This window comes from Sphingomonas sp. BK069, assembly GCF_014193405.1.
Lineage (GTDB): Bacteria > Pseudomonadota > Alphaproteobacteria > Sphingomonadales > Sphingomonadaceae > Sphingomonas.
In genome coordinates this window covers 1,743,327-1,792,381 of the sequence record NZ_JACHZH010000001.1, presented here as the reverse complement: position 1 = coordinate 1,792,381, position 49,055 = coordinate 1,743,327, and the positions used below count along the sequence as shown (strand labels likewise).

Annotated in this window: 43 protein-coding genes and 1 riboswitch (1 of these 44 only partly in view); of the genes, 22 read left to right on the top strand and 21 right to left on the bottom strand. The window is 66.5% G+C overall.

Going from position 1 to position 49,055, the window contains the following annotated elements; genetic code table 11:
- Positions 1–155: 155 nt before the first annotated feature.
- Positions 156–1,622, bottom strand: coding sequence for a carotenoid oxygenase family protein (locus FHY02_RS08535; protein WP_311731800.1), 1,467 nt, complete (start codon positions 1,620–1,622; stop codon positions 156–158).
- Positions 1,619–1,936, bottom strand: a complete 318-nt coding sequence (locus FHY02_RS08530) for an antibiotic biosynthesis monooxygenase (RefSeq protein ID WP_183921340.1) — start codon at positions 1,934–1,936, stop codon at positions 1,619–1,621. Before FHY02_RS08530 ends, FHY02_RS08535 begins: the two co-directional genes overlap by 4 nt.
- A gap of 325 nt (positions 1,937–2,261) precedes the next feature.
- Here FHY02_RS08530 and FHY02_RS08525 point away from each other — a divergent pair, with 325 nt between their 5' ends.
- The gene (locus tag FHY02_RS08525) at positions 2,262–2,798 is read left to right on the top strand and encodes a J domain-containing protein (RefSeq protein WP_183921339.1); all 537 of its coding nucleotides are present in this window, start codon (positions 2,262–2,264) and stop codon (positions 2,796–2,798) included.
- Positions 2,799–3,101: 303 nt separating this feature from the next.
- Here FHY02_RS08525 and FHY02_RS08520 read toward each other — a convergent pair whose 3' ends face one another.
- Positions 3,102–3,593, bottom strand: coding sequence for a PRC-barrel domain-containing protein (locus FHY02_RS08520; protein ID WP_260172700.1), 492 nt, complete (start codon positions 3,591–3,593; stop codon positions 3,102–3,104).
- A 589-nt stretch (positions 3,594–4,182) separates the two neighbouring features.
- Between FHY02_RS08520 and FHY02_RS08515 the strand changes: the two genes are divergently transcribed.
- Positions 4,183–5,529, top strand: coding sequence for a methyl-accepting chemotaxis protein (locus tag FHY02_RS08515; protein ID WP_260172699.1), 1,347 nt, complete (start codon positions 4,183–4,185; stop codon positions 5,527–5,529).
- A 506-nt stretch (positions 5,530–6,035) separates the two neighbouring features.
- Entirely contained in the window at positions 6,036–7,733 is a 1,698-nt protein-coding gene (locus tag FHY02_RS23305; protein WP_183921337.1) for a diguanylate cyclase, read from the top strand.
- 405 nt (positions 7,734–8,138) lie between these two features.
- On the opposite strand, the gene FHY02_RS08505 is transcribed toward FHY02_RS23305, so the two are convergent.
- Together FHY02_RS08505 and FHY02_RS08500 are read right to left on the bottom strand one after the other, a co-directional pair.
- Positions 8,139–8,927 (bottom strand): SDR family oxidoreductase, encoded by a 789-nt coding sequence (locus FHY02_RS08505; protein ID WP_183921336.1) that lies wholly within the window; start codon positions 8,925–8,927, stop codon positions 8,139–8,141.
- Positions 8,924–9,253 (bottom strand): nuclear transport factor 2 family protein, encoded by a 330-nt coding sequence (locus FHY02_RS08500; RefSeq protein ID WP_183921335.1) that lies wholly within the window; start codon positions 9,251–9,253, stop codon positions 8,924–8,926. Before FHY02_RS08500 ends, FHY02_RS08505 begins: the two co-directional genes overlap by 4 nt.
- A 96-nt stretch (positions 9,254–9,349) precedes the next feature.
- Between FHY02_RS08500 and FHY02_RS08495 the strand changes: the two genes are divergently transcribed.
- Positions 9,350–10,258 carry a LysR family transcriptional regulator gene (locus FHY02_RS08495; protein ID WP_183921334.1) on the top strand — a complete coding sequence of 303 codons (909 nt, stop codon included), beginning with the start codon at positions 9,350–9,352 and terminating at the stop codon, positions 10,256–10,258.
- A 249-nt stretch (positions 10,259–10,507) separates the two neighbouring features.
- Here the strand turns inward: FHY02_RS08495 and FHY02_RS08490 are convergent, their stop codons facing one another.
- The 6 genes from FHY02_RS08490 to FHY02_RS08465 are packed head-to-tail and all read right to left on the bottom strand — an operon-like array spanning position 10,508 to position 16,556.
- Positions 10,508–11,482, bottom strand: coding sequence for an FAD:protein FMN transferase (locus tag FHY02_RS08490; protein WP_260172698.1), 975 nt, complete (start codon positions 11,480–11,482; stop codon positions 10,508–10,510).
- On the bottom strand, positions 11,482–12,327 hold the full coding sequence (locus FHY02_RS08485; protein WP_183921333.1) for a DUF4198 domain-containing protein: 846 nt from the start codon (positions 12,325–12,327) through the stop codon (positions 11,482–11,484). Before FHY02_RS08485 ends, FHY02_RS08490 begins: the two co-directional genes overlap by 1 nt.
- A gap of 19 nt (positions 12,328–12,346) precedes the next feature.
- On the bottom strand, positions 12,347–12,823 hold the full coding sequence (locus tag FHY02_RS08480; protein ID WP_183921332.1) for a DUF2271 domain-containing protein: 477 nt from the start codon (positions 12,821–12,823) through the stop codon (positions 12,347–12,349).
- A 13-nt stretch (positions 12,824–12,836) separates the two neighbouring features.
- A complete protein-coding gene (locus FHY02_RS08475) occupies positions 12,837–13,472 on the bottom strand; it encodes a PepSY-associated TM helix domain-containing protein (RefSeq protein WP_183921331.1) in 636 nt (211 codons plus the stop codon).
- Positions 13,469–14,152 (bottom strand): Fe2+-dependent dioxygenase, encoded by a 684-nt coding sequence (locus tag FHY02_RS08470; protein WP_183921330.1) that lies wholly within the window; start codon positions 14,150–14,152, stop codon positions 13,469–13,471. Before FHY02_RS08470 ends, FHY02_RS08475 begins: the two co-directional genes overlap by 4 nt.
- Positions 14,153–14,186: 34 nt before the next feature.
- Complete coding sequence (locus FHY02_RS08465) at positions 14,187–16,556, bottom strand: TonB-dependent siderophore receptor (protein WP_183921329.1); 2,370 nt, start codon at positions 16,554–16,556, stop codon at positions 14,187–14,189.
- Between the two features lie 161 nt (positions 16,557–16,717).
- Positions 16,718–16,925, top strand: a riboswitch (cobalamin riboswitch).
- 100 nt (positions 16,926–17,025) lie between these two features.
- Between FHY02_RS08465 and FHY02_RS08460 the strand changes: the two genes are divergently transcribed.
- On the top strand, positions 17,026–19,200 hold the full coding sequence (locus FHY02_RS08460; RefSeq protein ID WP_183921328.1) for a TonB-dependent siderophore receptor: 2,175 nt from the start codon (positions 17,026–17,028) through the stop codon (positions 19,198–19,200).
- A gap of 332 nt (positions 19,201–19,532) precedes the next feature.
- On the opposite strand, the gene FHY02_RS08455 is transcribed toward FHY02_RS08460, so the two are convergent.
- Positions 19,533–20,348, bottom strand: a complete 816-nt coding sequence (locus tag FHY02_RS08455; protein WP_183921327.1) for a hypothetical protein — start codon at positions 20,346–20,348, stop codon at positions 19,533–19,535.
- 478 nt (positions 20,349–20,826) lie between these two features.
- On the opposite strand from FHY02_RS08455, the gene FHY02_RS08450 reads away from it, so the two are divergent.
- Positions 20,827–21,087, top strand: a complete 261-nt coding sequence (locus FHY02_RS08450; protein ID WP_183921326.1) for a hypothetical protein — start codon at positions 20,827–20,829, stop codon at positions 21,085–21,087.
- On the opposite strand, the gene FHY02_RS08445 is transcribed toward FHY02_RS08450, so the two are convergent.
- Positions 21,084–21,434, bottom strand: coding sequence for an EF-hand domain-containing protein (locus FHY02_RS08445; RefSeq protein ID WP_183921325.1), 351 nt, complete (start codon positions 21,432–21,434; stop codon positions 21,084–21,086). The two genes, FHY02_RS08450 and FHY02_RS08445, sit on opposite strands and share 4 nt — an antisense overlap.
- A gap of 146 nt (positions 21,435–21,580) precedes the next feature.
- On the opposite strand from FHY02_RS08445, the gene FHY02_RS08440 reads away from it, so the two are divergent.
- The 3 genes from FHY02_RS08440 to FHY02_RS08430 all read left to right on the top strand — a co-directional run bounded on the left by FHY02_RS08440 (position 21,581) and on the right by FHY02_RS08430 (position 24,845).
- Positions 21,581–22,786, top strand: coding sequence for an ABC transporter permease (locus tag FHY02_RS08440; protein WP_183921324.1), 1,206 nt, complete (start codon positions 21,581–21,583; stop codon positions 22,784–22,786).
- 173 nt (positions 22,787–22,959) lie between these two features.
- Positions 22,960–23,838 carry an alpha/beta hydrolase gene (locus FHY02_RS08435; RefSeq protein ID WP_311731799.1) on the top strand — a complete coding sequence of 293 codons (879 nt, stop codon included), beginning with the start codon at positions 22,960–22,962 and terminating at the stop codon, positions 23,836–23,838.
- Positions 23,839–24,350: 512 nt separating this feature from the next.
- A complete protein-coding gene (locus FHY02_RS08430) occupies positions 24,351–24,845 on the top strand; it encodes a DUF3857 domain-containing protein (protein WP_311731798.1) in 495 nt (164 codons plus the stop codon).
- Positions 24,846–25,740: 895 nt separating this feature from the next.
- Here the strand turns inward: FHY02_RS08430 and FHY02_RS08425 are convergent.
- Together FHY02_RS08425 and FHY02_RS08420 are read right to left on the bottom strand one after the other, a co-directional pair.
- Positions 25,741–26,475 (bottom strand): FadR/GntR family transcriptional regulator, encoded by a 735-nt coding sequence (locus FHY02_RS08425; RefSeq protein WP_183921323.1) that lies wholly within the window; start codon positions 26,473–26,475, stop codon positions 25,741–25,743.
- Positions 26,476–26,621: 146 nt separating this feature from the next.
- Positions 26,622–27,296, bottom strand: a complete 675-nt coding sequence (locus FHY02_RS08420; protein ID WP_183921322.1) for a hypothetical protein — start codon at positions 27,294–27,296, stop codon at positions 26,622–26,624.
- Between FHY02_RS08420 and FHY02_RS08415 the strand changes: the two genes are divergently transcribed.
- Positions 27,286–27,507, top strand: coding sequence for a hypothetical protein (locus FHY02_RS08415; RefSeq protein ID WP_183921321.1), 222 nt, complete (start codon positions 27,286–27,288; stop codon positions 27,505–27,507). The two genes, FHY02_RS08420 and FHY02_RS08415, sit on opposite strands and share 11 nt — an antisense overlap.
- A 231-nt stretch (positions 27,508–27,738) precedes the next feature.
- Here FHY02_RS08415 and FHY02_RS08410 read toward each other — a convergent pair whose 3' ends face one another.
- Both FHY02_RS08410 and FHY02_RS08405 read right to left on the bottom strand, forming a co-directional pair.
- Positions 27,739–29,250, bottom strand: coding sequence for an aminotransferase class V-fold PLP-dependent enzyme (locus FHY02_RS08410; protein ID WP_311731797.1), 1,512 nt, complete (start codon positions 29,248–29,250; stop codon positions 27,739–27,741).
- A 438-nt stretch (positions 29,251–29,688) separates the two neighbouring features.
- Entirely contained in the window at positions 29,689–29,883 is a 195-nt protein-coding gene (locus FHY02_RS08405; protein WP_183921320.1) for a hypothetical protein, read from the bottom strand.
- Between the two features lie 415 nt (positions 29,884–30,298).
- Here FHY02_RS08405 and FHY02_RS08400 point away from each other — a divergent pair, with 415 nt between their 5' ends.
- The 8 genes from FHY02_RS08400 (at position 30,299) to FHY02_RS08365 (ending at position 40,123) form a co-directional block, all read left to right on the top strand.
- Positions 30,299–31,306, top strand: a complete 1,008-nt coding sequence (locus tag FHY02_RS08400) for an SDR family oxidoreductase (RefSeq protein ID WP_183921319.1) — start codon at positions 30,299–30,301, stop codon at positions 31,304–31,306.
- Positions 31,303–33,129, top strand: a complete 1,827-nt coding sequence (locus FHY02_RS08395; protein WP_183921318.1) for a glycoside hydrolase family 15 protein — start codon at positions 31,303–31,305, stop codon at positions 33,127–33,129. Before FHY02_RS08400 ends, FHY02_RS08395 begins: the two co-directional genes overlap by 4 nt.
- A gap of 51 nt (positions 33,130–33,180) precedes the next feature.
- Complete coding sequence (locus tag FHY02_RS08390; protein ID WP_183921317.1) at positions 33,181–34,074, top strand: SDR family oxidoreductase; 894 nt, start codon at positions 33,181–33,183, stop codon at positions 34,072–34,074.
- A 184-nt stretch (positions 34,075–34,258) separates the two neighbouring features.
- Positions 34,259–35,596 (top strand): alpha/beta hydrolase, encoded by a 1,338-nt coding sequence (locus tag FHY02_RS23300; RefSeq protein WP_183921316.1) that lies wholly within the window; start codon positions 34,259–34,261, stop codon positions 35,594–35,596.
- Positions 35,593–37,119 carry a GMC family oxidoreductase gene (locus FHY02_RS08380; RefSeq protein ID WP_183921315.1) on the top strand — a complete coding sequence of 509 codons (1,527 nt, stop codon included), beginning with the start codon at positions 35,593–35,595 and terminating at the stop codon, positions 37,117–37,119. Before FHY02_RS23300 ends, FHY02_RS08380 begins: the two co-directional genes overlap by 4 nt.
- Before the next feature lie 11 nt (positions 37,120–37,130).
- Complete coding sequence (locus FHY02_RS08375) at positions 37,131–37,934, top strand: SDR family NAD(P)-dependent oxidoreductase (protein ID WP_183921314.1); 804 nt, start codon at positions 37,131–37,133, stop codon at positions 37,932–37,934.
- Between the two features lie 68 nt (positions 37,935–38,002).
- On the top strand, positions 38,003–38,572 hold the full coding sequence (locus tag FHY02_RS08370) for a Dps family protein (RefSeq protein WP_183921313.1): 570 nt from the start codon (positions 38,003–38,005) through the stop codon (positions 38,570–38,572).
- A 21-nt stretch (positions 38,573–38,593) separates the two neighbouring features.
- Positions 38,594–40,123: an FAD-dependent oxidoreductase gene (locus FHY02_RS08365; RefSeq protein ID WP_183921312.1), complete on the top strand. Its 1,530-nt coding sequence runs from the start codon at positions 38,594–38,596 to the stop codon at positions 40,121–40,123.
- Between the two features lie 182 nt (positions 40,124–40,305).
- On the opposite strand, the gene FHY02_RS23295 is transcribed toward FHY02_RS08365, so the two are convergent.
- The 4 genes from FHY02_RS23295 to FHY02_RS08345 all read right to left on the bottom strand — a co-directional run bounded on the left by FHY02_RS23295 (position 40,306) and on the right by FHY02_RS08345 (position 43,488).
- Complete coding sequence (locus FHY02_RS23295) at positions 40,306–40,983, bottom strand: TonB-dependent receptor domain-containing protein (protein WP_183921514.1); 678 nt, start codon at positions 40,981–40,983, stop codon at positions 40,306–40,308.
- Between the two features lie 346 nt (positions 40,984–41,329).
- On the bottom strand, positions 41,330–41,557 hold the full coding sequence (locus tag FHY02_RS08355; RefSeq protein WP_183921311.1) for a hypothetical protein: 228 nt from the start codon (positions 41,555–41,557) through the stop codon (positions 41,330–41,332).
- A gap of 22 nt (positions 41,558–41,579) precedes the next feature.
- Entirely contained in the window at positions 41,580–42,443 is an 864-nt protein-coding gene (locus FHY02_RS08350) for a hypothetical protein (protein ID WP_183921310.1), read from the bottom strand.
- Positions 42,444–42,489: 46 nt separating this feature from the next.
- Positions 42,490–43,488 carry a L,D-transpeptidase family protein gene (locus FHY02_RS08345; protein ID WP_260172696.1) on the bottom strand — a complete coding sequence of 333 codons (999 nt, stop codon included), beginning with the start codon at positions 43,486–43,488 and terminating at the stop codon, positions 42,490–42,492.
- A gap of 97 nt (positions 43,489–43,585) precedes the next feature.
- Here FHY02_RS08345 and FHY02_RS08340 point away from each other — a divergent pair, with 97 nt between their 5' ends.
- The 4 genes from FHY02_RS08340 to FHY02_RS08325 all read left to right on the top strand — a co-directional run.
- Positions 43,586–44,257: a hypothetical protein gene (locus tag FHY02_RS08340; protein WP_183921309.1), complete on the top strand. Its 672-nt coding sequence runs from the start codon at positions 43,586–43,588 to the stop codon at positions 44,255–44,257.
- Between the two features lie 253 nt (positions 44,258–44,510).
- The gene (locus FHY02_RS08335) at positions 44,511–45,323 is read left to right on the top strand and encodes a hypothetical protein (protein WP_183921308.1); all 813 of its coding nucleotides are present in this window, start codon (positions 44,511–44,513) and stop codon (positions 45,321–45,323) included.
- A 1,258-nt stretch (positions 45,324–46,581) separates the two neighbouring features.
- A complete protein-coding gene (locus FHY02_RS08330; RefSeq protein ID WP_183921307.1) occupies positions 46,582–47,712 on the top strand; it encodes a 2OG-Fe(II) oxygenase family protein in 1,131 nt (376 codons plus the stop codon).
- An 87-nt stretch (positions 47,713–47,799) separates the two neighbouring features.
- Positions 47,800–49,055, top strand: the beginning of a protein-coding gene (locus tag FHY02_RS08325) for a M14 metallopeptidase family protein (protein ID WP_183921306.1). 1,531 nt of this gene lie beyond the right edge of the window; 1,256 of the gene's 2,787 nt are visible here — the first part of the coding sequence; the start codon lies at positions 47,800–47,802; its stop codon lies beyond the right edge, outside the window.

The following is a 49,055-nucleotide window of genomic DNA, read 5'->3' as shown; positions in this document are numbered from 1 at the left end:
GACCCGCTACGACCGCTGCCCAACCGCATTCTTCTCCGCCATCGCGCTCGCTGCCACTGTCATCTTCTGGCTGTGATCAACGAGTCCTGACCCTAGACGTCCGCTGACGGTCAAGCGTCGGTCTGGCGGGCCAAGCGACTGCGACGTGGATCGAGTTACCTCAACCAGGCGCCATGGATGCCAGGCGGCACGCGATGCGGGATGCGAACGAGTCCTATGGGCGGCGCCTCGAAGTTTCGTGCGTCCAATATTTCCAGCGCGGTGGTGTGCCCGCCGGCGTCGATTACGAGCCCGATAAGCCAGCCGTCATCCTCGCCAGCTTCTGGCGAGCGCGGCACGAAGACGAATTCGCCCGCGATGCGTCCCGGCCCGAAATCGTGCAGCCAACGCTTGTTACCCTCCAAGTCGTGCTTGATCAGCGGTGCCTGACCGACAAGCGTCTCCGTCATCTGTTCGGGCAGGCCGAGCGCATAGACATAGCGGTAGGGGCGCCCGGTGCGACGCTCGTCTATCGTCGGCAATTCTTGCGCCGCGGGGTCGATCGCGCGCTGATCCACCGATCCGGTCGAAGGGTTTATCGTCCAGCGCTCAAGGCCGCGGGGCTGCTCGTCCGGCGCCAAGTTGTCGCCGGCGAACATGCGGTCGTACGCGATCACGTCGAGCGCCACGCTTCCGTCCGGTAGATCATACGCGTTGGCGGTATGGAACACGAAGCAGGGATCGAGCGGGAACCACCGGATGTCCTCCGCCTCGCCCTCACGTGGCAGCAGCCCGATCCGGGCCGGGTGCTTCTCGCTCCACCGATAGGGAAAGCCGTGCCCCGCCAGCACCGTGCGCATCGACAGGGTGAGCGGCAGGTCCATGACGACGACGTAGCGCTGCGTGATGGCGCAGTCGTGGATCAGCGGCCCGTGCGACACAGGGATCGTCACCGATCGTCGCACCCGGCCGGTGACATCTACGACGTTGTACCGAACGCGCTTCGGATCGGTCGCTTCGTAACAGAGCGCGTGCAATTCGCCCGTCGCTGGATCACGTCGCGGATGCGCGGTGAACGATCCGGGCAGCGTGCCGTCGAAGTCATCGTAGCGCTGCGTCTCCAGATGCTCGTCGAAGCGAACGGGCGTGCTGCCGGCCTCGACCAGCGCCCAGCCGCTGCCGGCATGATCCAGCACGCTCGTGTTGACGGTGTCGAAGATGTGCCGTGGCCCCGGCGCCGCCGGCACGTGCCTGGCCGCCGCGACGTCGGTCGAGCGGATCCAGCGATTGCGATACCACCGGGCTCGTCCGCCCTGGAGGCGGATGCCGTGCAGCATCCCGTCCCCGGTGAAGAAATGGTAGGAGCGCGGGTCGGCATTGGCCGGGTTTGGTCCAATGCGAACGTAGCGGCCGTCGAGCTCGGGTGGGATGATACCCTCGACGGCGAGGTCGGTGAGGGTCAGTTCCTCGGTCATTGGCTCGTGGATGCCGGTAAGCAGCGGATGTGGCGCATCGCGCGGCGGCAGGCGGCGCTTGTTGAACGCGGCGATGCGGGTGACGATCGGCGATGCGATGGCGCTAACGACGGTGTCGATCGCCTGCTCGATCCGGCCGGCGAACGTCGGGCGCCGAGTGACCGTCACGATGACGTGACCGTCTGGATGATGTCGAAGCCTTCGAAGCGGGGCGGCGCGAGATACAAAAGCTTGTGGTCACCCGCACCGCGATGCGCGGCACGGAACGCCTCGGACCGGGTCCAATTGTCGAAGTCACCGCGCGACTGCCACACGGTGTGTGACGAGTAGAGGACGTGATCGTCGGCCGCAGGACCGCGCAGCATGTGGAACTCGACGAAGCCGGGTACGTCGGCGAGGTGTGAGTCGCGGGACAACCAGACCTGCTCGAAGGCTTCCTCCTCACCAGGGATGACCTGAAATCGGTTCATGGCGATGAACATGGGGCAAGCTCCTGCGTCGACTGTGCAGGCCCAACGTGGGGTGGAGCGGGACGGGATACGAGGGCATGACCACCTGTAGAAGTTGAGAGCCGCACCTCAACGATTGACCAAAGGAGAAGGCGAGCGGGTGAGCTGAACGGCCCGGTGTCGGTCAGCGCCGGGAGGCAGCGTGGCGTCACCGAAAGCACGATGTTGCGGATACGAAGGGTAGCCACCTGGTTTTTGGCGCCTAAAGCCGCCCTTCGAGCCACCGAGGAAGGCCCGGTTAAGATCACGCGGTAGTCGGACTTTCCTTTCTCGCGTATTCGCCGTAGGTAACGGCTAGATGGCTCTCTCACCCGACTATTATTCGGTCCTAGGGGTTTCCTCGACGGCAAATCGCGACGCTATTCATGCTGCGTGGAAAGCGCTACTCCGTCAATATCACCCCGATGCCAATCACGGTGCGGATGTTTCTGCTCGTGCGAAAGAAATCAACGAGGCGTATGCCGTCTTGGGGAAAAGGGAAGCACGCGCCGCTTATGATCGTTCGCGCATCAGGCCGTCTGCCCACCAGTCGACCGCGCACCGCCCGTTTCACCACAGGAAAGCCGGCAGGCGCCCGATGCGACCTTACCCGTCGATGCAGCCCAATGGTAGCTTCTCGCATCCACTAGATACCAGCGAGTGGCTGATCGGCCTTTTCCTGCTGATCCTCACCGCCGCACCGATCGCTACAATCCTGGTTCTGTATAACGAGGAATCCGGAGTGGCACCTACGGTTCGACGTAACGCCGCCGCTCATCCCGTGCCTGAGCTTTCTCCAGAAGCCGTTCACAGCTCATCCGGCGCAAAACTCGTGCCTGGACAGCCCGCGTCATAAACTCTCGCCCATCGCGACATCTGAGTTAGCGGGTTCGGGCGCCAAACGCGGTCGTCACGAGGGAAGAACGAAAAGCTCAAGCTGAAAAGCTGGGAAAGGGCCGAGGACGTCTGCTTCTGGGACCTTATCCCGTGGATCGGTCACCCCCCCCCCGCCTCGCACCCTGAGGCCGGCATAGGTGGCGTCAGAACCGTGCCGCTACTCGGAACAAACCGAGCGCGCTCGTTGGTTCCCTTCACAGTCGCACGGTGAGGACGCATGCGCGGCAATCGCGATGCGTCCGCGGGAACCCAGCCGTCGCTACTAAACTACCACGGCGAGCTCCTGGAACTCCTTTGGCCGCCGCGCAGTGTGCACTTCGCCATCGCGGACCGAAACGTTGGACCATGGAAGACGGTGGAGGGTTTCCGCAATCCCGCCGAAGCCGCCGATGCGAACGACCAGATACTCGATTCCGCCCCCGCCGCAGCCGGCCAGGGCGTCGACCGCGTGGCCTGCCACCGAGCCGTCGGCCGCTCTAACAGGAAGACCGTCGAGCGACGCCACCGAGAACAGCGCTTCGCCGGACAGCTTGGTGCTCCGTCTCTCCTCCGCCCGCGTCGCATCGCTGATGCGCGCACGGCGGCCCAACCATCGCCAGATGCCGAACAGGTCGACGATGCCGAGGAACAGGTTCGAATAGAGGAGCTGCTGCTGGCCGGACGTTAGCCCGACGACGATCCAGCTGACCGCGCCGATCGTGAAAACGACGAAGCCCCAACCTGTGACGCGGGCGCCGAGGATGGCGGCGGTCATGAGCGCTGCCACGCAGGTCGCGACTAGCGCTACCCAACCAGCCGTATCCGCCATCCGCCTTCTCCCAACAGCTCCGCACAGGTGGAGCGACGTCGCATCGCCTTTCCTACCTAAGCTGTTGGAGAAGTCTCGGCAGGGATTGATGAAATTGACTGTGATCAAGCGCCCCTGGGTGGGCCCGTAAGAAGAAACAGCGGGTGACCAGCTGCTCCAGCCTCCCGGATGAACGAAGGCGCTCAAAGACGACCTGAGCGCTCGCATGCGGACAGCCGGCTATTCTGCCTAAAAGGCCGGACCGGCGCTCTGCGGAACGCTCAGAAGAACCGGGCACCAAGATGACGAATGGCCGGAGTTGGGAGGCGGGTGGGGCGCCGACACCGACCGCTTCTGGGCCGGGTCACGAGACAGGAGGGGAGCATCGCCCGCCCAAGCTTGCGACGCCAACTGGGTTCCTGACCCTGAGCCTCTCACCACCCAGCGGCCGGTGCATTGCCAAGCAGCGATTGACATTCGATTCGGGTCAGGAACGTTGTGCGGCGGCGGTGCTGATGCTAACGCCGCCTTAACCGTGGCGCTTTAGCAAGTCGCGATGGACAGCCTGCGCGACATCGGTGAGGTCGAACTTGGTGAGCTTCACCTCACCAAGAAGCTTCAGCTATTCGGCTTTTCCGAAGCAGACGATCTGCTTGGCCACCATATCTGGACCATTTTGCAGCCGCATGCGCACCGGGTCGCAGAAGCGGAGCTCGATGGATGGTACCGTCTGGTGCCGCAAGTTGCCTACATGGTGCGTGACCAGCACATTGCGTCATTTAACGAGATCGTCCGCGACATGCTCTGCGACCTCAAAGAGGGTTGCTGGTCTTCGTTAAGTGCGGAGTGGATGATCACCGCCTTCAATGCTGGGGTGCCCCTGACTGCCGTCCTGGCGCTCAGAAGCGGCACGATCGCCTTGTGCGTCGAGCTGATGACGGAGGAGTACAACTGCTCGAAAGAGGAGCGGACTGCTATCAACCGCCTCTTTCTTCGCCTGCAGGCTCTCCACTGCGACGTACTCGCGACGGTCCATGCCTCTCAAGTCGACGCCGCTGCGCAGCGGCAGCGCCACACGACGGCTGAGAGGTTCCGCGACGGCATCTCGTCGCTCGTCAGCGGCAGCGTCAGTGATGGCTCTGCTCTGCGCGAACAGACGACGGCGACCGCGAGCGCCACGCGAGGGATGCTGGTGCAGGCGAGCGAGGTCGCCGCAGCGGCCGAGCAGTCCGCGGTCGCGATGCGCGACGCTGCGCGCACTGCCGCCGGCCTCATACTGGCGATAAGGGAGGTACAGACCGAGGTGGACGGCGCGGCGGCAGTCGCCAGTCGGGCAAGCAGCCAAGCGACCAGCGCGGTGGAGACGTCCGAGGCGCTGAGTGGACACGCTAGGTCGATCGCATCGATCCTCGGCTTGATCCGGGACATCGCCGGCCAGACCAATCTGCTTGCCCTCAACGCGACCATCGAGGCCGCCCGCGCCGGAGATGCCGGGCGAGGCTTCGCCGTCGTCGCACAAGAGGTGAAGAGCCTTGCCGGCCAGACCGCGCGCGCTACCGACGAAATAACAGCTAAGATCGCCTCCATACAGTCGGCTACCGAGGCTACGGTGGATGTGAACGCCGGCATCAAAACGACGGTGGCCGAGGTACAGGAGGGCGCCGATCGCATCCGGCGCACGATGAATGCGCAGGCTCAGACCGTCACCGCAATCACCGCAGCGGTCGACGAGACCGCACTAGCAGCAGAGACGATGTCCATCACCATAGCCGCCATTCGGCAACAGACGGAGATTGTGGCGGCGGAGATAGACAACGTAGGTCTTGGGTTCGATCGGCTTGATGGTCGACTGACCATTCTCAGAGACAGTGCGGAGACGTACTCGCGCTCTGTGTCCGGCTAAACCAAGGTAGCACGAGGTCGTACGTGTGCTCAGCAATAGTTCGACCGATGAGCGCCCATTTTCTTGTCACATGCGGGGCAGGGCCGTCGCCTCGCTCTGGCCATCCCGCGATCGCGTTGGCTAGGGTGTTGGCCGGTTCACCAAACCTTAGTTCGCCCCGGCTAAAGCGGGCGGCTACGCTCGAGGATAGGCGAATGCGGGCGAGTCTTCGTCTTCTTGAGGATCACGGCCGGTTCTGGCGGAGGTCGGCGGTCGCCGCGCTTCTTCCCCTGACCTGCGTTCTTGGCCTGGGAGAGGCGCGGGCCGGATGCATGCGCGCGCCGACGCCTGGGCTGCAGACGCTGGCGGATGACGCGGGGCGCGACCCACCCGCGCTCCTTCTCTCCACCAGAGGCGATCCGCTGCGAACGGACGGCGATCTCGCTTGGGGCTGGCGCATGGCAGCGCGGGCGGAGGCGTACGACACCCTGTCCCAGCCTGCCAGGGCGAGGAGTACCGTCCGACAGGTGATCGACGGCGTATCGTCCGTCGACCTACAGCTTCGCGTCGAGCTGCTGACCCGCGCCGCGATGAACGGGTTGAAGATCGAGCAAGTCGATCGCGAGGCCTCTTCGCTTATATCCGCCCTTGATCGTAAGGCTCCCGACATCGTGTCGATCGCCTGTCTCCAGATCGCTCGCGGAGAGGCTCGGCGCCTATCGGGCGCCCCGGAGCGGGCAGTGTCTCTCCTCGCCTCGGCCTACCGGCTCACAAAGCGGCCGGGCCGCGAGCTGCCGCACCTGATAGCAACCGAGAAGTTGGCCAGGGTCTTGAACGCGGCGGGCGACCATCTTCAGGCGATCGCTCTCATCGAGGAGGTGATCGCCTGGGATAGGACGCATGACCGGAAGGTCGCGCTGGCCAACGATCTGTACTTCAGGGGCCTGTTCAATCTCACTCGGGGTGCGTACGCGACTGCGCTCGCCGACTTCGATCGATCAAGGGTGCGGTCCCCCCGGACGAGCGATCCGGTCGGCTCCGCCTACATCGATCTCCAGACCTGCGCCGCGTTGATCGAGCTCCGCCGTCTGCCGGCCGCGGAACCGCTCTGCCGTCAAGCCCAGGCCGTCTTTGACGCGTCGAATGAGCCGGCCAGCGCGCAGGCGCAGCTTCTCAGGGCCAAGATGGAGTGGATGTCGGGACGGTACGCCCGCGCGCTCGAACTGCTCGACCATCTGCTCGAGGACGCGGACCGGCTCTCCTCCTTCGCCTCGGCGCCGCAGGCCTATCGGCTTCGCGCGGACGTGAACCGAGCCATGGGCAGGACGGAAGGCGCCTATCGGGACCTGGAACGTTCCGTACGTCTGGACGAGCGAAGGTCCGCCTACGAGCGGTCGAGGCAGACCGCTGTGCTGCGCGCGAGCTTCGAGGCCGACAGGTCGGCAGCGCGCACGGAGGAACTGGCCCGTAGCCTCCGCTTCTCACGTGAACGCGAGAGCGAGCAGGCGCAGCGCTATCGGCAACTCGCCTGGTCGGCGGCAGCGGGCCTCGTCATGCTGGGAACGATGCTCGTCATGGGCGTCAGCCACAGGCGTAAGCTGTCGCGCGCCGCAGATACAGATCCGCTTACCGGCTTGCTGAACCGCCGATGCCTGACCGGTCGCGAGCGAGGCCTGCTGCATCGGGAGGGGTTCGGCGCCGCTTCCACCGTGGCTCTGCTCGATGTGGACCACTTCAAGGCCATAAACGACAGGTACGGGCACAATGTCGGCGACGAGGTGCTCAAGCACTTCGCCGCGCTGCTCGCCTCGAGCGCCGGCCAGGATGACGTTGTCGCACGGTGGGGAGGCGAGGAGTTCGTCATGGTTTTCCGGCACCGGTCTGCAGCCCACGCGCTGGAAGTTCTCGAGGGAATCCGCAGCAGGCTCCCTGAGCAGGTCGAGACCAAGGTGTCGGGGATGCAGGTGCGCTTCAGCGCCGGCCTCACGTCGTCGGCCGACGGAGAGCCGCTTCATACGGTCATCGCGAGGGCGGATCGGGCGCTGTACCGGGCCAAGGAGCTGGGACGAGACAGGTTCGAGATCGACGACGTGACCGCACCGACGCTGCCGGAGGCCCTGTCAGCGCAAGTCGGCCTCACTCTGGTTAGTCCGAGTGCCGAGGAGGCGAACGAGACGGACACGCGCGTGCGCAGATCCGCGTGGCCTGGCCGGCTCAACGGCTAAACGTTCCCAGCGTCTGCAATGCGCGGCTTCGAGCCGCGGGTCGGACTATGGGTCAGCGAGCACGAGAACAAGGGGAGCGGACGGCATGACGGCGGAACAGCTGGCGTTGATTGCCTCTGTCGTGAGTCGAGCGCCCGAGGGATGCGTCGGGATCTGTGTTCCACCAACCCTGCCTTGAGGCAGAGGGCTGAGGACGCGCTTGCCGCAACGGTCGCCGCCGCAACCCGAGTTGGTGATTGAGGGAGAGGGTACGGCTGCCCTGGGTGTCAGCTTAGGCGCCGCATCGACATGAACGAATGGCGAGAGTTGGGAAGCAATCAGAACCTTCGGAATGACCGTTGTTGGGTCAAGGCGGGGATAGCGTAGGCAGTCGCTCGCCCCACAGGGCGAGCAACAACCAGACGGTCAAACGGTTCGGACGGTACCGCCATCGATGACAAACTCTGCGCCGTGGATCGCGGCCGCGCGGTTGGCGGCAAGATAGGCGATCAGGTCCGCGACCTCCTCAGGCTCGGCTCCGCGTCCGATCGGAATACCGCCAAGGGCATCAAGAACAGACTGGCGGGCATCTTCGATCGTGCCGCCGTTGGCTGCCCGCAGCATGGCGAGGAAATCGCCGGTGGCGTCCGTCATAATCCAGCCAGGCGACACAGCGTTGACCCGCACACCCTTTGGCCCAACCTCCTTAGAGATCGACTTGCTGTATGTCCGAAGCGCCGCCTTCGCTGCAGCGTAACCGGTCGTGGACTCGGGCAGCGGAAGCACAGACTGGATCGAGGTGAGGTGCACCACAACGCCGTTGCCCCGTTCGAGCATCTGCGGGATCAGCAGGCGGTCGAGCCGGACGGTCGCCAATAGGTTCAAGTTCAGCTCGGCAAGCCAGTGTTCGTCGGTCAAAGCGGCAAAGCCACCCGCCGGCGAAGCCGAACCACCCACGACGTGAGCGAGGATGTCGATGCCGCCCAACCGCTCGAGCGCTCGCCTTGCAAGTGCCTCGCCGCCTTGAGGCGTGGTCAGGTCGGCCTGGACGTATTCGACGCCATCGATCGTGTCCTTGATTGCCCTCGCCGCCGTGATGACCCGTGCGCCGCCGGCTAGGAAGCGCTCGACGGTCGCGCGGCCGAGACCCTTGGTACCCCCGCTGACAAGTACGCGCTTGCCAGCGAATTCGCTGGGATCGATCGTGGTGCTCATACCGTGATCTCCAGCGTCTCGATGGCGCCGTTCGTCAGCTGGAAGCGGTAGGTGAAGCGGAGCGGGCTGCCCGGAAAGTCACCGTGAGCAGGACCTTCGACCACCACAGCCCCGCCTTCCTGTCGGACGCTATCCGGCACGAAGATCGCGTTTACCGAGACCACTTCGTCTTCAAAAAGCTGCCGAATGGCCGGCCGCCCTTTGAACCGCTTGCCGTTATCGATGACAACGGCGTCGGGCTGGAAGGGCTTCAACATGCCGTCGACATCGAGACGGGCGTTCGCCTCGACATAGTCGGCGATGGGGCTGGGTAGGTCCATGGACATGGTCATCTCCTCGCTGGTGATGACCTCGATCTAGCGATGGACACTCCGCTCGATAATCGCGACAAAGCGCCATAACGTGTCACGGAAAGCGGGATTATGGGTCGCCATTCGCTTACCGAACTGGAGGCGGTGCTCGCTATCGTCCGGTGTGGCTCGTTCCGCGCGGCAGCGCTGGACCTTGGCCTGTCGACGACCGCGATCAGCAACGCGGTGGGCAAGCTCGAAAGAGAGCTGGCGGTGCGGCTCTTCAATCGCACCACGCGCAGCGTCTCACTCACGCACGCCGGGCGGATCTTCGTTGCCCAGATCAAGCCAGCGCTCGAGGACATCCAAAAGGCGATGAACACTGCGCGCTCGCAGCAGGAGGTTCCATCGGGCACGCTACGTATCAATGCCTTCGCAACGGCAGCGCGCGAGATCATGGCACCCCTCGTCCTGGGCTACCTACGGCGCTATCCGCAGGTGCATGTCGACCTCGTCACCGAGGGGCGGCTGGTCGACGTCGTCGCAGCGGGCTTCGATCTAGGGGTGCGCAGCGCTGACTTCGTCCCGAGCGACGCGATCGCCATCCCGCTCGGTCAAGTTCGCCGAATGGCAGTCGCGGCGTCACCTGCCTTCTTCGAGGACCGGACGATACCCCAGGTGCCGCAGGAACTGCTGAGCTGCCCATGCCTTCGCATTCGGCTACCGAACGGCGCCCTGTTCCAGTGGCGTTTCGAGAAAGACGGGGAGCAGCTGCAGATCGACGTCGAGGGGCCGATGGCGCTCGACGAGGCGTCGCTATCGCGGATGGCAGCAACGAATGGCGTGGGGATCGGCTATTTCATGGAAGCGGACGTTCGCGACGACATCGCGGAAGGCCGGCTCGTGCGCATCCTCGAAGACTGGACGCCGCCGCTCGCTCCGCTGTGCCTCTATTACCCCAACCGGCGTAATCCCTCGGCGGCCTTTCAAGCCTTCATCGCACTTGCCCGCGACCTTGCCGCTGGACGCCTTCAATCCTAAGCGTGACTGCTGCGGGTGTTGCGATGATCTTCGTACGACCGCTGCTGACGCTCAAGATGCGCAACCAGCGGCCGCATCTCAGCAGCGATGATCAGGCGCGAAGAACAGGGCTCGTGGCGCCTGCCTGCCGTCGTCAGCTGACATGAACAAACGTCCGGTCTTGGTAAGGCCGGAGTCCAGCGCCTTGTCTGAAACTGGGTGTCGAGGGCCACCCAACGCTGATAACCCAGCCGCCCTTGAACGATGTCGTCAGCAATCCTCCGGCGTCAGCATGTCATTGAGTCGACGCGAGAGCAGCTCCTTATAGCCGTCTTTGGTCCTGACGATCAGGCGAATAGGATAGTCTAGCGCCATCACCTCTGCGGGCGCGGCGACGAGCGCGATCGTGGCGAGCGCGTCGGCCAGCGTTGCGGTAGGCGCGATCACGCTGGCTGAGACGGTGGCGTGCGCGGGCGGTAGCCCGGTGCGCGGGTCGATATTATGCGCGCCGCGGACGTAGGTTCCGGAGGTGGCCACCGCGAGCTGGTGCGCGGCCACCCGGATCGGCGGCACACACGCTACGGGTGACGCCTGGAGATCGACCCACCAGGGGTCGCCGTCAGGTCGCCAACCGCGACCGACGAGCTCGCCGCCAATCTCTACGAGACAGTGACGCAGGCCCAGCTCGCCCAGCAGATCGACCACGGCGTCGACCGCATATCCCTTGGCGATGCCCGACAGGTCGAGCCGCACGCCCCCGGGCTGCCGAAGCCGTCGCCGCGGCGCGTCCCACTCCAGCCGGCGCCACCCGCCGCGCGCTAGCGCGTCCGCGATCTCCCGCGGCCTAGGCGGGATGCGAGCGCCGGCCGGGCCGAAGCCCCAGACGTCGACCAGCGCGCCGATCGCTGGATCGAAGGCGCCACCGCTCCGCTCCGCGAGCGCGAGCGCGAGGTCGACGACGCGCGCGAGGTCCGCGGGCAGCTCATGCCAGCTGTCGGCAGGCGCGTCGTTGAAGCGCGACAGCGCGGAGCCGGGCTCCCAGTGGCTCATCTGGTCGACCAGCGCCGCGAGCCGAGCCGTGATCGCGGCCGCGGCGGCCCCCGGCGCGACCCGGCCGGCGTAGCGCACGCGCCACGTCGTTCCCATCGTCTCGCCCTCGATCAGTTCGATCCGCGCGGCGGGATCGTGCGACGCCAGCGCCGCCGGATCGATCGTCGGCGGCAGCGCGATCCGAGGCGGCGGCATCAGGGCGTCATCACCTCGAGCGTGGTGGTGTAGCTCATCCGCCGCTGCGTCGCGCGCGGCGCGGTCGCGCGCGCGTCGGTCAACGTCGCGTTGAGCCAGTACATGCCCGCGCCCGGCCAGTCGATCGCGAGCGTGCCGTCTGCCGCTGTGGTCAGCTCGCGCGCGCCCTCGGCGTCGCGGTAGCGCTTCCCGCCGGGCACCACGATCACCTTGAGCGCGGCGGCGGGTTGGCCGTCGACCAGGAAGCGGAAGCGCGCCGTCTCGCCCGCGACCAGTTCGTCGGGATGGGTGACATAGTCGATCTCGAGCCCCCTGCCGCTCGTCCGCAGCACGGCGCGGGTCGGCTCGCCGGCGGTGACGAAGATCTCGTTGCGCGCGGACACCTCGGTCAGGCGCACATCGGTCGCGTCGGCGGGAATGTCGGCGACCGTCAGCGGCGGCTGGCGCGGTCCTCCCGCGCTCGTCGGCGGGCCGCCGCGGCCGCCAACCCGCTTCTCCACGCCGCCGACCTTGAAGCTGCCCATCATTCCCGACATTTCACTGCCGATCTTCCAGGTGCCGGGCTTGTCGAGCCGGACGTCGAACACCGAGCGATAGCGACCGGTGGCGCCGTTCTGGAGTGCGCCTGGCGTGCCGTCAGGCTGCCAGATCCGCACGTTCTCCAGCCGGCCGGGCTGGTGGTCGGCGTAGAACAGGTCATTCGACACCGCGCTGTCGACCGTCACCCAGCCGTCGGTGCCGGAGAAGATCGTACCCGAGGGCAGCAGCCACATGCGATGCGCCGAGACGGCGGCCGGCAGCGCGAGCAGCGCCGCGGCGACGAGGAAGCGGGAACGTGCGATCATGGGAAGGCCTCCGGTCGGGTCAGCGGGCAGTGACGGTGACGGCGCCGAGCTCGTGGCTACCGCCAGCGCGCCCTGTGCCGGGGACCGTGAGCGGCACCTGGACCAGCTCGCGTCCGCCGGTCTCGCGAGCCGCCTCGACGTGCAGGACATAGGCGCCCGGGCGAACGTCGGCGGGCAGCGCGATGGTGTGGACGCCGGGCGGTCGCGTCGCGCCGCTGACGCCGTCGGCGGGGAGGTGCAGGCTGCGGCCGCCTTTGCGCCACCAGCCGCGCAGGTCGGCGAGCCACTTGGTGCCAGGCTCGGCGCCGCTCTTGTTGACGTCATACCAGAGCGCGAGCGTCCGCGCCGGCCCGCCAGCCGCGGGTTCGAGCCACACCGCGACGTAGGGGCGATGGTATTCGGCGACGGCGAGACGCGGCACGGTGACGCTGACGGTACCCGCCACGGCGGGGGTCGCCACGGTGCCGGCGACGAGCACGAGTAGGGAAGGGCGCATGGGCGGGGTCCTCTCAGTGGATCAGGAAGAGCGCGATCAGCGCCGGCGCGGCGAGGCCGAGCGCAACGAGCGGCCAGGTGGCGCGGCGATGGCGCGCGTGGAGGTGGAGGAGCAGCAGCCCGGTTAGCGTGAAGAGTACGCAGGCTGCCGCGAACAGGTCGATGAACCAGAACCAGGCGGCGCCGGCGTTGCGCCCCTTGTGCAGGTCGTTGAGGTAGGAGACCCAGCCGCGGTCGGTGATCTCCGCGGTAATCGACCCGGTCGAGCGATCGACGCTGACCCAGGCGTCGCCGCCGGGGCGCGGCAGCGCGACATAGACCTCGCCGTCGGACCATTCGGCGGGGCGCGCGGTCGGGTCGACGCCGACCGCGCGCGCGACCGCCTCGGCGACCGCGAGCGGCAGCGGCGCGTCTCTGGCGTGCGCACCGGCGAGCTGGTGGCGCAGTGGCGCGGGCAGCACCGCGGCGCGCTCGGTCACCGCGGGCGTGGCGGCGATGCTGGCGGCGTGGTTGAGCGTGATCCCGGTGAGCGCGAACAGCAGCATCGCCACCAGCGAGACCGCCGCGCTGACCCAGTGCCATGTGTGGAGCTGCTTTAGCCACCAGGAGCGCCAGCGTTTCGCGGCCGGCTTGCGCCCCGCGACGCTCACGCGTCGGCCCAGCGGCGCAGCAGGTTGTGGTAGACGCCGGTGAGCTGCACCACCGCGCCGTCGCCGTGACCGCGGTCGGTCGCGACCGCCTGGATCGCGCGATCGAGCTCGAACAGCGTGCGGCGCTCGCCGTCGTCGCGCACCATCGACTGGAGCCAGAAGAAGCTCGCCACGCGCTCGCCGCGCGTGACCGGGGTGACGCGGTGCAGGCTGGACGCGGGATAGAGCACGAGGTGCCCCGCCGGCAGCTTGACCGACTGCGGCCCGAACTGGTCCTCGATCACCAGCTCGCCGCCGTCATAGCCGTCCGGATCCTCGAGGAAGAGAGTCGCCGACAGGTCGGAGCGGAGGCGGAAGTCGGTCCCGCGCTTCATCCGGATCGCGTTGTCGACGTGGAGGCCGAAGTCCTCGCCACCCCCGTAGCGGTTGAACAGCGGCGGGAAGACCTTGAGCGGCAGCGCCGCCGCGACGAACAGCGGCGTGCGCCCGAGCGCATCGAGGATCATCCCGCCGGCTTCACGCGCGGCGCTCGAGTCCTCGGGCAGCTGGCGGTTGCGCTTGGCGAGCGCCGACTGCGGGCCCGAGGTGACGTTGCCGTCGACCCACTCGCCGGCGTCGATGATCGCGCGGACACGCGCGAGCGCGGCGGCGTCGAGCACGTTGGGGATGGCGATCAGCATGCGCGTGCTCCGTCCGGGTCCGTTACCGCGCGGCTCAAAAGTTGTAGAAGAGGCTGAGCACCGCCGAGCGCGCGTCGCCCGGCACCGCCCAGCCGTTGTTGCGCACGCCCGTGTAATAGCGCTCGTTGCCGACGTTCTGGACGTTGAGCTGCGCGGTCAGCCCGCCCGCGAAGGTGTAGGCGAGATAGGCGCGGTGGATTAGGTAGTCGTCCACCAGCGGCTGTGCCGGCGCTGCGAGCGACGCGGCGGCGATGGCGAAGCCGCCCTGGTAGGTCAGGCCGTAGCCGAGCTCGAGCCCGAACGGGAGGCGGTAGGTGGTGAACAGGCTGCCCGAGTGTTCGGGCGTCTGCGTCAGCCGGCTGCCGCGCTGCGGGTCTGGCACCGCGGACGAGTTGCCGCATGCCACGCTCGGCGCGGCGAGGCAGCGGTCCGACACCGACTGGCGGATCGTGCCGTCGAGGTAGGTGTAATTGGCGAAGATCGTCCATGCCGGCGTGATCGCGCCCGATGCGCCCAGCGCGACCCCGTCGACGCGGCTGCGACCGTCGAGCACCTGTGTCGACGAAGGCAGCGCGGGGTCGACCGAGGGGACGCGATAGTTGGTGCGCTCGTTGCGGAACACCGCGGCGGTGAGCTCGAGCCGCCCGAACACGCTGGCCTTGACACCGGCCTCGTAGTTGCGCGCGGTCTCGGGCGCGACCTGGCAGGGGTCGTAGGTGACGGCGGCACCGTCGATCACCTGCACCACCGGCGCGCCACAGCCGAGCCTCACCGTCGTGGAGGAGGGCGTCTTGGCGTTGCCGTAGCTGGCATAGAAGCTGACCTTCCGCACCGGGTGCAGCACCACGCCGCCGCGATAGGAGAAGAGCCGCTCGCGGCTCTGCTGCGACCGCTGGGCCAGTTCGGTCACCTGCGTCGCGCCGGGCGGCACGACCGCCAGCGGCAGGTTGCGGAAGGTCGCATGCTGCGACTCCCAGCGCACGCCGCCGTTCAGCTCGACGAAGCGGCCGAGCTCGAGCGTGTCGAAGGCGTAGACGGCGAGGTTGCGCGTCTCGCCGCGCGCCTGCGCGGTGACGGTGCGGTGAAGCGGCCCGCGCCACGTCGTGTCCGGGTTCGCGATCGACAGCACTGGCAGCGGCGTCACCGCCGAACCGTCGGGATTGCGCAACAGCGAGGCGGTCGTGATCGCGTAATCCTCGATCGCGCCCGAGAAACCGAGATTGAGCGTGTTGCGGATGCCGCCCTCGGCACCCGTCACGACACGCAGGTCGGTCTGGTTATAGAGTAGCTGCGCTTCCTGATCGCGGACCAGTCCGCGCGGCCCCGACGGTCGCCACTCGCCGGGCGCGAGGCCGGCGGGGCAGGCGGCGCCGGTCGGCTGGAGCGCGACCCCGGCGAGGCAGAAGGTACCCTGCGGCGCGCTGGTGACGCCGTTCTGCACGACGTGCTGCCAGCGTGTCAGGTTGCGCACCGACACCGCCTCGCTGACCGCGTGGCGGAAGGTGGCGGTCGCGCGGTCGAGCACTTGGTCCTGCCTGTCGAGGTTGACGATGCCGTAATAGGCCGAGCGGTCCGCACCGGGCAGCAGGCCGCTCGACAGAGCGGTGCGGAAGAAGGGCACGCCGTAGTAAGGCGTGTTGTCGTCCTCCTGGTGGACATAGGCGAGCGTCAGGCTGGTCGGCCCGTCGATCCCGATCGTCACCGCGGGCGCCACGCCCCAGCGTTCGAACTTCTCGACGTCGCGCCCGGGCACGTCGTTGCGGTGATAGGCGGCGTTGAGCCGCACCGCGACGTCGTCGCCGACGCGCTTGTTGGCGTCGATCGCGGCGCGGTAATAATCGTCGGTGCCGATCGAGCCTTGCACGACGGTGAGATCGCGCGGCGTCGGCACCTTCGACACCAGGTTGATCGTGCCGCCGACCGAGCCCGAGCCGTTGAAGACGCTGTTGGCGCCGTTGTAGACCTCGATCTGCTGGAGGTTAAACGGGTCGGTGCGGCTGTACTGGCCGCTGTCGCGCACGCCGTCGACGGTGATGTCGTTGGTGGCGGAATAACCGCGCAGGATGATGTTGTCGCCGTAGCCGCCGCCACCCTCGCCGGCCCCGAAGGTGATGCCGGGGATCGTCTGCAGCGCGTCGCGGAGCGTCTGGAGATTCTGCTTGCGGATCGTCTGGTCGTTGAGGACGGTGACGGTCTGCGGCAGGTCGATCAGCGCCGAGGTCGACTTCGGGCTCTCTAGCTTCGCCGGTTCAGCCGGAGCCCCGTTGACGATGATGTCGTCGCGTCCGTCGGTGCGATCCTGCGCCGCGATCGCCGTGGGCGTGCCGGGATCCGCCGCGGCAGGCGCGGAAGCGATGAACCCGACGCACGAGAGCGCCAGGAAGGTCGGTCCATTTTTCAACATTGTAGCCCCCTGTTACCGAAGCGATATTGCGACCGATTTGCATAGTCAAGGCTAATGAGAATCGTTTGCGTAGTTGAGTACGGGGCTTCAAGGCGAATGGGCGTTCTGCGCGAGATATAAAGCTTTCTTTATATTAGCCTTGACGCGCGGTTTCGTCTCGTCGATGCGACGCAGGTCAAGGTTCTCCGGTCGGTTCGCCGCGCCGGAGCTAAGACGGGAAGCCGGTGCGATGCCGGCGCTGCCCCCGCAACTGTAAGCGGCGAGCAGGTGGTCGCTCCGTGTCACTGGTCGCGCTCGCGCGGCCGGGAAGGCCAGACCATCCGCACCGACCCGCGAGCCAGGAGACCTGCCTCGACGCCATAACGTCCACCGGCGGGGTGCCCGGTCTGGCCGCTCGCATGCCGCGGCCGGGCCTCCCGTCCGCGCGCGCCGGTGTCTGGTCCGCGTGCCCCGTCCTTCATCGGGGTATATGAAGATGATCGACACCTACCGCCCGGCGACGCATGTCGCCGCGCTGCTGCTCGCCACCTGTTCCTCCGGCGCGCTGGCGCAGGACGGCGACCGCGTGCCGCCGCGCGACGACATCCTCGTCGTCGGCCGCGGCGGCGGCGCGCTCGACCGCCCGAGCGCGACCGGCAGCCGCCTCGGTCTGACACCACTCGAGCTTCCCGCCAGCGTCGCGACCGTGGACGGCGACGCGATCCGCGCGCGCGGCGACCTCACGGTGGTCGAGGCGGTGTCGCGCGCGCCCGGCATCACTGCCGCGGCGAATGCCGGGAACGGCAACACCGCGCTCGCCGCGCGCGGCTTCGTCGGCCAGGGTTCGGTGCTGCAACTGGTCGACGGCATCCGGCTCTTCCCGGTCGCCGGCACGATCACCTTCCCGACCGACCCCTGGACCGTCGAGCGGATCGAGGTGCTGACCGGGCCCGCCTCGGTGCTCTACGGCCAGGGCGCGCTCGGCGGCGCGGTCAACGTCGTCTCGCGCGCGCCGAGCGAGAGCGCGCGCGATGACGCCGAGCTGAGCTACGGGGCGCAGGACACATGGCATGTCGCGGCGGGCACGGGCGGTCCGCTCGTCGAACAGCTCGGCTACCGCCTGGACGCGAGCTACCGTCGTTCGGACGGCTGGGTCGACCGCGGCGACAACCACAGCCTCGCGCTGTCGGGCGCGCTGCGCTTCGCGCCGAGCGAACGGCTCACCGTCATGCTGCGCGGCGACTATGGTGACGTCACACCGATGCGCTACTGGGGCACGCCGCTGATCGACGGCCGGCTCGACTCGCGCAACCGGCGCCGCAACTACAACGTCGCCGACGCCGACATCCGCTTCCGCGACGATCGCCAGACGCTCGTCGCCGAATGGAAAGTCAGCGACGCGGTGACGCTCACCAACGCCGCCTATCGGCTTGCCAGCAAGCGCAGCTGGTACGACCTCGAGAGCTACGCCTGGGCGCCGGCGGCCGGTCGGCCGAACGGCGTGATCGAGCGATCGGACAACCTCGGGATCGTCCAGGACATCGCCCAGTACGGCGACCAGGCGAGCGTGAAGCTGAGCGCGCCGCTGGGCGGAGGCTTGGCCAATGACCTGGTGCTCGGCGCCGAGGTCAACCGCGTGAACCTGCGCTACTCGAACAACTTCGCCGTCGCGGATCAGGCGGATGCGGTCGATCCCTTCGACTTTGCCCCTGGCACGCTGGAGGACCGCGCGGCGACGCTGCCGCGCTATCGCACCATCACGACCGAGTGGAGCATCTTCGGCGAGGACCGGCTGCGGCTATCGCGGCGGCTCTCGCTGGTCGGCGGCTTCCGCTACGAGGAGGATGGGGTGCGCCGCCGCAACATCCTCTACGACGCGGCCGGCGCTCCGGCGGGCGAGGCGAACGCCTTCTCGGGCGGCGCGCGCGAGAAGAGGTTTCGCGACGCGACCTGGCGCGTCGGCACCGTCTACCAGCCCGCGCAGAGCATCTCGCTCTACGCCCAATATGCCACGGGCGTGGATCCGGTCGGCACGCTGACCACCTTCACCACCAGCGCGACGCAGTTCGCCTTCACCAATGCCAAGGGCGACCAGATCGAGGCGGGCGCCAAGGCAGCGCTCCTCGGCGGACGCGTCAACGTGACACTCGCTGGCTATCGCATCGTCAAGAACGACCTGGTCGCACAGCGCGTCACCAACGGCCCGCTCGAACAGATCGGACGGCAGTCGTCGAAAGGGATCGAGGCGGCGCTGTTGCTCGCGCTCGCCGCGGGCTTCTCGATCGAGGCGAACGGGACGGTGCTCGACGCCCGCTTCGACGACCTTTTGACCGGCGACGCGGATCTCTCCAGCAACACGCCGCCCGACGTGCCCGAGCGTGCCGGCAACCTGTGGCTCACCTGGGAGAGCCGCCGCGGCGTGCGCGCCCAGGCGGGGTTGCGTCACGTCGGCGCGCGCTTCGTCGACTCGACCAACAGCGCGCGGGTGCCGGCCTACACCGTCGCCGACGGCGGCCTCTCGTTCGCGCTCACGCCGGCGCTCGCGGCGGACGTGCGCGTCTACAACCTCTTCGACACCCGCTACGTGACCTCCACCTACGGCGCGGCGCAGTGGCTGCTCGGCCGACCGCGCTCGCTCGACGTCGCGCTGCGCGCGCGGCTGTGAGATGACGCGCTCGTTCCTCCCACCGGCAGCCACGCGCTGGCTGTATCTGATCCATCGCTGGCTTGGGTGAGTAGCAGGCGCACGGCGAACAGGGGGGTAAAATCAGGAACCCCCGCTTTTCTTCCCATACTTGGCCAGACAGACAGCGTCCTGGAAAGGCCAGAACCGTCGGACTGCCGAGATGAACGAATGACAGGAATCGGAACGGGGACCGGGTGACTGGAATGACCGGTATTGGGTCAATTGCACGACGGCGGAGAACGATGATTTCTTATCACCTTGAAAGCAGCGCAAAACGCCTCATGAACCAAGGCGTTACGCCGCATTGATTATCATCGGCCTTTCGACGCCTCTTCATCAATCGTGATAGCACGACCCTCAACCTTCCAAATTCTCTTGTCCGGAGTGGTAACAAACACCGGAGAGTGCATGCTGAAGGAGGCAAACACGTGTACCTCGGTCGGTGTCGGGTCGAGAAGGTGGCTGACGATGAAGCCGACCGGTTTCGCACCAGCCGGTAGATGGGGTCGCGTCACGTTGAGGCAGCCAACGCTATACGGACGAGAAGCTGACACGGCGCCATCGGGGGCAACGATCACGCGGTAGTTGCCGCCCATGGGCCATGTGTCAGCCGTCTTCTGAGCCGAAAGCAAGTAGACCGCCACCGGGCCATTGTCGCGGGATGGCAAAACGACCGTGTTGAAGGGTGCATTCGTGCAAGGTTTGTGATTGCGCTCTCTAGCGCGCTCGACCGCGATCTCGCGCGCTCGGGCGAGACTCGCTTGAGCAGGGAGCAGCCGCACAGGGTGGGTGAGGAGCTCGCTGCGGACAACTTCACCGTCTCGGACATCTACCACGAATAAGACGTCGGCGGTCGCGGCTGCGCCTCGATAGTAGGTTACGCGCAGAACGCCAGCCTCGGCGATCTCGACGATATATCCTCCAAGACCCTTCAGGTGATCTTGCGGAACCTGCGCGGTGAGTGCGTCGCTACTGACCCAAGCGGCGCGGTCGAAAGCGTAGAGCAAGCTACCGACGCTGGAGGCTTGTGCGACGCGCTCGGTGACTTCGGCGCCATCGGCAGGGACGGGGGCAGCCTTTTGCGCTAGCGCCATCGCCGCTGCAGCCATTGCTACCATGGTGATCAAGCATCCTTCTCCTTACCGACACCTGCGCAGTCCATCAGCAGATCGACGCTTCGTTGGATCCAGCTAAGCGGCTCACTGAGCCATTGGCTGAGCCTACTCTGCGTTGCGCTAAATCTTTCTTGGGGGCACGGCCCCTTAAGGTTTGCAGCGCCAGGTTCGGTGAGCTGCGATAGGGCAATCGCATACCTTTGCCTTCCTCGCATCCTTTCGTTCTCAGATCGCTTGTCTTGTCACCGGCCACGCCGCTGCGGCGAGGGGCCGTAGGATGAGGGTGTACCCAGATGCCTGACCCTGCCGAACCCGTCTCCGTTAGCACTGAGGCTGGCAAGATCCTGGTCGATATCAGTGCTCAGGGCGGAACCTGGGCGCTCACGCTCACGATGGGCGAAGCCCTCATGCTCGCGGATAAGCTGTGCGCCGCGGTGCGGGATGTCTCTCGAGAAGCGCGGGACGCAGAAGAACGGGACTCTCAACCGCGATGAGCGTGCTTCTGCTCGTCTGCCTGCTTGCAGGAGCAGCGGGAGGAGCCGCCCCCTTCGTTTGGCGCCTCCGACCCCACGTGGCTATCTTTGCCGCCGCCGTGATCCCAATCGTGATCACCATCATCTGGTATGAGGCCATGGCGGCCGAGAACGACTGGGAGGGTCATGGAGCCTTGGCGCTCGCCATAGGCGCTTTGATATGGATGATCTTAGCCGTGATCGCCGGCCTGCTTTCGCGCTGGATTGCGAGAAGCTAACGGCTGAAGCTTTTCACCTCGTCCCTGGTGAGAAGTCCGTCCGAGTTCTTGTCCATTCCGCGAAAGCCAGGGGCGATCATACCCTCGCGCATCTTGGCTCGATCCGCCGGTTTGATCTTCCTCTGCGCCTCGTCATCGCCCGCGATCATCGCATCGATGCGGCGGTCAAACTCGGCCGTGAACTCCTTAAGGTCGAGCGCTCCGTCGTGGTTTGTGTCCGCAGCTGCGAGAAAGGCCGCATCAAGCTGAACGTCCATCTTGATCTCTCGGCCGGAGCGCGGCTCGGGAGCGCCGGGTCCGGTTGCTGCGGCTTGCAGCGACACGAGTAGCAGCACAGCGGTCAGCACGCTCACTCTCCTCGGCCTTAATCGGCCTATGCAAGGCACCATCTCAATTGGTCAGTGAACCTGCCATGAAGGACGTCAGGCGTGACTTGTGAAAGTGGTATCGCTGAGCCTTGCCGCGACGCCGATACCGCCGCAAAGTCAGCGACATGCTCGGCACGACGGTCCTGCTCGCTGCGCGTTCGATCCGGCGACATGCGCTCCGGTCCTTCCTGACTGTGCTCGGCATCGTCATCGGTGTCGCGGCGGTCGTGACGATGGTCACGCTCGGGGACGCGACCTCGGCCTCCGTGCAGAAGCAGATTGCCAATCTCGGCACGAACCTGCTGCACGTCCATCCAGGACAAGCGACCCGCCGGGGCGGAGGTGGGCCACCTCCAACCAGCTTCGATCCCGACGACGTGGTCGCCATCGAGCGACAGGTCAGCGGCGTCACCGGCGTGGCACCGCAGGCGCAGGCCACCTCGGCGGTCTTCTACGAGGGCAACAACTGGTCGACGAGCATCTTCGGCATGGATGCGACGTACTTCGTCATACAGCCCTGGCCGCTACAGGCGGGGCGGGTGTTCACGCCGGCGGAGGAGAGCGCGGGCAAGGCCGTGTGCGTGATCGGCAGCACGGTGAGCAGGAACCTGTTCAAAGAGCTGGATCCGATCGGCCGACGCTTCCGCGCGGGACCGGTCAGCTGCGAGGTCATCGGACTGTTCACCACCAAGGGGCAGGGGCAGTTCGGCGATCAGGACGATCTGGTGATCATGCCGATCAAGACCGTGGCGCGTCGCTTCCTCGGAACGAGGGACATCAAGGCGCTGCTCGTCGGTGTGGATCCGGCCTATGACACCGAGCAGGTCAAGGCGTCGCTTACCGGCCTGCTGCGCGAACGGCGACATGTGGGAGCTGGGGAAGACGACGACTTTCTCATCATCGACACGCGCCAGATCTCGGAGACCTTATCCGGCACAACCGCCGCCCTTACGCGCATCGTCGCTGCGGTCGCGGCAATCAGCCTCGTGGTGGGCGGCATCGGCATCATGAACGTTATGCTCGTCGCCGTCACCGAGCGCACGCGCGAAATCGGCATCCGGCTCGCGATCGGCGCCGTTGCCCGCGAGGTGCTGCTGCAATTCCTTGTCGAGGCGGTGACGCTCTCATGCCTCGGCGGGCTCGCCGGGCTGCTGCTCGCGCAGGTGGCTATCGCCGGGCTTTCCCGGCTCATGTCACTGGATTGGTCGTTCAACCCGGCAATCAACGCGCTCGCGTTCGGCTTCTCGGCCATCATCGGGATCGTCTTCGGCTTCGTGCCTGCTCGTCGGGCGGCGGGACTGGACCCGATCGATGCGCTCCGCCACGAGTAGCGCAGCGAAGCCGCGCCGAGTGTCACCCGCGCTAGGAGGTAAATGTGCCGAGCCTATATCATCTCCTCAGCGCGACCCTAGTTGTCAGCGCCGCGGCGAGTGTGAGCGCACGGGCTGAGCAGGTGGCAAGCGCACCAGCCACTACACCGCTCCCCAGGAACGAACACGAAGGCGTGTGGCAGGCGCCGAGCGGCGGCGAGCAAGTCCCCCTGTGGCCAGCCAACGTCAGCCTGGCCAAGCCTGACAGCGGTGACCGGCCGGAGGGACTGGGCAACGGCACTGGGCTGGTCGCCGGCAAGATGTGGCATTGGGCCAGCTATGTGACGCGACCGACGATGACCGTCTATCGGCCGAAAGGGAGCGGCACGCGGGCAGCCATGCTCGTCCTGCCGGGCGGCGGCTTCGAGGTCCTGGCGATGGACCTGGAGGGCACCGAGATCTGTGACTGGGTCGTGCGACAAGGCATGGTCTGCGCGGTTCTCAAATACCGCGTACCTCAGGTTTGGCCCCGCGAGAACGGCCGGCAGCAGCGACCCAAGGTGTTGCTCGGACTGGAAGATGCACAGCGCGCCATGGGGCTGCTTCGGCAGAATGCCCGGTCGTACGGGATTGATCCAAGCAAGGTGGGTGTGATCGGCTTCTCCGCTGGCGCGTACCTTGCTGCGAACATGAGCAACACCGAGGAGAGGACCTACCCCGTCGCTGACGCGGCGGACCGACAATCCCCACGTCCGGATTACGCCGTCGTCGCTTACACCGCGCGCATGCTCGACGACAGCAAGGGGAAGAACAGCCTCGAGCTACGCCCCTGGGTCACGATCAGCTCCAAGGCACCACCCACGCTGATCCTGCACGCCATGAACGATCCGATGGATAAGGTAAGGCAGCCGCTCGCTTATGCGTTGGCGCTCAGCGACGCAGGCGTCTCGGTCGACATGCGGATCTACGCCAAGGGCGGCCACGCTTTCGGTATGAGACCGACCGCCGACCCGATCTCAAGAGAGTGGCCTGAACAAGTCAAGCAGTGGCTACACAATCTCGGAGTCCTCTAGAACACCGCTATACGTACGAAGGCGGCATGGGGCGCCCGCTGTTCTCACCCAGGTAATTTTCATGGTTCTTCGTAGGCCATTGTGCCGAGTGACGCACTAGATGAACGAACGGTCAGAATCAGGCGGCGCTTTCTAGGGCGTGAGTGTCCGCTGTTTGGGTCTCTCGTAACGAGAGGGGCCGTAAGCGCGAGCAAGGCCGGCTTCTCACAGATTTCGTGGGCAATCGGTGCATACAACTGCTCCATGCCCGCCGCGTCATCTGAAACGCCCTTCTCCCTTGCAAGCGAAGATGGGTCTGCCACAATGCCGGGCGACAGAGAGGGACGGGGGTCCGAATAAGGGTACGTGCTGCGTTGCTGCTTGCGGCGTCGATGATCGTTGCGGGTCCCACCTGGGCGGAGACAGAGCAGGTCCGCCGCGGCCCCGTCCCAACCTGGGCCACGCCGTCCACACTCCTGCCGCTGCCAGCTACCACAACCGGCCCAGTGTTCTTTCGGCGACAGGACGTCGAAGTGCACCTCAGTGAGAAGGGGCAAGCTCAGTACCTCGGCTATCGCATCAAACTCCTCGACCCTGCGGCCTTGCAGCTCGGTAATTTCTCGATCGCTTGGAACGCCGGCGCGGGAGCTCCAATCGCTCACGGGATCAAGGTTTTCCGCGACGGTCAGGTTGTCGACGTGCTGAAGGACGCCACGTTCGAGATCCTCCGGCGCGAAGATCAGCTGGAGGCGGCGAAGCTGGATGGGACGCTTACGGCGGTACTCAGAGTGCCCGACCTTCGGGTCGGCGACGAGCTGGAGGTCGACATGACCGTCTTCTCCATCGATATGGCGGCGGCACAGCGCGACAACGGCCGCATTGCCGCCTTCGACAACAGCATGGGCTGGATTTCCTACGATCCTGCCGGGAAGAAGACGTCAATTGGCAACGGCGAGGCCGTGCCGACGACGTACGACTTCGATTGGATTGGACCTGATGTTCCATGCCGAGCCGCCGGCCCTAGTTAAATGTACGATAATCTTAAAAAAAATGACGAGGTTCAGAACCCGATATTCAGCACGCCTGTAGCGATGCGACCGGCACATAGCCGCACCCAACCGCTCGAAAGCGAACATGCGGCTCTTCTCCCAAACGAGCCCAAGCCGAGCGCTCTGCGGAAAGCCCGGACGACTCGGGTACCGGGATGAACGAGCGGCCGGAGTTGGGAGGCGAGCAAAAGCCGTCGAGTGTCCGGTTGTGGGTCTTCGGTACGAGAGGGCAGAGGGCCGCAAGCGCCCACTGGCGAGCATGGCCTCAATCCGCCATGTGGTAACGATATGGTAGCGACTTCGACCTTCGCAGTGCGCGAGTAAAGGCGGAGTACGCTGCCCGGAAAGACGCTGTGGAACAGGTTCTAGTGCCGCTTGAGGACGGTCCGCCCGTCTATTGAAGGTCCGCTTTCCCTGCCAAAACCCGACCAGACCAAGGACTTTGCGGCGCGTTAGGCCTGTCGGCCACAGAGATGAATGAACGTCCGAAGTTGGGAGACGGGCAGGGCGTCGGGGGTGACCGATTGTGGGGCCTCGTCACTAGGGAACGCTGATCCATGCCTTCGGATGGTGCAAGGAGGCGTGATCCCGCGCGTTGGCCAAAGCCGTGGCCTCGCGCGCTGAGGTGAGGCCTGTGGCGTCAGGACACGCCGCTACTCGGAACGCTCCGAGCGCACCTTCTCGATAGCAGCTTAAGTCCCACTGCGGCGACGTATGCGCGGCGACCGCGATGTCTCCACGGGGCCGGCCGTCGCCACTGGACGACCGCGGAGAGCTCGTGGAAGTCTCCTAGTTGCCGCGCCGTGTGCACATCGCCGTCGCAGACCGTTAGCGTCGCTTCGTAGAGTGACCTGCTCTCGTATACTTGCTATGTCTAATCGATTGTAAGCAAAACCTCATCGATTACAGCCCGCATGTTCTCGGCGGCTCCTGCGGCGTCATGCGCCATAATGGAGTGGTATACAGCGGCATGCTCCTCGATACGAGCGGTGTGCCCAGCGATCCTGTTAGTCAACCGACTTGAGACGCGCAGGGCGATCGCCACGACGTCGCGGAACTGAATGAAAAACGGGTTTTCGGTCGCGCGAAGTACCGCCACGTGGAAGGCCAGATCGGCGTCGAGTGGATCGTCCTCGTCGTGCTCGGCTGCTCGCATCCGCTCTAGCCCTTGCCGGATCGCCTGGCGCTGCTGCGGGTCGGCGCGTCGCGCCGCGAGCGCTGCGGCCTGGGGCTCGACGCCAGCCCGCAGCTCGTTGAAGCGCCGCAGGAGCGCGATCGATGGCGGGCGCTCGAGGATCCACCTCAGAACGTCGGTGTCGAATAGATTCCAACTTTCCTGCGGCATCAAAAAGGTGCCTAGCTTCGGGCGGGTCCCGAGGAGCCCCTTAGCTGCGAGCATCTTCAACGCCTCGCGCGTGACAGAGCGGCTGACGCCGTGGCGCGTCGCCAGCTCCTTTTCAACCGGAAAGGGGCGGTCTTCATATTCGCCGGCTACGATCGCGCGTCCTAGCAGGTCCAGCAGTCCGAACGTCAGGTTGCGCCCGAGGTCCGGCCTACCCACCGGAAGCCTGTTCGAGCCCGCGCTGACGAAGGTCGCATCAGCGGACATGGCGTGGCGTCGCTCGAACGGAGGAAGATCGTGGTCGGCGCGTCACATCACGCCTCGCCGAGGCACGCGGCTCGTCGGACAGGTGGTATGCACCCGCACGGCGGCTCGCGCATGCGGGCAGCCGTCTACGGGCGCCGCCCCGGCAGTCACACGAACGGGTCGGCCCCACCGGGCACGTCCCAATTGTAGCGTCTGATCACCGACGGCGAGGTGAAGCGCCACTCCTCCGGGGTGGGGGAGAGCGATCCGGCAATTGGATGGCCCGCTGGCGTGCCGACGGCGATGGCGAAGGCCGCGCGCACGGCATTTCTGGCCTCGTCGGTCATGGCGTCGGGTGCCGGCGCGATGAACAGGGTCGTCCCGCTGCGTGCCACGACGTCCAGCCATTGCGAGGTGAGCCGCCAGGGGATGATGCGGGTGACCGCGACGATGTCGGGATCCGCGTGGAAGAAGGTGCGATGCTGTGGGATGCGGTAGGCCAGCGCGTTGACGCCGAACCGCCGCGTCCGCTCCCACTCGCGGCCGCTGGTATCGTCCGAGATACGCTGCGTTTCGAAGATGCCCGCGGCGAGGTGACCGAAAGTGTTGCAGCCCAGGATGGTGCAGCTCGTCCCCGCCGCCGAGCGGATCGCTCGGTACAGATCGAGCACGATCTCCGCCGTGGTGCGCGTCGCGTCGGCGAAGCGCCAGCCGCGTCGTCCGGGTTGCGCCCCCATGTCGCGTCCCCACTGTCCAAAGATCTCGAAGGTGGTGAAGTCGTGCTTGATGAACTCGAAGCCTTGCGCGCGCGCGTCGCGGACAGAGCGCAGGATGGCGTCCATTCCGTCGGGCATCGAGAGCCAAAGTGTCGCCGACGGGCGCTACGCGCAGACGCTGGCCTGCCCACAGAAGAAGAGCACGCCACTGCATATCGTGCGATCCGGCAGCTATGACGCGTCAGGCCTTGCCGGTCAGGCGATCGTCACCGGCACAACGCCGAAGGGAGCATTGCGAATTACACTCGATCAACGGGCGAGCAGGATAGGCGCGTAAGTACTGCGCAGCGCGGCGCATGACCAAACGGCATGCTGATGCCGCTTGAAGTCGCTGACGGGCCGATTCTGTCTACCGAAGCGACCACGCTGAATCACGTGCTGGATTCAGCAGCGCGCGAACCAGACAGCAGCCCAGAGCGGCCAAGAGACTTTGAGGTCTAGATTGACGATTGGCGAGAGTTGGGAGGCGCGCAGCGTGACGGGAGTGACTGCTTCTGGGTCCAGTCACCTACTTGGTTGGACCATTGACGACCCTGATGGTTGCCTCAGCCGGGTCTACCGGATCCATGATGAAGGCACCGGCATCTCGGTTGGCGATCAGCCACGCGACGTGCGCAGCGGAGATGCGTTGGCCTGGCACCAGACGCGGGACGCCTGGTGGCGCCGGCGCGATCATCTCCGCCGCAATGTGCCCCTCTGCATCCTCGTAGCGGACCATCTCCGCCGGACCGGCGAGCGCTTCCGAGCCGGAGATTGCCATGTCGACCGACAAAGTTGCCACGCTTGGACCACCCGGCGAGCGCGGAAGAAGCGTGGGATCTGCCGAGAACCGAGCAACGAGATCCGCTAACCCCCGCTCGAGCCCGCGGATGTCGCTGCGCGTCGTGCCGAGTGAAATGACAGCCAGGATGTGACGCTCGTCAGAGAGCCCCATGCTGATGCGATGCTCTGCAAACAGCCAGTCGTCGATGGCGTAACCCGAGACCCCCAACCCGGAAATGTCGATAAGGACCTTGGTTTCATCGATCTCGGCACCGGCTGGTATATCATCGCGACCTAGGACTCGCAGCGGTGCGATGCTGCCGATCCTCTCTCGCGCGCTACGCGCCAATTTGAGCACATCGTTCCACATCTGCTCGCCACGCAACGCGTGGTCGCGCCTCGTTGCGTCTAGGGATGCAAGGATAGGAACCGAGGGGCTGGTCGTCTCGAACAGCTCGTACGCCATCCATAGCCGCTGGCGGTCGAGGACGTTCCCTTTCGCCACGATGATCGAGCCCTGCGCCAGCGCCCCCATCGTCTTATGCGCGCTGTACACGGCAGCATCGGCGCCCTTCGTGAGCGGATCGCCAGGTAGTGCCTCGCAAAAAGTATATGCGCCACCCCAGGCGGCATCGACGATCAGCGAGATGCCATGGTCATGGCAGATGTCGGCGAGCGCCGCGATGTCGCTCGTCACGCCGTAATAGGTCGGACTGACCACGATGGCCGCCTTCGCGGCCGGATAGCGCGCCAACGAGGCTCGCAGCGCCTCTGGCGCTACGCCGTGCTCGATGTCCCATGCCTCGTCGACCTGTACGGGCACGATCCCGACATCAAGCCCGGCCGCCAGAGCGAACGTGCGCTCCGCCTTGTGAGCATTCGCCGCAATAAGGATCGTCTCACCCGGACCAGCAACCGCCGCCATGACGGTGTGAAGACTCTGCGTCGATCCACCCGTGACAAAGCGGCAGAAATCGGCATTCCACGCCTCAGCAGCGAGTTCATGCGCACGCTGCAGCGCATGTGCTCCTTCAGTCCGATCATCCAGCCCCTTGGGTGTGAGCACGTCAGCACGGAAGAGGCGTTGGCCGAGCAAGCTGCGCAGCCTTGAAGGCATCGCAGCGCCTTGACTGTGTCCCGGAGCGCCGAACCCGATCGGCGCTTCGTGTTCGATTGCTGCCAACGCCTCGACGAGCGGCGCGCTCTTCTGGTCCATGTCGATCCCTTGTTTAAGCGGCAGGCCAAACGCGCGGATCACAATAACTTAGCCGTCAAACCGAAGATATTTATTTAGGTGGTCGGTGGGCAGGCGGGCCATGCCGCCGTTTGGCCGGATGGGCGATCAGCGCGTGGCCGCTTGATCGTCATCGATGTCGTAGGTTCGATAATCCGTTAAGCCCATTGAAGGGGGCTCGATGGTCTGACGTGACGAAAAGGCCATCAGCAGCAGAGATGAACGTCGCCATCTGCGTGCCAGCGCGCAACGAGCCGGACACGTTGCCGCAGTTCTTCTCATCGCTGGAGCGCCTCGACCAACGCAGTCTCGCGCCGGTCCTATGCCTTCACCTCGACAGCTGCGACGACGATAGCGCGGCGATCGCGCATGATGGCGCTGTCAAAGCTACTGCACCTGCAGTGCTCGCCGAGGTAGAGGAGGGGCTATGCCCCGCCCGCGCAAGCCAGCCAGTCCATTCCGCTACTTCAACTCGTCACCCGAGGTGATCCGGCTGGCGGTGCTGATGTACGTGCGCTTTCCGCTGTCGCTGCGGAACGTGTAGGATCTGCTGTTCGAGCGTGGGATCGACATCTGCCACGAGACGGTGAGGCTGTGGTGGAACAGGTTCGGTCCGCTGTTCGCCGGTGAGGTGCGGTGCCAGCGGATGAGTCGCATGCGCGGCTTTCGCCACTGGCGCTGGCACCTGGACCAAATGTACGTGAAGCTGAATGGTGAGATGGTCTACCCGTGGGAACCTGCCAATAGCTCTTGCGGCAAAGTGCGCGGAGAGCCCCGCCTTCTTGGACGCTGAGATGAACGAACGTCGGGAGTTGATTCGCCGGCAGCTGACTCTGAGTGACCGCTTCTGGGTCCTGAAGCAGTTAAGAGCAAGCCGGCGACGCTCCCTACAGAACCTGAAGATCTCCTCAAGCTGTCCCGAGCGATCCTAAAGCCCGATGCTCGCCAGACCAGGTAAGACGCTGACCTACGGATATGATGCAGAGCAAGGGCGTTGTCGGCTCCGAACCCCAGGTGCGGATCGCGCCGGTCATCCGACCACGGGGCTTCTCAGGAAGAAGCGAGAGGCGGCATGGCGAGAACCATAGTGGTGACGGGCGGCAGCGCGGGCATCGGCTTGGCGATCGCCGAGCGGTTCGCGCGCGATGGCTGGCAAGTCGCGATCGTAGCTCGGCAAGAGGCACGACTGCAGCAGGCCAGCGCGATGCTGGCGGCTGCTGGCGCCCCCAAGGTGCTGGCGATCAGCGCCGACGTCGCGGACGTGACGGCGATCGACGCAGCCGCTGCGCGCGTTGAGGCCGAGCTCGGAGCCATTGCCGCCTGGGTCAACAACGCGATGTCGACCGTCGTCGCGCCGGCGGATCGCATCACCGCCGCGGAATACGAGCGTGTCACCGCCACGACGTACCTAAGCCAGGTGTACGGCACGCTGGCGGCGCTCCGCTACATGAAGCCGCGTGGGAAAGGCGCAATCGTGCAGATCTCGTCGGGCTTGGCGGAGCGACCGGCGCCGCTCCAAGCAGCCTATTGCGCCGCCAAGGCAGCGGTGACGGGATTTACCGACTCGCTGCGTGCCGAGCTGATCGCCGACAAGAGCGCGATCTCGCTGTCGGTCATCTACCTGCCGGCGGTGAACACACCGCAGCCGACCTGGGCACGCAATCGCAGCGGGCGCGAACAGGTCCTGCCCGATCCGTTGTTCGACCCGCGGCTCTGCGCGGAGGCGGCGCTCGAAGCAGTGAGGCGGCCGCAGCGCGAGTTCTGGGTCGGCCGGTCGACCGCGATGATGGCGCTCGTGCAGTCACTCGCGCCGGCGTTCGCGGACCGCCAAGCGGCCAAGCAAATCGATGCCATGAGCGGCGCACCCGCGCCAGATCGGGAGGGCAACCTCGACAGGCCATACGAGGGTCCTGCCGCTATTGATGGGCCGTCGACTGATCGGGCGCAAGCCGGCCAGCTTCAGACCTTCTCTAGCCGGCAGCGTGACCTGCTCAAGCTCGGCGCGGCGGGTGGGTTGCTTGGCATCGGCGCCGCAGCCGCATTTGGTCTGGCACGTATTCCGCCGCGCCTGCGTTCATGAGCGGGCTGCTCGACGAAATCCGCGGCACGCTCACAGCACCGGCACCTGGCGGCGTTCGGCTGGACGGCTATCTGGCGCTCGAAGACTATGGCGCCCTCGGCGATGGTCGTTCGGTCGCACTGTCGGGCGCGGACGGCTCGATCGACTGGTGGTGCGTGCCCAATCTCGACTCGCCGCCGCTGTTCGATCGCCTGCTCGATCCCGAGGAGGGCGGCCGCTTCGTCGTGACGCCGACCGACAGCTTCACGGTCGAGCGGCGCTATCTTCCCGACAGCAACGTGCTCGAGACCGTCTTCACCACGGCAACGGGAAGCGCCAAGCTGACCGAATCGATGAACAGCGGTACCGCCGGCCGTCTTCCCTGGGCCGAGCTGGGGCGGCGGATCGATGGATTAACCGGGTCGGTGAGCTTCCGGATGGAGATGCGCCCTGGCCGCCGAGCCGACGGTGCCAGTCCGTATCACTCGACGATCGGCAAGCACGCCGTCTTCCATGTTGGAAACGTGCTCGGGCTGCTGCTGCACAGCGACGGGATCGTTGTCAGCCGCACTGACGAGGCGGTCACGGCCGAGTTCGCGGTGGCCAGCGGCCAGCGCAGGATCGTGGCGATCGTCGCAGGCGAGGACGAGCCGCTGGTGGTGCCGACGATCGATCGGATCGACGAGCGCATCGACACGTCCGACGCCGAGTGGCGGACCTGGTCCGAGCGGGTCGAGCATGGCGGGCCGCGCCGCGCCGCGTTCATCCGCAGCGTCCTCGCGCTCAAGCTCCTGCTGTTCTCGCCCTCGGGCGCTATCGCCGCGGCCGCCACGACCTCGCTGCCGGAGGGTATCGGCGGTCATAAGAACTACGACTATCGCTACGCCTGGATTCGCGACGCGGGCTATACCATCAAGGCGTTCCTCGCGGCGGGCGCGCAGGCCGAGGCCAAGGCGGCGTTCAGCTGGCTGCTCAAGCGACTGGCCGAGCATGGCGCACGCGTCTGCTACACGCTCGACGGCGCCGTCGTGCCCGGGCTGCGCGAGATCGAGGTGCCGGGCTATCGCCGCTCCACGCCCGTACAGGTCGGCAACGCCGCGACCGATCAGCACCAGCACGGCATCTATGGCGACATCTTCGAGACCGCGGCGCGCTTCGTCGCCTGCGGCAACATCCTCGATGCGTCCAGCGCCGAGCTGCTGTCGCACCTCGCCGACCAGTGCGCCGACGCGTGGCGCAAGAAGGACGCCGGCATCTGGGAGCTGCAGGAGCCGCAACATTACACCATGTCGAAGGTCAGTTGCTGGCAGGCGCTCGCGCGCGCGGTCGAGCTGGCGGACGAGGGGCAGCTACCCACCACCTGCCGCGAGCGCTGGTCACGCGAACGCGACCGGATCGCGCGCTGGATCGAGGAGCATTGCTGGTCTGAGGCGAAGCAGGCCTTCGTCTTCTATCCGGACAGCGACAGGCTCGACGCCTCGCTCGCGCTCATGGTGCGCTTCGGCTTCGACGGTCGTGAACGGCTGGAGAAGACCCTCGACGCGATCGACGCCGAGCTCGGCGCCGGCCCCTATCACTACCGCTACAGCGACGTCGCCGCCGAGGAAGGCTGCTTCCTCGCCTGCACCTTCTGGATGGTGGAGGCGCGCGCCTTGCTCGGACAGCGCGGCCGCGCCGAACAGTCTTTAGCGGCCATCACGCGGGCACTCGACCGCGGCGTCGGCGTGATGAGCGAGATGGCCGATCCGCGCTCCGGCGCGTTCCTCGGCAACCTGCCACAAGGCCTGTCGCACCTCGCGCACGTCATGGCGCTCGATGTGCTCGCCGCCGAGGGCGACTGCTGACGCCCATCCGCTTCATTTTTCTTGGTCCCCCACACAAGCTGGAGCATCTCCATGACCGATCGCCTGACCATGCAGGATCCGCGCACGCAATATCCGCAGCCGCCGTTCCCCCGCCAGCCACAACCCGTCCCCGGTCTCGCCGTCGAGATGGATCCCAAGCCCGATCACGGCGAGACAAGCTATGTCGGCGCGGGCAAGCTCAAAGGGCGCAAGGCGCTGATCACCGGCGGTGACAGCGGCGTGGGTCGCGCCGCCGCGATCGCCTACGCGCGCGAGGGTGCGGACGTTGCGATCTCCTATCTCGCCACCGAACAGTCCGATGCCGACGAGGTCGTCAAACTCATCGAGGCCGAGGGGCGAACGGCGGTCGCGCTGCCCGGCGACATCACCGACGAGTCATGGTGCCGCGAGCTGGTCAGCCAGGCCAGAGCGGCGCTGGGCGGGCTCGACATCCTCGTCATCAACGCCGGTCGGCAGCAGAACCGCGAGGACATCTCGAAGGTGACCTCGGACGACTTCGACAAGACGATGAAGACCAACCTTTACGCCATGCACTGGATCACGCAGGCAGCGGTGCCCCACCTGCCAGCGGGCGCGAGCGTCATCACCACCGCCTCGATCCAGGCGTACGAGCCGTCGGCGATCCTGCTCGACTATGCCACGACCAAGGCTGGCATCGTCGCCTACACCAAGGCGCTGGCCAAGCAGCTGCTGGAAAAGGGCATCCGCGCCAACGTGGTCGCACCGGGTCCGTTCTGGACCGCGCTGCAGGCGTCGGGTGGCCAACCTCCCGAGGCGGTGGAGAAATTCGGTTCGGAGAGCCAGTACGGTCGTCCCGGCCAGCCGGTCGAGCTGTCGGCGGTGTACGTGCTGCTCGCCAGTCAAGAGGCCAGCTTCATCAACGGCGAAGTGTACGGCGTCACCGGCGGCGCCGGCGTAGCCTAGGGCCTCTGCGGCAGCACCGTTGGTGCTGCCGCCACAACGCTGAGAGATCACGGTGCACGCCGCGTGTTGTCAGTACACGGGTTCACGATATCAGCGAAATTGCGACGACGGGCTCGGTATGCCGGAACGGATCCGCATGCCGACACTTGATGGTGATCACTGATCAACATCAATAGGTAAGCGCGTGGCCCAGCTCTATTTCTTACACGCGCTTGGCGCGAGTGCGCGCGAGTGGGACGAGGTAATCACCGGATTGGGCGATCTCGGGGATTGCGTGGCGCTCGACCTTCCCGGCTTCGGCGACAGCGCGGATGCCGTACTTGACGTCGCGGGACTGGTTGACTGGTTCGCGCAGCAGGTGTCGGCCCGGCAACCGCAGAGTTGGGCGGTGATCGGCCACAGCATGGGCGGCAAGATCGCGACGCTCGCCGCCGCTCGCGCGCGCGACGGCGACCCGGATTTCGCAGGCCTCGCCGCGGTGGTACTGCTCGCCGCCTCGCCGCCCGCGCCCGAGCCAATGAAGGAGAAGCGTCGCGCCGAGATGATCGGCTGGTTCGCCGATGGCCGGATCGGTGCGGACGAGGCGGCGATGTTCGTCGATGCCAATACCGCCCGGCGCCTGCCTAAACCGCTGCGCGCGCAGGCGATCGCCGATGTGGAGCGTTCCGGTCGCCGCGCGTGGACCGGCTGGCTGGAGCGCGACAGCCGCGAGGATTGGCAGGCGGCGGCGGGGACGCTTTCGGTGCCGGCGCTGATCGTCGCCGGCGGCGAGGACGGCGATCTGGGCGAGGACGCGCAGCGGCGGCTCAACCTGCCGCACTATCGCGACGCGCGCGTCGAGGTGGTGGCCGGTGCCGCGCATCTGTTGCCCTATGAACGGCCTTCTGCGGTCGCGGCCCTGATCCGGGACCATGTCACGCCGGCCTTTGCGCGAGCTTTGCCTGCGCCCTTCGTTGCGCTGCTCGCGTCCGATCGGGTCAGCCGCCGGACGCGGGCGGTGTTGACCGAGCGGCACGCCGCACCGCCGCAGGGCAAGGTGCTGTCGCCGCAGCAGCGGGCGGTTCTCGCCGCCCTGGTCGAGACGGTGTTGCCGGGCGCCCCCGATCCGGTCGATCTCGCCGCCCGGATCGATGCGATGCTGACGGGCGGGATCGGCGACGGCTGGCGCAGCGCCGAACTGCCCGCCGATGCCGAGGGCTGGACGTCGGGCCTCGACACGCTCGACCGTCTCGCCGGCGGCTACGCCGACGCCGCGCCGGCGGATCGTGAGCGATGTCTGCGGTCGATTGCCGACGGGACCGGCGACACGAAGGGCGGTGACCTCGATCCGCGCCAGATGCGACTATGGTTCGCCGAGGCGCGCGCGGAGATCGCGCGGCAGTGGATGGCGCTGCCGGCCACCATGGCCCGGATCGGCTATGACGGTTTCGCTGTCGGCGGCGACGGACCGCACAAGCAAGGGTATCGGCTGACCCCGGCCGACACGATCGAGGACTGGCAGCGGCTGGAGGCGCGAGCATGAGCGGCGCGGCGGACATGGCCGACGTCGTCATCGTCGGCAGCGGCGCGGGCGGCGCGCCGCTCGCCGCGCGGCTGGCCGAGGCGGGCGTCTCGGTCGTGGTGCTGGAGGCGGGGCGCGCCTTCCGGCCCGACGATCATGTCCCCGACGAACTCGCCGCCGATATCTATTGGATGGAGGAGCGGCTGAGCGGCGGCGCCGACGCCACCGCCTTCGGCGCCAACAATTCGGGCATGGGCGTCGGCGGTTCGACGTTGCACTGGGGCGCCTTCTGCCCGCGGCCCGACGCGCGCGACCTGCGGCTGCGCAGCGAGAGCGGGCAGGGCGAGGACTGGCCGATCGCGCATGACGAACTGATCGGCTATGTCGACGCGGTCGAGCGCTTCATCGGCGTGTCCGGCCCGGCGCGTTACCCGTGGGACGCGGGACGGCGCTACGAATTGCCTCCGGTCGCGCGCAACGCCCCCGCCGACGCGATGGCACGCGGCTGCGCGGCGCTCGGAATCGTCGCGACCGACGCTCCCGCCGCTCTGATCTCGCGCGACCGCGCGCAGCCGCATTGGGGTGAGCGCAAGGCGTGCGTCAACTGCGGCACCTGCCACCAGGGCTGCCGTACGGCGGCCAAGGCGACGACCGACACGAGCTGGCTGCCCCTCGCGGTTGCGCATGGCGCCGAGGTGCGCGCGGAGTGCCGCGTCATCGATATCGAACGCGACGGCAGCGGCCGGGTGAGCGGCGTCGTCTATGTCCGCCGCGGCGAGCGCAGGCGCCTGGCCTGCCGCACGCTGTTCCTGTGCGCCGGCGGGGTCGAGACGCCGCGACTGCTGCTCAACCTCGATCTCGCCAATTCGAGCGGTCAGGTCGGGCGCAACTTCATGGCGCATGTCGCGACGCAGTTATGGGGTCGGTTCGACGCCGACATGCGGATGAACCGCGGCTATCCCTCGTCGCTGATCACCGAGAACATGATGCGGGCCGCCGACGCCGACCATGCCGGCGGCTACCTGATCCAGAGCCTAGGCGTGATGCCGGTGACGCTCGCCACCAATCTGGCGCGCGGGGCCGGGCTGTGGGGGCGGGCGCTGGTCGACCTCCTCGACGATTACAACCGGTTGGGTGGGATCGGCATCAACGGCGACTGCCTGCCGTCCGACGACAACCGGCTGACTCTGGCGGACGAGACCGACGCCTATGGATTGCGCAAGGCGCGGATCGACTTCAGCTACGGGCCGAACGAGCGCGCGATCGATGTCCATGCGCGAAAGACGATGACCGCGATCTGGGAGGCGGCGGGCGCGCGCGACATCTTCGCGGTCGATCGCTCGGCGCATACGATCGGTACGTGCCGGATGGGCGATGACGGCGACCGCGCCGTGGTCGATGCCGATGGACGCAGCTTCGATATCGAGAACCTGTTCATCTGCGACAATTCGGTTTTCCCGAGCGCGCTTGCGGCCAATCCGGCGCTGACGATCATGGCGCTGTCGCTGCGCACCGCCGACCGTTTCCTCGCGACGCGAGGCTGAAGGAGAGAGACATGGATCTGGGGATCAAGGGCCGCATCGCGCTGATCAGCGGGGCGGACTCTGGCATGGGGAAAGAGACCGCGCGGTTGTTGCTGGAGGCGGGCGTGCGCGTCGCCATCACCGACAAGCCCGACGGCACGCTGGACAAGGCGGTCGGCGAACTGTCGCGGCTGGGCGAGATCGTCGCGGTGACCGGCGACGTGACCAAGGTCGACGAGGTCGAAGCGATATGGCGGCAGGTCCGCGACGAGCTGGGCGAACCCGATATCTACGTCAACGCCGCCGGCGTCACCGGCGCGACCGGCGACTTCCTCGACGTCGACGATGCCGGCTGGCTCGAGACGCTCGACATCAATCTGATGGGGGCGGTGCGCATGTGCCGCGAGGCGATCCCGGCGATGCGCGAGAAGGGCTGGGGCCGAATCGTGCTGTTCGCGTCGGAGGATGCGGTGCAGCCCTACGTCGACGAACTCGCCTATTGCGCGTCGAAGGCCGGCATCCTCAGCCTCGCGAAGGGCCTGTCCAAGGCCTATGGCTGCGACAACGTGCTGGTCAACACCGTCTCGCCGGCGTTCATCGCGACGCCGATGACCGACGCGATGATGCGCAAGCGCGCCGAGGAGAAGGGAACCTCGTTCGACGAGGCGATCGCCAGCTTCCTGGAAGAGGAACGGCCCGGCATGGTGCTGAAACGGCGCGGTAAGCCAGAAGAGGTGGCCGCGGCCGTCGCCTTCCTCGTCTCCGAGCACGCGAGTTTCATCAACGGCGCCGGCATCCGCGTCGATTCCGGCTCGGTCTCCACGATCGCCGGCTGACGGGGCGGAACCGTTAACCCTCAGGATCGCTACGCTCTCTCACTTAGATCAATGATCGGAGTCACGCGGTGGCCGGCACGGACGAAGCTCAACCTCAGTACAAGATCGATTATCGTGAGATCCAGCCGTTCGGCACGCTCAAAGAGCTCCCGCTCGGCCTGTCGGACAACGCGCGCAAGCAGAGCGTGTCGATCCTCAATCAGGTGCTCGCCGACACGATGATGCTGCGCGACCTCTACAAGAAGCATCACTGGCAGATGTCGGGCGCGACCTTCTACCAGCTGCACCTGCTGCTCGACACGCACTATGAGAAGCAGGCTGAGCTGGTCGACATGGTGGCGGAGCGGATCCAGGCGCTCGGGGGGATCAGCATCGCCACGCCGCACGACGTCGCCGAGATGACGCGGATCCAGCGCCCTCCCAAAGGTCGCGAGGACGTGCCGACGATGCTTTCGCGGCTGATCGAGGCGCATCGCATCGTGCTGGAGCAGGCGCACGAGGGCGCAAAGTCGGCCGATGAGTCAGGCGACGACGGCACCAACGACCTGCTGGTAAGCGATATCATCCGCTCGAACGAGCCGCAGGTGTGGTTCATCGGCGAGCATCTCGCCGCGACTGCTCTGCAGCGCGCCGATTGACCTCAGCGGAGCGACGCGGGCATGGCAGAGCGCGATCTTGCGGCGGGCGTGGCCGCGTCCGACATCGGTGACGATGCGATCGTCGCGGGCAAGGTCGGAGGCGAGGATGTCGTCCTGCTGCGTAGCCGGGGTCGGCTCTGCGCGCTGGCCGGCACCTGTCCGCACGCCGGCGCGCCGCTCGAGGAGGGCATCGTCGCCGACGGCACGCTACGCTGCCCATGGCATCATGCACGCTTCGATGCTGCTACTGGCGAGGCGGTGAGCGCGCCCGCGTTCGGTCGGCTCGATCGCTATGAGGTGTTCGAAGCCGCCGGGATCGTTCGGGTTGGCGCGAGGCTGCCTTTACCAGAGATCGCGCGAGCGGGGGCGGTCGGGCGGCTCGGCCGGGTGGTGATCGTGGGCGGCGGTGCCGCCGGGCATGCCTGCGCCGAGATGTTGGCGCGACATGGCGCAGGCGGCGCGGTCACTCTGCTCAGTGACGAGCGGGACGCACCCTACGACCGCACTGCCTGCTCCAAACAATACCTGGCGGGCAAGGTCGAGCGCGACGCATTGCCTCTGCCGGCGCCGGCGGGAGCAACCGTCCAGCTCGGCGCACGCGTCATACGGATCGATCGGGAAGCGCGGCGTGTCGAGCTCGAGGGCGGTGAGGTCGTCGCCTACGATCGACTCGTTCTTGCGACCGGGGCAGCGCCACAGATTCCTTCCTTCGCGGGGAACGACCGTGCCGACGTGCATGTCGTCCGCACGCTTGCCGACGCCGACGCGCTGATAGCGGCAGCGGAAGGGGCCGACCGGGCGATCGTCATCGGATCGAGCTACATCGGAATGGAGGCGGCCGCGTCGCTCATCTCGCGCGGACTGGCAGTGACGGTCGTGTCCGACGCCGACGTGCCGCTCGAGAAGACCGCCGGCGCGGAGGTCGGTGCGATGATCCGCCGATTGCACGAGAGCAAGGGGGTCACCTTCCGCACCGGTCGCGCGGTCGCGCGCTGGGACGGGCAGGAGGCGACGCTGGACGACGGCAGTCGCGTCGAGGGCGATCTGCTCGTGGCCGGCACCGGAGTCCGGCCGCGCACCGAATTAGCCGGGGCGGCGGGATTGAAACTGGCGGACGAGGTGGCTGGTGGCGGCGTCGCTGTCGGCTCTGACCTGCGCACCTCGGACGAGGCGATCTACGCGATCGGCGACGTCGTGAGCGCGCCTGACCCGCGGCTGGGTCATCCGATCCGGGTCGAACATTGGGTGGTGGCGCAGCATATGGGTCAGTGGCTCGCGCGCCACCTGCTCGGGCTTGTGGAGGGCGGCTACGACGATGTGCCGTTCTTCTGGTCGGGCCATTACGACGTCAGCCTGCGCTACGTCGGCCACGTCGACGCGCCTGATGACCGATCGCTGGGTGGCGACGCGGCAGCGCGAGACGTCGCGGTGACCTATGCCGAAGAGGGAGAGCGGCAGGCGCTGCTCACCTGCGGGCGCGATCGTGCCGCGCTGGCCTTTGAGCGGGAACTCGAGCGACGCGGGTCAAACTTGCTGCCTGCTCGTGAGTAAGACCAGATAAGGGACGTGATCGGCTTGCAGTTGCTGTAAGACGGCCGCACCCACAGACGGGGCGCCGCGGCGATTGCCCGTTTCGCTGCGCTGAACGCGGAAAATGCCGATGCGAGTGCGACCTTCAACACGCGCTTCTTGTAGAAGCCCGCCGCGTAGATCGATCCGGTGCGCGAGAAGTATTATTCCAGGCTGGCGTCGAGCTGGTCCGCGGTGAGCGGGCGAAGGTTGGCGTTGCCCGAGGTAGCAGTGCGCTGGCCGTTGGTGGGATTGTTCTCGAAGATCGTAACGTTCGGGTTGAGCTGGTCGAAGCCTGGACGCGTCAGGGCCTTGGACGCGGCGAGGCGCAGCTGCAGCTTGCCGGTGAAGTGGAACGTCAGGTTCAGGCTCGGCAGCGCCTTGGTATAGTCAGTATCGACGTTCACCGGATTGAAGATGATCGGGCCATTGCCGTAGATCGGCGCGCTGCTCGCCGCGTCGGTGCCGGTCTGCACCCGCGGCGACGAGCCGATGAAGCCCGCGGTGCTCACCTTGGTCTTGATCAGTCGCACGCCGATATTGCCGTCGATCGGCACCGCACCGCCGCTGCCGAAGCGCGCCACGCCATAAGCGGTATAAGTCTTCTCGCCCTGCGTGTTGCGGTGGACGACGCGTAGCCGACGCCGGCGCGGAGCGCCGCCTGATGCGAAAGGTCGACGAACGGAGCCAGCGCCTGCCGCGTCGCGCCATGGTCGAGCACGGTATCGCGGTCGAAGAACACCGCGCTGGTGGGCACGTCCTGGAAGCCGCGGTAGAGGTCGCCGCGGAACAGCCGCTGCTCGTAGAGATCGGGCGAGAGCGCGCGAGTGAGGCCGTAATATAGGTAGGTGGAGCTGTCGGTCACCGCCGACCGGTCGGTGTAGCGCAGCCCGCCCGCGAGCGACTTTAGAAAGCCGCCGTCGATCTTATACTCGGCGTCGAGGCGTCCGGCATATTCGGTGCCGACCGAATGCTCGATATGGTCGAGGTAGCCCGCTCCCGAAGCGTAATTGGCCGGATCGCTGACCAGACCGTTGCCGTTGGCGGGATCGCTGTCGGGCGAGATGATCATCGACGGCACGCCGCTGCCGACCGAAGTGGTAAGCCGCTCGGCGGTGGGGGCGAGGATCACGATTGAGCGCTGCCCGTCGGTGACGCGGCGGATATACTGAAAGTCGCCGTTGATCGTCAGCCGGTCGCTCGGCCGCCATTTGGCGTTGAGCGAATAGTCGTGAGGAGGCTCAGCACCACCCCGCTCGTATAAGCGGTGCCGCGGAGCGAGAGCGGGTTCAAGTCGAACTCCGTCCTGCCGCGGTCGAGCGCGCTCAGCGCGCGCCCGATTACGAGCAAGCCGAAGCCGTGGAAGAGCGCGGTCGCGAGCACGAGAATCGTCGACAGCACCAGCTCGACCCACAATGACGGTGCCACGAGCAGCCCGTTAGAACCGCCGCGCCTCGTGGCCGATGGTGTCGCATGTGCCGCGAAAGCTGTAAGAGGCGGCGCCGTCGACGGTGATCCGTCCCGTGCGGCGATCGATCACCAGCTTGGGCTTGTTGAGGCCGTTCAGGCGATAGCTCGCACGAATGATGTCTGGGCCCTCGACCACGTCGTGGAGGTCCCACCAGCCATTATCGCCGCCCGAGTGCAGTGGCGGTATAAGCGACTTGGGCAGGCGGATGCGACCGCCGCCTTCCCACGTCTGCACCATCAGCGAGGCGTCGAACACCTCCGTGGTGGTCTCGTTGTAGCGGCCATAGTCGTAGCGGTTCTTGTCGCGGTTCCACGTCCAGGTCGTGCCGCTGGCGATCCCCGCCTTGCTGCCATCGCCGAAGCAGACCAGGCCGAGGTCGACGTTGCGGCCATCAACCATCGGCGCATCGCTCCCCACGTAGCTCGGGACGGCCTGCTGGCGCTCAGGTGGGCGCGAATAGCCACGATCGGGCTCGTAGCTGGCAGACGGCCGAGTGGCGGGTTGCCCGGTGTAACTGGCGTTCGGACGAACCTTCGCTGACTTACCGCAGTCGGGGGGCAAGGTCGACTGGATCGAGCTGTACCGCCCGTCCATCGTGGCGATGGTGACGCACTGGCGGCGCTCGGCGTTCCACCAGTTGGTATAGGCGCGATCATCGCCTTGCTCCGCGCGCACATCGACGTAGCCGCGACGCCGGATCTCCAGCTCGCCCTGTCCTGCGCGGGCGCCGACCATGTCTTCGAGGCCGGTCGCTTGCGCCGTGGCGGCGCTCGGCATTACGGGTAGCAGCAGCGCGGCGGCGAGGAGTGGCGAGGCGTTGGTCATCGACATGGCATTCCCCTGTTTGCCGGCCTGGCCTCGGCCGGACGTTGGGTCGTCACGGCTGCGGCACCACCGCGTCCATCACGGTCAGCGGCTCTCCGCCGCTCGAGCCCACCCGCGACTGAGTGATGAGGATCGTCGTGCCCGGCCGTAGCGCGGCGCGTACCTGCTCGTAGAAGGCCCGCGGCAAGCGCAGCCGGTTGATCACGCCCTCGTCCAGCGGGCGTCCTGCCTCTTCCTCGTGCCCAGGAAGGCCGATGTACGCCCAGCGCGGCGATCCGTCAGGCGCGCTCGTCAGCGTGATGACGTGGCTGCCGGGATCGTCGTCGTTCACGGCCGCGACGCTGCGCCCGATCTCGACGCCACCGCGCATCACGACCACCTGCCGGTCCGACTTGGACACGATGATCGTCATCGGACCGCTCGTGGATCGTTCTGGGTTCCAGCTGAACTGCTGTCGGTCGAGCAGCGTGCGCTCTACCCGGCGGCCTTTCGCGTCGACGGGTGCGAGCAAGCTCGTCTCGGTGCTACGGACGTGGCTCGCGGCATCGCCGTCGATTACGACTGTGGCACCGAGCGAGGTGATGCCGAACAGTTCGCGCGAGAAGCCGTAGGGCAGGTGCACGCAGCCGTGGCTCTCCGGATAGCCGGGCAGCCCGCCGGCATGGAGCGCGACACCGTCCCAGGTGAGGCGCTGCTGGAACGGCATCGGCGCGTTGTTGTACTTGCTCGACCGGTGCTGCGCGTCCTTCTGGAGGATGGTGAAGACACCCGTCGGCGTCTCATGTCCCGGCTTCCCGGAAGAGACCGAGCTGACCCCGATCCGGACGCCGTTGCGGTAGACGGTCGCCAGCTGGCGCGAGAGGTCGACGTAGACGACGACCTGTCCATTGGGCGCGACACCCGGCGCCCACACCCACTCGCCAGGCTTGAGCCGCTCGGCCATGTGGACGAACTCGGTCGGCGAGCTGGCGCGCGCACCCTGCGCGAGAGCCGGGAGCGCGAACGCGATCGCGGCGCCAGCCACCATCGCTTTGAACACAGGGCATGGCATCTCGCTACTCCCCCTTGATCGCGATCAATCTGCGAGCGTTCGGCGCTGATTTGCAAGCAGATATTGCGCCGCGCCGGCCTATCGCTCAGTGTGCGGCATGGACTTCATGAAGTGGCTCAACTCGCTGGACGAGCTCCTCTACGAGGTCATGAGCTGGCTGCTCTTTTTTCCACTTACGCTGTGGCGCGCCATCTTCCGTCCGATCGGCATCATGCGCGAGATCGAACGCGAGGCTGCTCTGCCGGACGACGAACGCTACGGCGCCGTGCTGAGCCCGCCGCTCTTCCTCGCGCTGGCATTGCTGCTCGGGCATGCCGTCGCCACGGCACTGGGACAAACCGATAAGATCATCGCGAGCCATCATGGACTCGCTGACCTGATCAACGACAACGCCAGCGCGCTCGTGCTCCGCGTGATCGTGTTCGCCGCTTTTCCGCTCTTCTTGGCAGCCCGTCTGGTGCGGCGCCGAGGCGTGAAACTCGACCGCGCCTCGCTCCAGCAGCCCTTCTACGAACAATGCTATCCCGCCGCTGTCTTCGCGCTAGGCGTAAGCGTCGGCACCAGTCTCGGCATCGACCCGCATCCGACCGCTCGCGTGATCGGCCATTGGCTCGCCGCGGTTGCCGTCGTGAACTACTGGCTAGTAGGGATACGCTGGTTCGCGGGCGCGCTTGATGTCGGCGTCATGCGAGCCGCCGGTAACGTGCTGATCGGCTTCCTTGAAGGTACAGTTTTCCTCATTGGCGTCGGCTTTCTATTCACCCGGTAGATGCCCCAGCGGTAGCTCTGCGCCTGCGCGAACATGATCAGTGCAGGGCGTCGGCTCGCTACAGCCGCCTGTCAGATGGCGTGTCCCAGCGGAACGGCGGCCGAGAGCGGACAGGCTGCTATCCTGCCACGATGCGCCATTCGGTCGACATTGGAAACAGGGTGAGGAAAACGCGGGCTACCCTGCAGATACCCGCTCATCGTTGCGGTTGCAGCCGCTTGCCGATGCGCGACAACTCTCGCATGGAAGAGCGATGAGCCAGGCGGGAGAGAAAGAGAGCGTCCAATTGCCTCCGCGGCCTGATCGTCTCGCTCTCGCGACCGCGGTTCATATTCCGATCTTCCTGTTCCTAGCCACAGTGATCGCCGCCGTCCTGTTAATCCCAGGCGAGACGGTGCAGGTTGGGCATCGCGGAGGTCCATATACCGTCGTGCCAAAGCTACCCGCGCAGATCGGTGTGCTGAGTGTTACGGTGCCTTTGGCCGGCGTGGTGATAGCGAGAGTTTTTCGCGGCACCTACTTGCTCTGGGCGACGGGGCATGCAGAGTCACCCGGCCTTGTCTTGGCGCCTGGCGAGATCATTACGTGGCAAGGTAAGCAGGGGTTGCGCGGCATCGACCGGATCCGCGTGGGCATGGCAGTACTGACGTGCATCGGGCCAGCCCTGTATGTCTGGTGGCTGGTACACATTTGGACAGGCGCCGATCCCTTAGTTCTGAAGCTTTTCTGGAGCTTCCTTGCCACGGTTGCACTTGGCGCAACGGTATCGCCACTCATGTCGAAGCCCGGCCGCACCTTCGTCAACGATGTATTCGGAAACATGGTGGTGACCGATCGGCGTATCGCCTGGTGCGGCCCGCGAGGCAATCAGTACAGGGAGATTCTGGGGGTCGAGATCAAAGATGCCGCTCTTGTCGAGGGCGATGGACGCCGCGCTTGGATTATCCTCACCCACGTGCGTCGAGCCAAAGTCTCAGAGGTCGATCTGTTCGGTGTGCCCGACCCGGCAGAGGCACTGGAGGCGATCAGGCGAATCGTGCCGCCGACGGGCGCCATTGACCCCTAGATCAGTTTGGGCGTTAGCGGCCTTTCAGCTGCGCCAGCAGCGCTCTCTATCGCTGCGGTGGGCGGCCGCGAACGCCCATTAGGAAGTCTCGTGACGAGGCATCGTCCACCGCGATACAGCGGGTCGTCGGCAGCGACATGCGGTGCTACGCTTCCGCTGTCACTCCGCTAGGTGAGGCAGGTACAGCGATGCTGGTGTGGCTTGTTCTACAAGCGGCTGTTGTAGGTCCTGTGCTAGATCAACGGCAGCCGCCCGTGCGTCCTTGCGCGAGTGGCGCCGCGGCGGGTGAGGTGGTGGTTTGTGGCCGTGCCGTCGACCCGGAGGCATTTCGGCTCCGCGCACTGCCGGAACGCTACGACGAGAACCTAGCGGCGTTGCCAGAAGCTGAGACCTCGATCCTAGGCGGTCGGGCGAGGCTTGCCGCGGAGGCTGAGCAGGCTGGCGTAGGCGGCTTTGTCAGTAACAGAGGCATGGTGCGCCTTAAGATCCCGCTAGGAAAGTAGTAAGCGCGCGACCTGAGGGTGGCAGTCGATCTTCACGATGCGCGCTCGCCGACTCCAACAACGGCTGGTTCGCAAGCCTCGCGATGAAGGCAGCCGGACAGCTGCGCGGAACGCCCAGGCCGCTCGAACGCTGAGATGGATCGACGGCCAGGGTTGGGCGGCGGGCAGGTGTCCTTGAACGACCGCTCTTGCGTCGAGGAGCTGACCATCACTCCGCTGCAGCAGCCCTCTGGTTTGATGCGCCACGACGCCGGCTAGGACGTCGACGGCCGATGCCGATGTGGCATCATGCATGGGGTAGCGGCTTCTCCTGCAGCACATGCGCCATCAAGGGAGGGAATCATCACTCATCGACTCTGATGTCGGGACCAGTCGATCCGTCGTCATCGATCCGCCCTAAGCTCCCATCGTGGGACAATTGGCGATGTGTCGGTACCTCTCCCCCTTTCGTCTGTTCACCAGAGCGATGCTCCGCCAATGTAGCAAAGCCACATCGCTGGGAGAAAGCCACTGTGATCGGGAAGTCACCTGCTGTGAGCACGGCTCGTGCGTCGGGCGACTTGGAAATCGCATTGCATCGCTGCCGCGAGGCGGTTCGCGCTCGGCCAGAGAGCCCCGTCGCCGAGCACAATCTAGCGTCCCTCCTCGGAGACATGGGGGATTTTGTCGGCGCCCTTCGAGCGAGCGAGCGTGCTCTGGCAAAGGGGAGCCAGGCACCCGAGACGCAGCTCGTTCGCGCTCGGGCGTTGCAGGCGGTGGGGGCGCTGGACGCGGCCGAGCAGGGCTATGTCGCAGCCATTGCGGCCCGGACCGATTACGCAACAGCGCACCGCGATCTGGCGCAATTGCGCTGGATGCGCACCGCGGACCTGAGCCATGCGATGGCAGAATTGGCGGGCGCGCCTGCGTCGCTCGAACTCGCGCTCGTCCGCTCGACTGTGCTCCAGGCGGGCGGAAATGCGGACGCGGCCGCTACGGTGCTTGCCGAGGCACTGCGGCGCGCACCGAGCGAGATCGCGCTCCTGCTCGCCGCTGCGGCGCTGGCGGCGCGGCGAAGACGCCCCGAGGAGCAGCTCCGTCACGCCACAGCGGCATTGCGCACGGCTCCCGGCAGCGTCGCGGCGGCGCGCGCCGCGGTGGAGGCGCTGCTGCACGCCGGGCGGGTGGGGGAGGGAACCGAACTGGCGGAGCGGGTCGTCGCCGCCTCACCCGACGACCAGGGCGCGATCGCGCTGCTCGCGACCGCCTGGCGGCTCGCCGGCGATCAGCGGCATGCAGCGCTTTGCGATGATCCAGCGCTGGTCTCGACCGCGACGATCGCGGCGCCGGCGGGGTGGCGCGACCTGCCTTTTTTCCTGAGCGAGCTCGCCGCCGCGCTCGACGCCTCGCACGCGTGGCGCACCCATCCGCTGGAACAATCGCTCCGTCACGGGTCGCAGACCCAATTCGACCTGACCCGATCCGACGTGCCGGCGATCCGGGCGCTCTTCGCCGCGCTGGACGCACCGATCCGTGCCCACCTCGACCGCCTCGGGTCGGGCAGCGACCCGGTGCGGCGACGCCTCACCGGGCGCTACCGTTTCGCCGGCGCCTGGTCGGTCCGGCTCAACCCGGGCGGCTATCACATGGATCATGTCCATCCCGCCGGCTGGATCTCGTCCGCCTTCTACGTCGCGCTGCCGGACGGTGCGCGGCCGGCACCGGAGGGTTGGCTCTCGCTCGGCCGGCCCGGCGTGCCGACGCGACCGCCGCTCGCGCCGTCGCGCCAGATCGCCCCCGCGCCCGGCATGCTGGCGCTGTTCCCCTCCTATCTGTGGCACGGCACCGAGCCGTTCGGCGGCGAGCGGCCGCGGCTGACCGTCGCCTTCGATCTGTTGCCCGCGTGAGCGGCGGTTTTTTTCTGCGCCGGGGTGCGGGGCGCGGTGTCGGGTGCGTCTGGCATGCGAACCGGCGATGGAATGAGGGAGAACGAGATGAGATCGGCCATGCTGTGCGGCGTCGCCGCGTTGATCGCTACCGCGAGCGCGTGGGCCGAGCCGATCTCCCCCAAAGTGGGCTCGCTACCATCCCCCGCCGAGGCGTTCCCGACCGAGCCGGGCAGCGACTATTATCTCGCGGACTATGATGCGTATGAACGCTACCTAAAGGCACTGGCGGCGCGCTCCGACCGCATGAAGCTGATCGATATTGGCCGCTCCGCGGAGGGACGGACGATGTGGGTGGCGGTGGTGTCCTCGCCGCAGAACCTCGCCAAGCTCGAACGCTACAAGGAGATTGCGCGCCGCCTCGCCAAGGCCGAGGGGGTGAGCGAGCAGCAGGCCGCCGCGCTGGCACAGGAGGGGCGCGCCATCGTCTGGATCGATGCCGGGCTCCACGCCACCGAGACGGTGACGACACAGAGCCAGATCCACGTGCTCTATCGCCTGCTGAGCGGCGAGGATGCCGAGACGCGCCGCACGCTCGACGACACGATCGTACTGTTCGGCCAAGACAATCCAGACGGGCTCCAGCTCGTCTCCGACTGGTACATGCGCAACAAGGACCCCAAGCAACGCGAGTTCCGCACCATCCCGCGGCTGTACCAGAAGTATGTCGGCCACGATAACAACCGCGACAGCTTCATGTCGCAGATGCCCGAGACGACCGCGCTCAACCGTGTCTTCTTCCGCGAGTGGTTCCCGCAGATCATCTTCAACCAGCACCAGACCGGCCCGGCGGGAATGGTCGTCTTCGTCCCGCCGTTCCGCGACCCGTTCAACTACAATTACGCGCCGCTCGTGATGAACGAGCTGCAGGAGGTCGGCGCCGCGATGCACAGCCGGCTGGTGGCCGAGAACAAGGGCGGCTCGGGCGCGCGCTCGGCCGCGCCTTATTCCACCTGGCACAACGGCATGGTCCGCTCGATCGCCTATTTCCACAACTCGATCGGGTTGCTCACCGAGATCATCGGCGGGCCGACGCCGGAGAAGATCCCGCTGCTCGCCGACACGCAGCTGGCGCGCAACGACGAGACGCTGCCGATCGCGCCGCAGGACTGGCACCTGCGCGACAGCCTCGAATATCAATGGTCGCTCGACCGCGCGGTGATCGACTATGCCGCGCGCAATCGCGAGCGGCTGCTGATCAACATCTGGCGCATGGGCGACGCGGCGATCCGCCGCGGCGAGCGCGACAGCTGGACGATCACGCCCAAGCGCGTCGACGCGCTCAAGGAGGAGGGCAAGACAGC

Bases quoted from the DNA above. Each gene is read 5' to 3' on its own strand.
- FHY02_RS08495 (WP_183921334.1), top strand. From the start codon at position 9,350: ATGGGTCGCCATTCGCTTACCGAACTGGAGGCGGTGCTCGCTATCGTC.
- FHY02_RS08425 (WP_183921323.1), bottom strand. From the start codon at position 26,475: ATGTCCGCTGATGCGACCTTCGTCAGCGCGGGCTCGAACAGGCTTCCG.
- FHY02_RS08335 (WP_183921308.1), top strand. From the start codon at position 44,511: ATGAGCCAGGCGGGAGAGAAAGAGAGCGTCCAATTGCCTCCGCGGCCT.
- FHY02_RS08530 (WP_183921340.1), bottom strand. From the start codon at position 1,936: ATGTTCATCGCCATGAACCGATTTCAGGTCATCCCTGGTGAGGAGGAA.
- FHY02_RS08375 (WP_183921314.1), top strand. From the start codon at position 37,131: ATGGATCTGGGGATCAAGGGCCGCATCGCGCTGATCAGCGGGGCGGAC.
- FHY02_RS08505 (WP_183921336.1), bottom strand. From the start codon at position 8,927: ATGAGCACCACGATCGATCCCAGCGAATTCGCTGGCAAGCGCGTACTT.
- FHY02_RS08340 (WP_183921309.1), top strand. From the start codon at position 43,586: ATGGACTTCATGAAGTGGCTCAACTCGCTGGACGAGCTCCTCTACGAG.
- FHY02_RS08390 (WP_183921317.1), top strand. From the start codon at position 33,181: ATGACCGATCGCCTGACCATGCAGGATCCGCGCACGCAATATCCGCAG.
- FHY02_RS08470 (WP_183921330.1), bottom strand. From the start codon at position 14,152: ATGCTGATCGCCATCCCCAACGTGCTCGACGCCGCCGCGCTCGCGCGT.
- FHY02_RS08415 (WP_183921321.1), top strand. From the start codon at position 27,286: ATGGCGTCCATTCCGTCGGGCATCGAGAGCCAAAGTGTCGCCGACGGG.
- FHY02_RS08490 (WP_260172698.1), bottom strand. From the start codon at position 11,482: ATGCCGCCGCCTCGGATCGCGCTGCCGCCGACGATCGATCCGGCGGCG.
- FHY02_RS08515 (WP_260172699.1), top strand. From the start codon at position 4,183: ATGGACAGCCTGCGCGACATCGGTGAGGTCGAACTTGGTGAGCTTCAC.
- FHY02_RS08380 (WP_183921315.1), top strand. From the start codon at position 35,593: ATGAGCGGCGCGGCGGACATGGCCGACGTCGTCATCGTCGGCAGCGGC.
- FHY02_RS08525 (WP_183921339.1), top strand. From the start codon at position 2,262: ATGGCTCTCTCACCCGACTATTATTCGGTCCTAGGGGTTTCCTCGACG.
- FHY02_RS08460 (WP_183921328.1), top strand. From the start codon at position 17,026: ATGAAGATGATCGACACCTACCGCCCGGCGACGCATGTCGCCGCGCTG.
- FHY02_RS08450 (WP_183921326.1), top strand. From the start codon at position 20,827: ATGAGCGTGCTTCTGCTCGTCTGCCTGCTTGCAGGAGCAGCGGGAGGA.
- FHY02_RS08485 (WP_183921333.1), bottom strand. From the start codon at position 12,327: ATGATCGCACGTTCCCGCTTCCTCGTCGCCGCGGCGCTGCTCGCGCTG.
- FHY02_RS08480 (WP_183921332.1), bottom strand. From the start codon at position 12,823: ATGCGCCCTTCCCTACTCGTGCTCGTCGCCGGCACCGTGGCGACCCCC.
- FHY02_RS08500 (WP_183921335.1), bottom strand. From the start codon at position 9,253: ATGTCCATGGACCTACCCAGCCCCATCGCCGACTATGTCGAGGCGAAC.
- FHY02_RS08465 (WP_183921329.1), bottom strand. From the start codon at position 16,556: ATGTTGAAAAATGGACCGACCTTCCTGGCGCTCTCGTGCGTCGGGTTC.
- FHY02_RS08365 (WP_183921312.1), top strand. From the start codon at position 38,594: ATGGCAGAGCGCGATCTTGCGGCGGGCGTGGCCGCGTCCGACATCGGT.
- FHY02_RS08520 (WP_260172700.1), bottom strand. From the start codon at position 3,593: ATGACCGCCGCCATCCTCGGCGCCCGCGTCACAGGTTGGGGCTTCGTC.
- FHY02_RS08345 (WP_260172696.1), bottom strand. From the start codon at position 43,488: ATGCCATGCCCTGTGTTCAAAGCGATGGTGGCTGGCGCCGCGATCGCG.
- FHY02_RS08405 (WP_183921320.1), bottom strand. From the start codon at position 29,883: ATGCGACTCATCCGCTGGCACCGCACCTCACCGGCGAACAGCGGACCG.
- FHY02_RS08350 (WP_183921310.1), bottom strand. From the start codon at position 42,443: ATGTCGATGACCAACGCCTCGCCACTCCTCGCCGCCGCGCTGCTGCTA.
- FHY02_RS08420 (WP_183921322.1), bottom strand. From the start codon at position 27,296: ATGGACGCCATCCTGCGCTCTGTCCGCGACGCGCGCGCGCAAGGCTTC.
- FHY02_RS08395 (WP_183921318.1), top strand. From the start codon at position 31,303: ATGAGCGGGCTGCTCGACGAAATCCGCGGCACGCTCACAGCACCGGCA.
- FHY02_RS08440 (WP_183921324.1), top strand. From the start codon at position 21,581: ATGCTCGGCACGACGGTCCTGCTCGCTGCGCGTTCGATCCGGCGACAT.
- FHY02_RS08400 (WP_183921319.1), top strand. From the start codon at position 30,299: ATGGCGAGAACCATAGTGGTGACGGGCGGCAGCGCGGGCATCGGCTTG.